Source organism: Williamsia sterculiae, from assembly GCF_900156495.1.
GTDB classification, from domain to species: Bacteria; Actinomycetota; Actinomycetes; order Mycobacteriales; family Mycobacteriaceae; genus Williamsia_B; species Williamsia_B sterculiae.
Window position 1 is genome coordinate 1 of sequence record NZ_FTNT01000005.1, and the last position, 57,671, is coordinate 57,671.

Annotated in this window: 54 protein-coding genes, 3 tRNA genes and 3 pseudogenes; 42 read left to right on the plus strand and 18 right to left on the minus strand. The window is 64.9% G+C overall.

All coding sequences use genetic code 11. From position 1 onward, the window contains the following. The 3 genes and pseudogenes from BW971_RS21470 to BW971_RS09485 form a co-directional block, all read left to right on the plus strand. A pseudogene (locus BW971_RS21470) lies at positions 1-342 on the plus strand (hypothetical protein); the annotation flags it as partial. Between the two features lie 5 nt (positions 343-347). Beyond that, entirely contained in the window at positions 348-593 is a 246-nt protein-coding gene (locus tag BW971_RS09480; protein WP_456119720.1) for a DUF7302 family protein, read from the plus strand. Between the two features lie 115 nt (positions 594-708). After that, on the plus strand, positions 709-978 hold the full coding sequence (locus tag BW971_RS09485) for a hypothetical protein (protein WP_076478949.1): 270 nt from the start codon (positions 709-711) through the stop codon (positions 976-978). Positions 979-1,043: 65 nt separating this feature from the next. Here the strand turns inward: BW971_RS09485 and BW971_RS09490 are convergent, their stop codons facing one another. Together BW971_RS09490 and BW971_RS09495 are read right to left on the minus strand one after the other, a co-directional pair. Continuing rightward, the gene (locus BW971_RS09490; RefSeq protein ID WP_076478951.1) at positions 1,044-2,408 is read right to left on the minus strand and encodes a Fic family protein; all 1,365 of its coding nucleotides are present in this window, start codon (positions 2,406-2,408) and stop codon (positions 1,044-1,046) included. Between the two features lie 424 nt (positions 2,409-2,832). Beyond that, positions 2,833-3,822 (minus strand): annotated as a pseudogene (locus BW971_RS09495) (IS481 family transposase). 295 nt (positions 3,823-4,117) lie between these two features. Between BW971_RS09495 and BW971_RS09500 the strand changes: the two are divergent. The 3 genes from BW971_RS09500 (at position 4,118) to BW971_RS09510 (ending at position 8,275) form a co-directional block, all read left to right on the plus strand. Then, positions 4,118-6,289 carry a NucA/NucB deoxyribonuclease domain-containing protein gene (locus tag BW971_RS09500; protein ID WP_234974325.1) on the plus strand — a complete coding sequence of 724 codons (2,172 nt, stop codon included), beginning with the start codon at positions 4,118-4,120 and terminating at the stop codon, positions 6,287-6,289. 73 nt (positions 6,290-6,362) lie between these two features. Further along, positions 6,363-7,484, plus strand: coding sequence for an SMI1/KNR4 family protein (locus tag BW971_RS21660; RefSeq protein WP_200799398.1), 1,122 nt, complete (start codon positions 6,363-6,365; stop codon positions 7,482-7,484). A 62-nt stretch (positions 7,485-7,546) separates the two neighbouring features. Next, positions 7,547-8,275 (plus strand): hypothetical protein, encoded by a 729-nt coding sequence (locus BW971_RS09510; protein ID WP_143690282.1) that lies wholly within the window; start codon positions 7,547-7,549, stop codon positions 8,273-8,275. Between the two features lie 28 nt (positions 8,276-8,303). Here the strand turns inward: BW971_RS09510 and BW971_RS09515 are convergent, their stop codons facing one another. From BW971_RS09515 to BW971_RS22220, 3 genes and pseudogenes are all read right to left on the minus strand, one after another. After that, positions 8,304-8,483, minus strand: coding sequence for a hypothetical protein (locus BW971_RS09515; RefSeq protein ID WP_143690283.1), 180 nt, complete (start codon positions 8,481-8,483; stop codon positions 8,304-8,306). Positions 8,484-9,590: 1,107 nt separating this feature from the next. Beyond that, entirely contained in the window at positions 9,591-10,181 is a 591-nt protein-coding gene (locus BW971_RS21875) for a hypothetical protein (protein ID WP_083709612.1), read from the minus strand. A 19-nt stretch (positions 10,182-10,200) separates the two neighbouring features. Beyond that, positions 10,201-10,245, minus strand: a pseudogene (locus BW971_RS22220) (hypothetical protein); the annotation flags it as partial. A 378-nt stretch (positions 10,246-10,623) separates the two neighbouring features. Here BW971_RS22220 and BW971_RS09530 point away from each other — a divergent pair. From BW971_RS09530 to BW971_RS22225, 10 genes are all read left to right on the plus strand, one after another. Continuing rightward, positions 10,624-10,839, plus strand: coding sequence for a helix-turn-helix domain-containing protein (locus tag BW971_RS09530; protein WP_234974326.1), 216 nt, complete (start codon positions 10,624-10,626; stop codon positions 10,837-10,839). Positions 10,840-11,405: 566 nt separating this feature from the next. Further along, positions 11,406-11,900 carry an MspA family porin gene (locus tag BW971_RS09535; protein WP_234974327.1) on the plus strand — a complete coding sequence of 165 codons (495 nt, stop codon included), beginning with the start codon at positions 11,406-11,408 and terminating at the stop codon, positions 11,898-11,900. Positions 11,901-11,946: 46 nt separating this feature from the next. Next, the gene (locus BW971_RS09540) at positions 11,947-12,360 is read left to right on the plus strand and encodes a hypothetical protein (RefSeq protein ID WP_076478965.1); all 414 of its coding nucleotides are present in this window, start codon (positions 11,947-11,949) and stop codon (positions 12,358-12,360) included. A gap of 161 nt (positions 12,361-12,521) precedes the next feature. Then, positions 12,522-12,746 carry a hypothetical protein gene (locus BW971_RS21880; RefSeq protein ID WP_234974328.1) on the plus strand — a complete coding sequence of 75 codons (225 nt, stop codon included), beginning with the start codon at positions 12,522-12,524 and terminating at the stop codon, positions 12,744-12,746. A gap of 896 nt (positions 12,747-13,642) precedes the next feature. Further along, positions 13,643-15,784: a hypothetical protein gene (locus tag BW971_RS09550; protein ID WP_143690285.1), complete on the plus strand. Its 2,142-nt coding sequence runs from the start codon at positions 13,643-13,645 to the stop codon at positions 15,782-15,784. After that, a complete protein-coding gene (locus BW971_RS09555; protein WP_143690286.1) occupies positions 15,781-16,077 on the plus strand; it encodes a hypothetical protein in 297 nt (98 codons plus the stop codon). The genes BW971_RS09550 and BW971_RS09555 overlap by 4 nt, the downstream gene beginning before the upstream one ends. A gap of 603 nt (positions 16,078-16,680) precedes the next feature. Then, positions 16,681-17,061, plus strand: coding sequence for a hypothetical protein (locus tag BW971_RS21105; RefSeq protein WP_143690287.1), 381 nt, complete (start codon positions 16,681-16,683; stop codon positions 17,059-17,061). Between the two features lie 192 nt (positions 17,062-17,253). Continuing rightward, a complete protein-coding gene (locus tag BW971_RS09565; RefSeq protein ID WP_076478975.1) occupies positions 17,254-17,646 on the plus strand; it encodes an RDD family protein in 393 nt (130 codons plus the stop codon). Between the two features lie 880 nt (positions 17,647-18,526). Next, positions 18,527-18,691 carry a hypothetical protein gene (locus BW971_RS21665; protein ID WP_200799399.1) on the plus strand — a complete coding sequence of 55 codons (165 nt, stop codon included), beginning with the start codon at positions 18,527-18,529 and terminating at the stop codon, positions 18,689-18,691. Between the two features lie 1,243 nt (positions 18,692-19,934). Further along, positions 19,935-20,162: a PLDc N-terminal domain-containing protein gene (locus BW971_RS22225; RefSeq protein ID WP_143690288.1), complete on the plus strand. Its 228-nt coding sequence runs from the start codon at positions 19,935-19,937 to the stop codon at positions 20,160-20,162. Between the two features lie 35 nt (positions 20,163-20,197). On the opposite strand, the gene BW971_RS09570 is transcribed toward BW971_RS22225, so the two are convergent. Then, complete coding sequence (locus BW971_RS09570; protein WP_076478977.1) at positions 20,198-21,838, minus strand: HNH endonuclease signature motif containing protein; 1,641 nt, start codon at positions 21,836-21,838, stop codon at positions 20,198-20,200. Between the two features lie 504 nt (positions 21,839-22,342). Between BW971_RS09570 and BW971_RS21885 the strand changes: the two genes are divergently transcribed. Beyond that, complete coding sequence (locus BW971_RS21885; RefSeq protein ID WP_234974329.1) at positions 22,343-22,966, plus strand: hypothetical protein; 624 nt, start codon at positions 22,343-22,345, stop codon at positions 22,964-22,966. 82 nt (positions 22,967-23,048) lie between these two features. On the opposite strand, the gene BW971_RS09585 is transcribed toward BW971_RS21885, so the two are convergent. Then, positions 23,049-23,636: a hypothetical protein gene (locus tag BW971_RS09585; protein WP_234974330.1), complete on the minus strand. Its 588-nt coding sequence runs from the start codon at positions 23,634-23,636 to the stop codon at positions 23,049-23,051. A gap of 199 nt (positions 23,637-23,835) precedes the next feature. On the opposite strand from BW971_RS09585, the gene BW971_RS09590 reads away from it, so the two are divergent. Next, entirely contained in the window at positions 23,836-25,242 is a 1,407-nt protein-coding gene (locus tag BW971_RS09590) for a GGDEF domain-containing protein (protein WP_159441848.1), read from the plus strand. 4 nt (positions 25,243-25,246) lie between these two features. Here the strand turns inward: BW971_RS09590 and BW971_RS09595 are convergent, their stop codons facing one another. From BW971_RS09595 to BW971_RS09610, 4 genes are all read right to left on the minus strand, one after another. Then, on the minus strand, positions 25,247-25,960 hold the full coding sequence (locus BW971_RS09595) for a CPBP family intramembrane glutamic endopeptidase (RefSeq protein WP_076478983.1): 714 nt from the start codon (positions 25,958-25,960) through the stop codon (positions 25,247-25,249). A 9-nt stretch (positions 25,961-25,969) separates the two neighbouring features. After that, positions 25,970-27,178, minus strand: coding sequence for an NAD(P)H-binding protein (locus BW971_RS09600; protein WP_083709706.1), 1,209 nt, complete (start codon positions 27,176-27,178; stop codon positions 25,970-25,972). 62 nt (positions 27,179-27,240) lie between these two features. Beyond that, positions 27,241-28,206: a magnesium transporter CorA family protein gene (locus BW971_RS09605; protein WP_076479362.1), complete on the minus strand. Its 966-nt coding sequence runs from the start codon at positions 28,204-28,206 to the stop codon at positions 27,241-27,243. Positions 28,207-28,305: 99 nt separating this feature from the next. Beyond that, positions 28,306-29,403 carry a D-alanine--D-alanine ligase family protein gene (locus BW971_RS09610; protein WP_076478987.1) on the minus strand — a complete coding sequence of 366 codons (1,098 nt, stop codon included), beginning with the start codon at positions 29,401-29,403 and terminating at the stop codon, positions 28,306-28,308. Between the two features lie 73 nt (positions 29,404-29,476). Between BW971_RS09610 and BW971_RS09615 the strand changes: the two genes are divergently transcribed. The 3 genes from BW971_RS09615 to BW971_RS09625 all read left to right on the plus strand — a co-directional run bounded on the left by BW971_RS09615 (position 29,477) and on the right by BW971_RS09625 (position 32,895). Further along, positions 29,477-30,811 carry a UDP-N-acetylmuramoyl-tripeptide--D-alanyl-D-alanine ligase gene (locus tag BW971_RS09615; protein ID WP_076478989.1) on the plus strand — a complete coding sequence of 445 codons (1,335 nt, stop codon included), beginning with the start codon at positions 29,477-29,479 and terminating at the stop codon, positions 30,809-30,811. 148 nt (positions 30,812-30,959) lie between these two features. Further along, complete coding sequence (locus tag BW971_RS09620) at positions 30,960-32,165, plus strand: hypothetical protein (protein ID WP_076479364.1); 1,206 nt, start codon at positions 30,960-30,962, stop codon at positions 32,163-32,165. Positions 32,166-32,382: 217 nt separating this feature from the next. Beyond that, a complete protein-coding gene (locus tag BW971_RS09625; protein WP_076478991.1) occupies positions 32,383-32,895 on the plus strand; it encodes a hypothetical protein in 513 nt (170 codons plus the stop codon). A gap of 16 nt (positions 32,896-32,911) precedes the next feature. Here BW971_RS09625 and BW971_RS09630 read toward each other — a convergent pair whose 3' ends face one another. Continuing rightward, positions 32,912-33,343, minus strand: a complete 432-nt coding sequence (locus BW971_RS09630; protein ID WP_076478993.1) for an acyl-CoA thioesterase — start codon at positions 33,341-33,343, stop codon at positions 32,912-32,914. Beyond that, positions 33,340-34,425: a pyridoxal phosphate-dependent aminotransferase gene (locus tag BW971_RS09635; RefSeq protein WP_076478995.1), complete on the minus strand. Its 1,086-nt coding sequence runs from the start codon at positions 34,423-34,425 to the stop codon at positions 33,340-33,342. The genes BW971_RS09630 and BW971_RS09635 overlap by 4 nt, the downstream gene beginning before the upstream one ends. Before the next feature lie 128 nt (positions 34,426-34,553). Between BW971_RS09635 and BW971_RS09640 the strand changes: the two genes are divergently transcribed. The 9 genes from BW971_RS09640 (at position 34,554) to BW971_RS09680 (ending at position 43,569) form a co-directional block, all read left to right on the plus strand. Continuing rightward, positions 34,554-34,642, plus strand: a tRNA-Ser gene (locus BW971_RS09640). 68 nt (positions 34,643-34,710) lie between these two features. Next, positions 34,711-34,786 (plus strand) — tRNA-Arg (locus BW971_RS09645). Positions 34,787-34,901: 115 nt separating this feature from the next. Next, positions 34,902-36,104 (plus strand): lipase family protein, encoded by a 1,203-nt coding sequence (locus tag BW971_RS09650; RefSeq protein WP_076478997.1) that lies wholly within the window; start codon positions 34,902-34,904, stop codon positions 36,102-36,104. 96 nt (positions 36,105-36,200) lie between these two features. Further along, on the plus strand, positions 36,201-37,181 hold the full coding sequence (locus tag BW971_RS09655; protein WP_076478999.1) for an isopenicillin N synthase family dioxygenase: 981 nt from the start codon (positions 36,201-36,203) through the stop codon (positions 37,179-37,181). A 71-nt stretch (positions 37,182-37,252) separates the two neighbouring features. Further along, the gene (locus BW971_RS09660) at positions 37,253-38,206 is read left to right on the plus strand and encodes a LysR family transcriptional regulator (protein WP_076479000.1); all 954 of its coding nucleotides are present in this window, start codon (positions 37,253-37,255) and stop codon (positions 38,204-38,206) included. Positions 38,207-38,273: 67 nt separating this feature from the next. Continuing rightward, on the plus strand, positions 38,274-39,521 hold the full coding sequence (locus BW971_RS09665; protein ID WP_076479002.1) for an acyl-CoA dehydrogenase family protein: 1,248 nt from the start codon (positions 38,274-38,276) through the stop codon (positions 39,519-39,521). Positions 39,522-39,546: 25 nt separating this feature from the next. After that, positions 39,547-40,623, plus strand: coding sequence for a hypothetical protein (locus tag BW971_RS09670; RefSeq protein ID WP_076479004.1), 1,077 nt, complete (start codon positions 39,547-39,549; stop codon positions 40,621-40,623). Between the two features lie 259 nt (positions 40,624-40,882). Continuing rightward, positions 40,883-42,700, plus strand: coding sequence for an amino acid permease (locus BW971_RS09675; RefSeq protein ID WP_076479006.1), 1,818 nt, complete (start codon positions 40,883-40,885; stop codon positions 42,698-42,700). Beyond that, positions 42,697-43,569, plus strand: a complete 873-nt coding sequence (locus BW971_RS09680; protein ID WP_076479008.1) for a universal stress protein — start codon at positions 42,697-42,699, stop codon at positions 43,567-43,569. Before BW971_RS09675 ends, BW971_RS09680 begins: the two co-directional genes overlap by 4 nt. A gap of 13 nt (positions 43,570-43,582) precedes the next feature. Here BW971_RS09680 and BW971_RS09685 read toward each other — a convergent pair whose 3' ends face one another. Next, the gene (locus tag BW971_RS09685; RefSeq protein ID WP_200799400.1) at positions 43,583-44,386 is read right to left on the minus strand and encodes an SDR family oxidoreductase; all 804 of its coding nucleotides are present in this window, start codon (positions 44,384-44,386) and stop codon (positions 43,583-43,585) included. A 42-nt stretch (positions 44,387-44,428) separates the two neighbouring features. Next, positions 44,429-46,132: an FAD-binding dehydrogenase gene (locus BW971_RS09690; RefSeq protein WP_234974331.1), complete on the minus strand. Its 1,704-nt coding sequence runs from the start codon at positions 46,130-46,132 to the stop codon at positions 44,429-44,431. A gap of 148 nt (positions 46,133-46,280) precedes the next feature. Here BW971_RS09690 and BW971_RS09695 point away from each other — a divergent pair, with 148 nt between their 5' ends. Both BW971_RS09695 and BW971_RS09700 read left to right on the plus strand, forming a co-directional pair. Then, positions 46,281-47,975, plus strand: a complete 1,695-nt coding sequence (locus BW971_RS09695) for a cation:proton antiporter (protein ID WP_076479013.1) — start codon at positions 46,281-46,283, stop codon at positions 47,973-47,975. Between the two features lie 64 nt (positions 47,976-48,039). Beyond that, complete coding sequence (locus BW971_RS09700; protein ID WP_234974332.1) at positions 48,040-48,669, plus strand: putative glycolipid-binding domain-containing protein; 630 nt, start codon at positions 48,040-48,042, stop codon at positions 48,667-48,669. Positions 48,670-48,699: 30 nt separating this feature from the next. On the opposite strand, the gene BW971_RS09705 is transcribed toward BW971_RS09700, so the two are convergent. Beyond that, positions 48,700-49,644, minus strand: a complete 945-nt coding sequence (locus BW971_RS09705) for a prephenate dehydrogenase (RefSeq protein ID WP_234974333.1) — start codon at positions 49,642-49,644, stop codon at positions 48,700-48,702. Between the two features lie 78 nt (positions 49,645-49,722). Here BW971_RS09705 and BW971_RS09710 point away from each other — a divergent pair, with 78 nt between their 5' ends. The 4 genes from BW971_RS09710 to BW971_RS09725 all read left to right on the plus strand — a co-directional run bounded on the left by BW971_RS09710 (position 49,723) and on the right by BW971_RS09725 (position 51,276). Beyond that, complete coding sequence (locus BW971_RS09710; protein ID WP_076479366.1) at positions 49,723-50,232, plus strand: tRNA adenosine deaminase-associated protein; 510 nt, start codon at positions 49,723-49,725, stop codon at positions 50,230-50,232. Positions 50,233-50,240: 8 nt separating this feature from the next. Next, positions 50,241-50,711 carry a nucleoside deaminase gene (locus BW971_RS09715; RefSeq protein ID WP_076479019.1) on the plus strand — a complete coding sequence of 157 codons (471 nt, stop codon included), beginning with the start codon at positions 50,241-50,243 and terminating at the stop codon, positions 50,709-50,711. 198 nt (positions 50,712-50,909) lie between these two features. Next, positions 50,910-51,119, plus strand: a complete 210-nt coding sequence (locus tag BW971_RS09720) for a CsbD family protein (RefSeq protein ID WP_076479021.1) — start codon at positions 50,910-50,912, stop codon at positions 51,117-51,119. Between the two features lie 66 nt (positions 51,120-51,185). Next, positions 51,186-51,276, plus strand: a tRNA-Ser gene (locus BW971_RS09725). Positions 51,277-51,320: 44 nt separating this feature from the next. Here the strand turns inward: BW971_RS09725 and BW971_RS09730 are convergent. Together BW971_RS09730 and BW971_RS09735 are read right to left on the minus strand one after the other, a co-directional pair. Beyond that, on the minus strand, positions 51,321-52,445 hold the full coding sequence (locus tag BW971_RS09730) for a site-specific integrase (protein WP_076479023.1): 1,125 nt from the start codon (positions 52,443-52,445) through the stop codon (positions 51,321-51,323). Then, on the minus strand, positions 52,432-53,076 hold the full coding sequence (locus BW971_RS09735) for a helix-turn-helix domain-containing protein (RefSeq protein WP_076479025.1): 645 nt from the start codon (positions 53,074-53,076) through the stop codon (positions 52,432-52,434). The genes BW971_RS09730 and BW971_RS09735 overlap by 14 nt, the downstream gene beginning before the upstream one ends. A gap of 187 nt (positions 53,077-53,263) precedes the next feature. On the opposite strand from BW971_RS09735, the gene BW971_RS09740 reads away from it, so the two are divergent. The 6 genes from BW971_RS09740 (at position 53,264) to BW971_RS21670 (ending at position 57,648) form a co-directional block, all read left to right on the plus strand. Further along, positions 53,264-53,422 (plus strand): DNA-binding protein, encoded by a 159-nt coding sequence (locus BW971_RS09740; RefSeq protein WP_327201030.1) that lies wholly within the window; start codon positions 53,264-53,266, stop codon positions 53,420-53,422. Next, on the plus strand, positions 53,422-54,255 hold the full coding sequence (locus BW971_RS09745) for a hypothetical protein (protein ID WP_076479027.1): 834 nt from the start codon (positions 53,422-53,424) through the stop codon (positions 54,253-54,255). Before BW971_RS09740 ends, BW971_RS09745 begins: the two co-directional genes overlap by 1 nt. 324 nt (positions 54,256-54,579) lie before the next feature. Continuing rightward, on the plus strand, positions 54,580-54,969 hold the full coding sequence (locus BW971_RS09755; RefSeq protein ID WP_076479031.1) for a hypothetical protein: 390 nt from the start codon (positions 54,580-54,582) through the stop codon (positions 54,967-54,969). A gap of 98 nt (positions 54,970-55,067) precedes the next feature. Next, the gene (locus BW971_RS09760) at positions 55,068-55,349 is read left to right on the plus strand and encodes a hypothetical protein (protein ID WP_143690290.1); all 282 of its coding nucleotides are present in this window, start codon (positions 55,068-55,070) and stop codon (positions 55,347-55,349) included. Then, complete coding sequence (locus tag BW971_RS09765) at positions 55,346-55,798, plus strand: DUF2742 domain-containing protein (protein WP_083709626.1); 453 nt, start codon at positions 55,346-55,348, stop codon at positions 55,796-55,798. The genes BW971_RS09760 and BW971_RS09765 overlap by 4 nt, the downstream gene beginning before the upstream one ends. Continuing rightward, positions 55,795-57,648, plus strand: a complete 1,854-nt coding sequence (locus BW971_RS21670; protein WP_076479035.1) for a hypothetical protein — start codon at positions 55,795-55,797, stop codon at positions 57,646-57,648. The genes BW971_RS09765 and BW971_RS21670 overlap by 4 nt, the downstream gene beginning before the upstream one ends. Positions 57,649-57,671 lie beyond the last annotated feature (23 nt).

Sequence of the window (57,671 nt, forward strand, 5' to 3'; positions counted from 1 at the left end):
TTCGGGATCAACGCCGGCACCAGCAGCGACGTCGTCTCGTACCGCGACGCACAAGACCGAGCCACCCGCATCCTCGACCCCGACGACGCACAGACCGCGTACACCAACGCACTCCGGTCAGACGACAAGGTCCTCGCCCAAGCCATCCTCGCCCAAGCCCTGACCCACAACTGGACCGCCATCACCAACGACTACCGGTCACGCAACCCATCCGCCGCATCCGCGCTCGACGACCTCACCCAGATCGGGCAATACGAGAACAACGGAATGATGGCACTCATGCACTACATGGTCCCCGGACTCAGCACCTCAGCGCCCATCACACTCGCCTACAAGGGGTGACCACCATGCGACTGCGCCACACCCACACCGCTGTCCAGATCACCGTCCCCGACGACAAAGCACAACGCCTCATCGCCGACGGCACCTACAAGGCAGTACCCGACGCCGAACAACCACCACCCACACCACCCGATGCCCAACCGTCAGCAACGACGGCAGGCCGGAAACGGAAACGCACCACCCAAGGACCGACGTCCATCGCCGCCGCCCTCAAACAAGAAGCCGGACCACTATGGGACACCCCGGTCTGATCACCACGACACCCCCTGCCCAGGGTCCCCTCGACCCCCGCCCACGCGGCCCCTCACGGCATACGCCGATGTGGGTGTGACCCCCCCTACCCCCCTCGGACCCGGAAGGTGACGGATGCGCAGCAACTACGCCACCCTGAACGCGGCGATGGCCGCGGGTGATGAGCTCGCCGAGGCTGAGATCCGTTACCGGTTGTTGGCGGAGACGTTCGAGTCGACGCCGCAGTTGCGGGGGAACATGAACGGTCAGCTTGAGCGTGTGAAGGCTGAGATCGTCCGGTTGCGGGCGCTGAGAGACGCGAAGTCGCCGGTGCCGGACCCGAAGGTGCTCCCGTTCGATCCCTCCCGGTTCCGCAAGTCAGGGGAGTCGACGGGCGGCAGTTGACCGGTCGGCGGAACTTTGCCGACCGGTGCCCGGTCCGCAAGTCAGGGACAGATAGAGGGCTGAAGTTAACCGGACAGCGTTGGATCTGTGTCGAATGAAGCGGCGACAGGACGTTCAAGTTTGTCGATTAGATCGGCAACTGGAAACCACAGAAACTCACGGCCCTGTTTTGTTCTCTCCAGCAGTCCGCGGTTCTCCAGATCGTAGAGATCGTTGCGCGCCGTTTGCTTCGAGACGGCGTGGTAATTCATGTGCGATTCCGCTGTATAGACATTCGACGAATCGCGAGTAGCGGACTCCAGAAGTTCAAGTTGCCTGTGGTTAAACGACCCAGGCCGCTTCGTCATGAATCTTCTCGCGCGTTCTAGCTCTTGTGCCTTCCTGGTTAGGTATTTGTCGAGGTCGTCCAGCGCTCTGCAGATCACTTTCAGTTGATACACAAGAAAATAGGTCATGTCACCGGCGTCCTGCTCGGTCAGCAGGTAGGCATTCGCATATTGAGACGGAGCCTCTTTCAGAATTCGGGAAATTGGTAAATGTTCAGTTAGCCAATACCCTCGCTTGAGCATGCACCAGTAGAAGAGGACCCTCGCCGTTCTTCCGTTTCCGTCTTCAAAATAGTGGTCATACCCCATCATAAAGTGCACGGCGACTGCGCGAACAACGTCTGGAACGTACGGGTCAGAATCCGACTCCTGGTTTGCAAAATCGCAAAGTTGCTGAATCCGATCCGGTAGTTCGCGAACGGGAGGTGGACGATGCAAAAGTTCGTCATTCTCGTCCCAAATACCGACCCGGTCGGCGGGGTCTGGATTCGCTTGCATCTTGCCGGCGCCCGCAGGGTTGTCCAGCGTGCCTTCGGTAACAATCCTGTGTAGTTCGAATATGAGTTCGGGTGTCAGGGGTTGATCGAGAACTTCACGAACTCGCAGCATAGCTCTGTAATTGTTGAGGATCATCTGCTCGCTGCGATTTTTGGGCTTGGTCCCGTAGTTAATCATTCGCTTGGCGTCACGTCGGCTTGTTGAAGCACCCTCGAGCTGACTGGAGCTGATTGCTTCCTCGATCAAGGACTGGATGACATACTTGTCTCGCGTATGTGGATTGACCACTGCTTCTGGTGCCGCGATCTGGCCAGATGCTCGCTGGTTGATCTCATCGAGCGCTCGTTGAACGTGATCAGGCCTGGCGTAGGTGAAGCGGGTTCCGTCGAGCATACGCAGCGGAAGCTCACGCTGGAGTGTGCTTCGCCTGACCTTCTCAACAGCCCAGAGCTCCTCGTACGTGACGTCGTCAGGCTTCGCCTTGTACCGCAGTTTGTCCCAAGGGAGGTAGTCGCTTCGAACTGGGATTTTTGACCAGGCGTTGAAGAAACCCTGTGGATTTTCCACGATCTGGCGGTAGTCCGGCGGAGGGGCGGGCTTGTGCATCGGGGCCTCTAAGTCCAATCTATGTCAAAAATGGTTGCGCTTTGACTTAACCCAGTCTGAGACGTCACCAGGCGTAAGTCAAAACCAAGGCTTCTTTGACTTAGGTTGGGCGTAGGTGCCACGCAATATCGAACACATGGTCGACCCAGGGTTGCGTATGACCGCGCGACCAAACCGCGCTGGAGCCATCTTCTATTACCTACTCCTGCCCACGATCTGCCCACACCTGCCCACGATCTTGGATGATCTGGCGTGATGCAGAGTCACCCTTAATGCCAGCTCAAGGCACGTTTTGGAGCCTGACCAGCAACGCCGATTAGGGTTCAAATCCCTCCGCTTCCGCGGGGAGTGTGACTGATCTTGACATCCGCCAAGGGTTTTGCCACATCTGCCCATCCGCCTGGGCGCCGAACAGTCGGCCGGTCTAGGTGTACTGACCTGGCAGGTTGGTCACGCGTGTGATGGGTGGCTTGTCCCTGCAGGCGGCGTGGGGTCGGTGGTGATTGTATTCGTGGATCCAGCCGGTCAGAGCGGCACGGCGTTCGGCTTGGAGAGGTATAGGCGCGGGGCGTATCCCCAGCCGTCAGCCAGGGTGCGGTGGAAGCGTTCGACCTTGCCGTTGGTCTGGGGTCGGCGGGGTCTGGTTCGTTGGTGGCGGATCGACAGCTCGGCGCAGGTGTCGCGCCACAGGTGTGAGATGTAGGGCGAGCCGTTGTCGGAGAGGACCCGCTCGGCGGTGATACCGCGTTCAGCGAGCCATGCCACCGCGCGGGTGAGTACTGCGGTTGCGGTGACGGCGGTTTCGTCGTCGTGGACTTCGGCGTAAGCAATCCGGGAGTGGTCGTCGATCACGCTGTGCGAACGCATGTCCCATCTTCGGGTTGCGGTGTTTGCTCTTCGTTTTGTTCGCAGTCGCGGCACGGTTACGCATTCCCTGGGCGCGTCCGACGAATCGCCACCCGCCGCCGTCGGTGATGTTGCCGAACTTCTTGACATCGACATGCAGCATCGCCCCAGGGCGATCGTGTTCGTAGCGGCGGACCGGTTCACCGGTCGCCCGATCAACATGGGAGAGTCGATTGAGTCGGCATCGCGTGAGCACTCGATGCGCCGTCGCCGGCGCGACCCCGGTCGCCGCGGCCAGCTGTACCGGTCCGATCCGTTTACCCAGGCGCAGCGACACAATCCGACGTGTGGTCGCCCCATCAGTCTTGGCGGGCATCGTGTGCGGGCGCGAGGTGCGGTCAGTTATCGGCTCTCCAGCGGCGTCGCGCCGCGCCCACCGGGTCACCGTCGGCCATGAATACTGAAACCGGGCCGCCGCGACCTCGCAGAAGGGTACGTGCTGGTCGACGACGAGCAGAGCAACCCGTAACCGGGCACGAGGGGTCAGAGCAGCGTTAGCGTGGGACACGAGGGCCTCCTGAGGGGCGAGTGGATACCTAGGCAGTTCCACCCCACCCCAGGAGGCCCTCCCACGTCATCACTCACACCGACGAGTCACACCCACTCGACCAACGACCCGGGTTAGTACACCTAGACCCGCAACGAGACGGTCAGGCCACCGATCCGAAACTTGCTGACATTCTTACATGTAATCATACTTTCATTCGCTAAATACATTGTGGGTTAAAGAGCGCTTTGCGATACTCGGATTCTGCCCAAGGGCAGTTCCACAGCTCCACCTCTCACTGAATGTCGTTGCTGCTGTGTCGCAGAACCGTGCCCGAAGAAAGAAGCGTGACAACGTGAACAAGCGAATTCACTCGTATGTGCGGCGCGGAGCAATAGTGGTCGTAGCCACGATCGCGACTGTCCTATCGATCGCTATCCCGGCCAACGCCTACGATGTGGTCGGCGCGATTCGCGTCGAGTACGACCAGGTCGGTGGGGCTGCGTTCTTTGGCAACCCGCTGTTCAACGAGCGAGATGCGCTAGACGGCGGCAAGTTTCAGGATTTCCAGAAGCAGTCCTCGATCTACTGGCATCCCACGCGCACTGGCGGGAACAAGGGTAGGCAGATCGGTGGTGACATCCGGACCAAGTGGGGCAGCTTCGGTTACGAACGGGGATTTCTGGGGTATCCCACTACTCGCGAGACTGCTACCCGCAAGCCGGGTCGTTTCAACGCTTTTGAGAACGGTTCAATTTATTGGTCTTCGGCCACGGGTGCGCATGCTGTGACCGGTGAGATTTACCAGACGTGGGCAGCAAACGATTGGGAAAACGGGTCTTACGGTTTTCCGACTGGTGACGAATACGACTACCAGGGTGGTAGACGCCAAGACTTTCAGGGTGGTCAGATTGTGTACCACCCGGGTGGTTTCCCCGAGGACTGGGCCGGTGACGAGGACGGCACCGATGCGGCTCCAGACTGTGGTGCTGCGGCGGCGTGTGGAACCGATGGTCGTGGCGGTGGTGTGGTCGCAGCCCAGCAGCTGCCCACACTGACTCCCGGATCGGGGCCGCGGTCGACCAGCAGGTCCGCTCAGTCCATCGCTGACTGTTCGGTGGCATCGACCCCCACCTCGACGACTACGCCTGCACCAGCATCTTCCACGCCTCCGGCACCGGTGACGTCTACCCAGCCCACATCCCAGACGCCCCGTACCCGAACCGCACCAGGCAGCTCATCGGCGGCGTCAGAAACCACCGTGCCGAGTGACCCGCAACGTGAGCAGTCGGACACCAACCCGCCTGCCGCCACGGTCCCGACCGAGACGCCCACCCCGCCGTCATCGGCAGCCCCGTCCTCAGCACAACCGTCGACCACGTCATCACCACAGGCAGTGGCGAGTGGAGCAACGTGGTGCCGCACCGTGGACAAGTCCGCGCCACCGGCCCAACCGAGGTTGCAGAGGCGCGTCGCGGGTGAGCTCGATGGAACCGATCCCTTGTGCACCAACGGTGATCGCCGGGATGTGTGGATGGGCAATCGTCAAGACGCGTGCTACCAGAGCTCGCGTGTCACGTTCACGCTCAGAGACCGCGACCTCAAAGAGATCGGCGAGATCAACGGTTACGAATACGCCCGCGTCGTACCGACGTGGAACCAAACAAAGTGGTCGACGCTGTACCTCTTCGAAGTCGGCTCCGTAACCGGCCAAGCGAACGGCGCCGTCATGACCGTGAACCAAACATGCAGGATCGTGGAGGGCAGCGGTAACTGCGACGGTTCAGGTCAGGACTCCACCGTGGCAGAGCCGAACCACTTGCTTCGTGTCCAACAGGAGTACACGAGCGCACCCGCTGCCGGGGCGGTGTTGTTCGCACAGGTGATCAACAACCTGACCATCACCTCCGTGAACTCGGTTCCGTACGCAGGCCCGGTGCAGGCGGCTCGGGTGCGCTGTGACGCCGCACAGAAGATGCGCAACACAACCGGTTGCGTGATCGGCGATGAGATCCCTGTGTGGGACATCAGCAGCACACCTAACATCGACGACTACCGACGACACGTCACCTTGGCCCAGCAGTCCGGGATACCTGGAGCCGCCAACAATGCTGGTGACGGCACCGTCCTCACACGGAAAATCGATCAGTCCGAGATCAATAAGCGCCGCAACATCACCTGCGGGGGAGTCACCGGGCCGCGCACGGGTGGGCGGTCCTGCGACGAATACCCGATGGCCTCGACATTCGAGGGTGGTGGTAACGGTGTCGGCGCCGGCGTGGGCCGCACGTTTACACCGTTCTGCGGGATCAGAGATACCGGTCTGACCAGCCTGGCGGACGTCTCACCACCCAACCGTGGCGCCGGTTACAGCGCATGTTTGATTCCGGCTAGCCAGAACTCGCGTGCCGGGTCGTTGCAATCCTGGTTCTACACCAAGGCCCGGGTCATCGACGGTGACGCGTTCCGGGTTCGTCCGCAACCGTGACCGACCTACCCTGACCACCATGCCGACAGCACATGCGTCCCTGCACAGGCCAGTATCACTCCAGATCACGTCGATGCCCGAACCCCCATGGGATCTTGGCGGTGACGACGGCTTGATCGCGTACGCGGGCGAAAACAGAGAGCGGTTCCGCCGCTTCCTTGCCAACCCGGGCGACATACTGGCGTTCGGGGTCGAGGAGTCCCAGTTCCCTCGGGTGACGGTCAACGTGGCACGTGCGGCGGACCACGTCGAGGTCGAGGTCGGTAGCTACACCACCCCTCCGCCGATTGAGAGCACCGACTGGGACATCGTTGAGCAAGCGTCCGCCGAGTTCGGTGACCTACCACCGGCGTTGAGCGCGGCGTCCGGATGGTCGGGCACTGACCCGGACGTCCGGGCGGTGTTCGCCGCTATCCCGTCGGGGTGGAACATGATCCGCGCCTGCTGTCGCTACCGGCGGACGGACGCACCGGTCACCGAGGTGCGTATTGATATTTGGCCCGCCGATGGGCCGTCCCCCCGTAAGGTTCTCCGGTATCAACCGGCCACCCTGCCCACACCACCGCAGTCTATACACCACGGCCCAGATCTAAGTTTCGCCGAGATCTGGCCGCGACTTCAGTCGACGCTGCGCGAGGTCGGTGTCACCACCAACCCGGCCTACAACCTGAACCTGATCGAAGAACGCACCTGGGACATAAGCACCGAGGTCGCCGAGACCGTCGAACCTGATGCTCCACGTTCGGTGGTCAGCATGTCGCCACAGCTGGTGAACTGGTTCGCCATCCTCAGCGGGCTCGACGAGCCCCGCTGGGACGGACTCATCCCCGGATTCGACGTGCTGCGCGTCGACGAAGCCCTGGCCACCCGTCGTCTACTCCTCGAGGCGTGGGATATCGGTGAGGTCACCACCTACCCCGAGACCGCCGGCACCCCGGCGTACACCTTCATCCCCGACTACGTGCCCATCGCCGAACGCGACGGCACCGCACTGGTCGTCGACTGCCGCCCCGGTGACCACGCCCAGCAACTACGGCTGTTCGACAAGGTCGACGCCGACGACGACACCCCCACCTGGGCGAGCCTGCCCGCATTCATCGACGAACTGATCGACGCAATCGGCCAACAACGCACCTTCACCGGGTGGTCACCCACCGTGGACACCGGGGCCCTGCGATGGCAGTTCCACCCCTGAGACTCCGTGTCATCACACGGATCGGCACAAGTTCCCACCGAACAAAGGAAATGATGATGAAGATGCGTGGTGTTTCGACCAGGATCGGGGTCGCCGTCGCAGCGGTGGCCGTCGCCGGCGCACTGGGCGCGGGGGACGCCTCGGCGCAAACCAAGGTGGGCTGGGTGGGGCCCACACCACCGGGGGCGAACAACCAGGTGTACCTGACGACATCGACGATCAACAACGCTCCGTTGGAGGCGTCCTCGCGTATCTACACCGGGTTCGGGAACTCCGTGGCCAGCGGGTACATGGGTGTGCAGGCGCGTCTGTTCAAGTCCGGTGTGTTGTGTCAGATCACCGACTACCAATACAACGTCGGACCCGCCAACCAAATCAGCACCAACACCTACGGCAACTGCGGCTCCGGGTCCTACAACAGCCACGGGTTCGTCAAGTACTGGACGGGGACCGAGTACGGCGACTTCCTGACGTTCCCCACCGACCCACTGAACTTCACCGCACCCGCAGCCGCCACCGCTCGAACCACCACCGGAGCTGTCGAGACCGGCCGCAACACCCGCGGGCAATCGTTCGGGACAGCAGAGACAGCACGGACCGATGACGCCCAACCCGATCTGATCGCGGCCTTCACCACCGACGGCAAGCAAGGGTTCGTGCGCAAAACCGACCTGGTGGGTGAGACACCATCGTCACCCGCCGCCGCGGCCGCACATCGAGCAGGACACCGATCGATCTCGGTGGTCGATCGAGACGGGACCACGGTGGTCGGTACGTTCACGGTGTCATAGGCGTTTGCGTGGCGGTGCCGCCGACAGATCAGCGACCTTGTTCTCGGGTCCACGTACCGATCTTCGCGCAGTACCGCCACGCACCACCCTCGTGTCGGAAGTACATCGGCGACTCCGGGTAGGTGACCGACGACGGGGCCTCAGTGCCGTCGGGTCGGATGAAGATCCGACGACCTTCGACATCAACGGTGGCGACATCACGATCCACCGTGATCCTGCCGATAGATGACACATCGGTGCGTACCCATCCCATGCTGCGGTTAACCCGATTGAAGAATGGCCGATTCTCTAGGCACGTCGCTTGCTCCATTCCGTCGTAATCGCCCACATTCTCCATCCGCACATACTCGGACAAAGCGGACGAAATGTCTCGCCGTTCGTCGTCGGTCACCGTCCGTGAGCCGCCACTATCACACCCGACAACCGCTGCACCAAGCACACCAAGACAAGCTAGGATAGTCGCGCATTTACGGTTGTTAGGGGCGATATACATTGCGGGCCAGTACCTCTCCGGTGAGCAGATGCTCACATAGCCAGTCGCCTGCGTTTGGCTGACAGGTCGCTGTGAGAATATGTACGGTTACGGTATCAAGGGAACCGGGGCCGTTAAGCGCAGGCATTGCACGAGCATCTGGTCCCACACATTTGGGTCGGGAGATGGGTGCCATATGAGTCAGACAGATCGCCTCCATACGTTCAGCACTCGACTAGAGAAACCCCTGATCAGAGAAATTCGGATGCATTCCGCACGAACCGGGACTCCGGTGCAGGTGTTGGTAGATCATGCAATGCGACGACTGCTGGCCGATCCCGAGTACGCCAGACGACTCCGTCGAGGCGGCGCGATCCTCGTAGACACTGGCCCGACCGCATAGAGAGTCTCCGTCGATTGACGTGCCGGATCTTATGAGATGGGCTGACCTTGCTGCCAGGCAGTGGATTTTCCTGACAAAGCGAGAGCTGAATCGGTTCTCGATTAGAATTGCCTCGACGCTGGTGCACGGATGCTGATGTTGACCGAGAAAAAGACCGACAACTCTGGCCGCTGAACTTACGAGCTAGGCCTGAGGTGGCTCGTTCAGGTCATGTCGATGCTGTAGGAGATGCTCCGTCTCGCGAGTGAGGTTTGAATACCATGACGTTCCTTCCGCCAAAAGCGTCTTATTCGAACCCCGCACAAGCGTCAGCGATCGCGGGGTCTTGTTGTGCGCCTCTGTAACGCTGACCAACATACTGCCAGGCCGGTGATGCTGGTCGCGGTAGTAGCGTTCACCACGACTGAGCTGCTGGTCTGTGTGAGGGGCGTCGGTGTGGATCATCTGGCGGAGCGAGGTGCCTCGGTCGCCGCCGCGATGATCTGTGTTGTCTCGTGCTGTGCCAGTAGGTGGACGAACGGCTCCTGGAGTTCAGCACTGGCGACGAGGCCGTCTTCCTCGAGGTAGATCCTCGTGAAGAAGCCTGGTTGAGCAGGCGACGTTCCGTGGGGGGTGCCAGAGTCGTAGAGCTGGGTGCAGTGGGCGGCAAGCTGGAGGGCATTGTCGTCGAGTTGCTGGATATCTGTCGTGGCTCTTGCGGTGGCGGCCAGTGACTTTTCGGCTGCCATGAGTTCATTGGTTATGCGCGCCATGTCCGTTTTGAGAAGTGGGAGGGGGATGGCACCGTAGTGAGCAGCGAGCAGCTCTTCTCGCTGGTGCTCTAGACGGGCGATTGCTTTGCTGGCGGTCGTCTTGTCCCATTCGGCTTGGGCTTGCCGGTCGGCCAGCTCGACGTGAATGGCTGCGCGGATCTGCTCCACTTCGTCTTCCGTGAGCGCCAGCCGCGCGTAGAACCGGCTGATGCCTGCCTCGATTGCGTCGAGCCGTACGTAGCCGCGAGGGCAAGGGGCAGCCTTGTCTTTCTTGCCCATGCAGAAGTAGGCAGAAGTAGTAGGTGTAGGTGCCGCCACGCCCCTTGTTCTGGGAGAACACCATGCGTGAGCCGCAGCGCCCGCACCAGATACTGCCGCGAAGATAATTGTTATGGATGCAATCGCGTTCACCCGCTGAATTGTGAGCGTGGAGCACGTCCTGCACTTTGAGCCATGTCTCTATAGGGACAAGCGCCCCGTAACGCCTTCGCGATAGGCCTTACGGTAGATGACGATGCCCGCAAAGTATGGATTAGTGACTAACAAAACAAACGTAATCGGAATAGTTCAACTCCGCGCCGATGGAGCCCTGTCGGAGGGCAGGTGTAAGAACACTTTCAGCGGACGAGATAGCGCCCGACGGTTGTTTTCGCCGGGTTTGGGTGAGCTGAGCTGTCCATGCCAGCCAACCATGACGACACCTACCTCGATGATCTCGCGCGTGAGTTCGGCAGGCGAGTATGCGCTCGCCGCGAGGAGCTGGATCTTGACGCAGGAAGCAGCGTCGGTGATGACGGGTATCAGCGTGACGACCTACCAGAAGATTGAGAATGGTCATCGCATGCCGAGGCTGGAGAACGTGGTCAAGCTCGTTGATCGGCTCAGCATTGATAGCCGCGCGTTGTTTTTGGAGCTAGGTGACTTCTTGCCCGACTGACAGGAATCCGCCGTCCCTGGGCGCATGAGGCGGCGGAGCCCGCGTTAGCGTTCAACACCGTCAACTGCCGGCCACTGGTGCAGGACTTGAACGTCAGCGACGTGCCTCGATCGGACTAGCAAGACGGGAGGGCGAGGACACCTCCGTTGGCCTTGCGAGGCACGTTCGAACTCAGCAGACCGTAACGATTCGGTCACAACACGCCAGGGTTGCGACCTTCGTTTCCTGCGAATTGCACGCTTGACCAGCGCAGTCTTATCCGGACCACGGTCCGTCGTCTTGACGCCTGTGACTATCGACTTGTCGTCAGCAAAGCACCGTGTCAATATTCGCCTCGTATAACGTCGCTTATACGCTCGAATTTCTCCGAATTCGGACAATTGAGCCCTATGTGGTGGAGGTATGTGTCGGTGCGCAGGTTGTCTCGGGTGTCGGTGGGGCTTGCAGGTGTATCCGTGGGTGTGGCAGGTCTGCTTGGGTTCGGCACGGCTGCCGGTAACGCGGCACCGACGCCAAACACGTTTGCTGATCACTCCGTGACTCGCACGACGGATGATGGGTGGCAGGTGACCGCGACCAAAGCCCGCGAAGTGGTGCATTCGGTGCGACCGTTGAACCAAAGTCCGTGGACCCGCGAAGGGTTTGTCTCGCTCCGTGCAGCCGGAACGATTGGTGGTGCGGGGCGGGCACCGGTGTCGGCGGGCACTGTGACTGGCGGATTCCAGGTCGGGTGCAATACCGACGTCACATCGGGTGCCACCATCGGCATCTCTGGCGGCCCGAATGCCACGCTGAACGTGTCCTACCCACCCGCTCTCGGCCTGGGGGCGAGTGTGCAGCCGTCGATTTCGTCGGTGCTGCGACCCGGAACGATCGCTGATGTGTCGTTCGGGACGAAGAAGCTGTCGGCCACGACCGGAGCCATCAACGCCCGGGATGTGCACCTGCGGATCGACGGGTGTCTGGGTCCTGTCGTGCTGCGGGCGTATGTGACCGTTGCGATCTCTACTCCCACGAACGACGACACCGTCAACGTTTATGGGCAGCCCCACTACCTCTAAGACCCACCAACCCCCATGACCCACTCGAAAAAGTAAGGAAACCAGGATGAGTCGGAACAACCGTGTCCGCGCCGGAGTCACCGCCGCACTGATCGCGGCCGGTATCGGCACCGCTGCCGTGACGGGGACTGGTACCGCTTCGGCTGCCGATATCGTGCGCACGTCTACCGGGTTCAGTGTGTGGTTGACCCACGGTGAAACGGTGGCTGCCGCCCGCAGTGGGCTCGCAAATTATCTCAACACCTCCGGCATTGCCGATCGTGTCGCCGGTCACGTGGAGTCGGACTCGCGGTATTACCCGACGCGCCACCATGTTCCCGGTCGACAGGGTGTCTACATCAATGCCCGCTACCAGCAGGTAGTCGACGAGGCCGCTGCGCACCCCAACGGCCGAATCGGCATCTTGGTCACACCTCCCGGAACGTCCAAGACAGTCGTGATTGCACAGTACTGGCGCTAAGTCCGCCCCCACTATCTGAGCGCTGACAGGACACCACGATGAGCACGCCAGCCACCCCCCGCTCAACGACACCGGCAGCAGTACCTGCCCATGCCCGGACCGACGCGCCGACGGCGGACTTTGCTGCCCCGAACCCAGCCGGTGACAGCGGTCGACGGTTGATGGTCTCGACCACATGGCGGTGGGTGTCGTTCGTTCTCGGCTGCGTCCTACTGGTGCTCTGTGCGTGGGCGCTCGGGCATTGGATACCCAGGTGGACACGCGATTACGGCAGTGTGCTCGTCTTCCTCGGACTGTTCCTCGTCATGTCCATTGCTGGTCGCTGGTTCTGGGCCGGAATCGACGCGGCACTCGGGAAGGTGATCAAGGGCAGCGACAGCCAATGACCGTCACCATCTCTGCCGCATCCGCTCACACCGCCGCAGCATCAGCACGCCCTTGCACCCGGCGGTGGCGATCGGCAGTTGCTGCGGTGATGGCCGTGCTGCTTACCGTGCTCGGCGTGGGAGTAGCGGTGATCGCTGCGTGGAGTATCACCGCCACGACTGCGCATGCTGATGCCTTGTGTGACGCGATGCGCGCCCGGTTCGGCCCCGGATACCCGTGTATTTCCGTGCCGACGAATACGTTCACCCCGACCGCACCCACCGCCCCCGATACGACCGGAGCCAACGGCAGCACCGGCAGTGGCGGCCCGCAGGTTGGGTCGAACATCGGCCCAGGGCCGGGGGAGAGCAATGGCACACCCATCGTCCCGGTTCCCGACCAAGGGGTGCCCACCGTCACCGCACCCGGAACCGGTGGTAGTGGTAACGCCAACGGTTCGGGTGGTGGCACAGGTGGCGGAGGTACGCCCAACGGTGGTGGCGGTGTCCCTGGTGTGCCACCCCAGACCGGGGTACCGACAACAGTCCAACAACCGGCCCTGCCCACGTTGCCACCGACCAGCAGCGGGGTGAGGCCCGCGCGACCGGCATCTCCACCAGACTCCACGCCGCCGTCTTCCCCATCCGAATTGGGTCAACGACCGCAGAGCCCTGGCGCAACGCAGAAGTCCGAGGTGGCGTCGCCGTCTGGTGGGTTCAGCGATCAGCAGTTGGGGATGTGGCTGACAGCGGCAGCAGCAGCGTTGGTCGCCGGGGCCACCAGCAGCCGGGCGGGTGGCCGGGGTCGGTACACGGCAATCGCTCGCGCCAGCGGCTACCCGTCAGTAGGCGCGGCGTTACGCAGTTGGTTGCCCGGTGGTGGGTCGGAGCGGGCCACGGTCGGTCCGTCGCAGTTGGTGTTGATCAATGATCCGACCAGTCCACGGGAATACGTGTTCCACGAGAACGTGCCCCCCGGTGGGCACATCAGCACCAACCCGGATGGGTCGGCCACGATCTATGACCGCAACGGCAACCCTGTCGAGCAGATCGGACGGCCGTGGGCCTACGACAGCCTCGGACGCGCGCAGCGCACCTGGTACACGGTCGACGACAACGGTGACCTCGTCCAACACGTCGACCCTGCCCCGAACGCGCTGTACCCGATCTTGGCCGATCCACCGGGTGACTCGCCGGGGGCGGGCAGCGCGCGCGCCGCCGATGAGGCATCAATGGACGCCTACGACCGGGAGTTTGGTGAGACCGCTCCGGCCAATCCGAGTCCGGCAAATTTTCGGCAAGCTGATGAGCAGTCAATGGATGACTACGACACGGAGTTTAGTGGGACGGCCCCATCAAACCCGAGTCCGGCGGACTTCCGGCAGGCCGATGAGCAGTCAATGGACGATTACGACACCGAGTACGGGGGTACGGCTCCGGCGGGTGCGGGCGATTTCCGGCAGGCCGATGAGCAGTCAATGGATGATGCGTTCCGCGCCGACTCGTCGGGCGGTGACTCGTCTACTGGTGATCCGTCGGCGGGTGATGCCAGCCGGGTGGGTGAGGTGTTACCGGCGGGGGTTGCGGTCCCGCAGCGTGGGGATACGACCACCTGGGAGGACGGTAATGGGTCGCAGCGATCGTTGACCATTGACCAGTACGGGCAGCGTGTGTGGACGACGCAGCAGTCCGACGGCACCGTTATCACCGTTACCGAGGGCGGTGGCAGCGACGGCGCGGACAAACCATGGACGCGCACCGAGATCACCCGTCCGGATGGTACGACAGATCAGGACTATGACAGTGACGGTGTCACTGGGTACACCTGGACCGACGACGACGGTGTTGATCACCGTCTCATGCAATACAGCGACGGTGATGTTGGGGAGCAAACGTTCTCCGGTGGCGATGAGGGTTCCCACCCACCGGAATCGACGATCACGCGCCAGAGCGGTGACGGGTCGCTGTTCGTCACCACGAACGGTTATGACGGGTACAGCAGTCAGTACAGCAATATTCCCGATCCGAACGATGGTGGGTACAGCGAACGGGTCACCAATTCTGATGGGTCGGAATCGTTCCAGCGTGTCACCGGTGGTAGCGACGGCGCCGACCGTCCGTCGGCGACCGGGTATTCGATTGGCACCGACGGTCTGCGGCGCGACTGGACCACCAGCCCGTCGGGGGTGACCGATGGCCGTGTGACCGGTCGTGACGGCAGTGATCAGGGCACATTCGGTATCGACGATCACGGAACATTCACGTTCCGGCCCAGCCAGCAATATTTGAGTGACAACGGCCTCGAGTCCCGCATCATCACGATCACCCCGAACGGGTGGGCGACCACGACCGACCGGGTACCGAATCTCGACACCCTGCAAACTCATATGACTCAGTTCGGGGAGCTGCCGTGGCAACACCCCGAGACTCCCGAACGTGGTGCGGCCCGTTTCGGAGCAGTCTGGCAGGCGATCAAGCAACCGTTCGATGTCCTCGGCGACGAAGTCGGTAACCACTTCTACGGACCGATTGCCCAAACCGTCACCAACCCCACCCAGCCCTACGTCGCACCGGAGGGCACCACTCACAGCCCCGGCGAAGTCGCGTGGTCTGCCGCCGAAATCGGTAGTCTGTTCATCCCCGGTGAGGGAGCGGCACGCGGTCTCGGTGCCGTCACCGATGGTCTCCGCAGCCTCCGCGGTGCCGAGACGGCAGTACCAAAATTGCCCGAGGCGACACTGGCACCCCGCGGGAGTGTGATTTATCCGTCCGCGCCCATCGGAAGTACCCGCAACGAGGTACCCACCGTACTGCCCGGAAACAACCCAGCCATCATCAATGGAATGCCCTACAGTGGACACGCGATAGACAGGCTGCAGGGACGCGGAATTATGCCTTCCGTGGTACAGAATACGATTGACCACGGTATTAGCTATCCAGGTAGAACGCCTGATACTACCGTATTCTTCGATCCTGTAAATAACATATCGGTTATTCAAGATAACATCGACGGAACAATTATCAGCCTGTATCCGGGCCGGGCGAGGGGTGGACAATGAATTCCAGGCGCGACACGTCAATGGAAACCACTGTGAACCACCTCGTAGTGCGTGCCGAACATGCGGTTGCCGCGTATCGGAACGGCGGGTCGCTCGACGAGCTTGCTTGGCGATTGGAAGACGTGATTCAAGCCTTGTCCAAGGTCGACTTTGCCAAAGCGCAGAAGCTAATCACCCAGTCGTGGGGGGACATAGAGATAATAAATGCAACCGCGCTACACAGAAATACGCCGTACGACCGCCAAGAAATTGAGGAGCTCATCGAAGAGTACTTCTCTATCCTCACAGCTTGAGGGGTGCTGTTGACCGCAACATGCCAAGAACTTGCCGTCACTGGCAGGTGTATCAGTCATCACTGGTCATCATTACCCACAACAACACACGCAAACTTTTCCCTAAGAGGAGACACGACTGATGAAAATATTCCAATTACTAGAAGGGTTGTCGCCTCCGCTGGTCTTGGACTTCACGCTCCCTGAGGTGCGTCATGCAGTATTTGATGCCGTCGACGCCGAAACTGTGTACAGAGCTATCTCCGCACAGTTCTGCGATTCGATTTGTACGTTTTGGTACCCCCACCCGTAGTCGTGAGTACTAGGTCTGCGGTTCGTCGTCTCTGAACAACGGAGTATCCTCCCTAAATATGAACTGACCCTGCGACGACCTATGATCAATCCCAGATCGTCGCTTCTGACACCTGAGTGTTGCGCCTAGATCTAATCGTAAAACCGCGCCTCATTAGCATTCTTCTCTACTGGCACGATGAGCATTGCGAGGAGCGAAGGGTAAAGTGAGGTATGGCCGTTCCGACACACCGGATCGAGGATATAACGTCTGGATCAGGACTGAAGTCTTACGTTGGTCCGGACGAGACTCTGTACTCATTCGAGGTACCGATGCGATCGCTCGACGGATTTGACTATTTTGCGCGTGTGATTTCCAACTTGCCACGACCAGGCTTTCCCGGAGAGTTTGCCCAAGAAGAGCTAGTCGCAGAACGGTTTCTTCAGGTCGGTGGAGTATCCGATGCCGTGACCCTGGACATTCGCAAGGACAGCGAGGATGGCAGCACTCAACATATATACAAGCTGGGACATAAGCCGCTGGCCAAGCATGCGGACGAGAATCCCGATGTCGAAATACGCCTCGGTGAGCACGTCGAGCACGTATATGCTCACGAATTATTCACATCTGACGAGGCGGCTCGGATTTTCCATTTCTACTACAAAAATAATGATGTTTCTGACAAATATGCGCTTCGGCAGCTACCAATGTAAAGCCAGGGCGATAAGCAGGCCCGACGGTGCAGCCCGAGGTGGACACACAAAATTGGCCGTTAGAATCGAGCCGAGCCATTTAGGTCAGTGAGGGATGCGTCAACATCGCAGTTCTACCTCAGTGGACTCGCTCGTCGATATCGAATGCTCATTCGTAGAGGTGAAGCACCCCGACATCGCACATTGGCTCAAGTGGTACAAGACAGCGCGGTGAACCACCCATTGATCAGCGAGTCGATCTGTCCGATCGGGCGTCGCGCCGGTGCGTTTGTCATCGACTACGTGGCCGCGTTCGCGGCGGTGCTCGTCGTTGGAGTAGTTGTTGCTATTGCTGACAGCTTGGTGCCATCGTCGGCGCGCTACACGTGGCCGATCTCGCTGGTGCTCATCGTGCTATTTGTCATTTGGAATCTTGGTCTCCGGCAAGGGCATACAGGGTCGTCATTTGGTAAGCAACTGATTAAAGCCTCAGTCGTCGACGCGCATACACTATTACCGGTTGGGCGGGCCAAAGGCCTCCTTCGCGTTTTCATACATCCAGTTGATTTGATTTTTTTTCGCTGGAGTGGTGTGCGCCGTCATTGATGTTGAGAACCAAACGTTTGCGGACAAGGTGCTCAACACAATTGTGGTTGAAACCTATCGATAAGCGTACTATCTCTGCAGGTCTGCGGGACCTCGTTGAGCGACATATTGGTGCTGGTTATTCCAATGACCGCCGTGCTGAGATCGACATGGATATATCGCATCGCGGAGGAATGCTGACTCTTTCCGGAGTGCTGTCGGTGCTGCTCAGATAGGTGTGAGGACACGCTTGCTGGTTCGTGGTTGACTGAAGATATGGCCGAGGTAATCGCGGATGATGGAGACCCGGTGAGGCGCGCCTCGACTGAGCAGTCACGGCGGACCATCGCGGGGTGGGCATGGTTCGTGGTCACAGAGTGCTTCAAACTCTGGCCATGAAGGCTCAGGTTTCGAGCCGGATTACGCCACGCACGACCGCGTCAGGGCACCCTTCGCGCTCATGGACGGGAACTTGTACGCCCCAGGTCAACTGCATTAGCCGCAAGTAAGGCACGAAACTGCGTGAAACGGCAACCGTACGGCGCCACCACCTCGGATAGCGGCATCGCCACGCACAAGCGTGGAGACTTCGCCGAGTTGGGCAGCGACCGGGCGAACCGACTACCAAACGCGCACCCTAGTGCGCCGTCGACATCGGAATGATAGGCGACCAGGAGATGCACCGGCAGCGACTGGCGATGCTAGAGCAGGTCACGCGAAGATCGCAGCAGGTGCGTCGTTCGCTAATCGGTTTGACTACCAAGACGTTACCTCAGATCTTTCTCTTCACGCCGCGAAGAGGTACTGCATCACTGCCGTCGCAAAGTGCCCGAGCGCGGTAGGGGTGGCAGCGTCCGCGCCCAATGCGTGAGAGGTTGCTTCTTCAAGAAAGTTCCACGATATGGCTGAAGTTGCAGCAACTGCGCGTACCGGGCAGACCTGTCCCGAGAGTGGTGTCTGGGAGGTCGTGGGAACGCCGTCGACCACTGCCCCGATCGCGAAGAACAACACCATGCCCCCTTATGCCGGCAAGGCCGTCACATGGAAATTGATCCAGAAGGCCTGACACGGCCTCGCGGATGTCTTGATAACTGGAGGGGGTGATAAGGATGCCTACAAGAGGTAGCGGTAAGCAATCCACGGTGAAGAAGAACCCGAAGACGACCGTGAACGAGAGCACTAAGAAGCCTCGGTAACACCCGAGCCCCGCTTGATCCGAAGTGGATCTAACACTTCGGCACAAGCGGGGTATCGTCTATAACTCGACCCTGGGCAAATTCAGGGCTGGCTGTGAGTGTGAACGCCGAGCGCGTGTATGCGCAACGTTTCGGAACGGGTGACGGGTGCCGCATCTTCTGTCCGCTGAGGGTCGTAGCCTGCGCACTGGCGCGGGGGAACGCCTCCGCGCAAACCAAGGTGGGCTGGGTGGGGCCCACCCGGCCGGGGACGAACAATTAGGTGTACCTGACGACATCGACGATCAACAACGCTCCGCTGGTCGACAACTCTGGCCGCTGAACTAGGAGCTAGGCCTGATGTGGCTCGTTCAGGTCATGCCGACGCTGCAGGAGATGCTCCGTCTCGCCGTGAGGTTTGAATACCATGACGTTACCTCCGCCACGGGCCGGTGCTGGCAGTCTGCGCACTTCAGAAGGTGATTCCGACGACCCGGGCCGCGAACGGGATCGGACTCCGCCCCACATGTGCCCACACCCTCCTGCGTTGCGGCGTGATGTAGCGCCGAGAGCGAGCACTTCGCGTATTTGTGTTGTCTAAGGGACACGAACCCAACCGTTGTCGATGCCCTTCCTGAATGTCGGCGATGCATTCCTACCGGGTCTTGCCCGTCTTTCCGATACAGGTCTCGATGAACGACTCGTCGGCTGTCGGGTAGACCGCAGTTGTCCTGGCGGTGGGAACGTGGCGGTGGTGCCGGGTTCGCAGTGAACACCGGCGATCACTGATGGTTGTTTGCTCGGGAGTTTCGCGACTTGCGTCTCCGCAGTCGATGTTGACCGCCATGTGTACGTGGTGGGTGAGGAAGACCTGGTCGGCGAACCGGACGACGCGGGAGTTGATTCGTAAGCCGACTGCCGGGGTTATTCATTCGCCTGAGTTGCGCATCCTGCGAGGACGAGAGCGGATATGAGGAGGATGACACGCCTGCGGCTCATAACACCGGATCTTCCCGCCTCGGGCACGGCCACCACCCATGCGACGGAGCCAACCACCGCCATCAGATCCGTAGCGTGTAGGGATGATTCGACTCCCGCCGATGGCACAGGCAGGTCTCCGACCACGAGGTCAACATGTTCCTGCTGGAACGCGTTGCAGCGCCGACGCTTGCGGCAGGTTGGCTGGTGGTGCTCACCTTTGTCAGTTATAGCGTGATTTTCGCAGACACGATGTCGCTGAAGCGACGGACAGCGTGGTTATGTGTCGTGTGGTTGCTTCCTGTTGTTGGGACGGCTGCGTGGTTATTCGAGTGCCGTCGACGACGATCGGATGTTGTTCCCCCTCATGGCACCACCGATTAGGGATGAGATCTCCGCTAATCCGCTCAGGTCGTGTTTCAGGACGTCGGCTTCTCGGCCGCACGCTGGTCGTGGGGTGGTTCGCCGAGGGGTATGAGGTGGAGGTCGTGTTCCCAGCGGCGGCCGTCGGCGCGTGTGAGCGTCAATTGGTCCCGCAGGGTGTCGCGGAATCGTTGGGCGGTGCGCGCCTGACCGGTCTCCAACGCGAGTTGGTGGCGGTTGGCGGTGGCGCGTGCGGTGATGGTCCGGTCCTGCCGCAGGACCGGGTTGGCTTGGAGGGGTTGGTCGGTGCCGCGTTGTTTCCACCCGACCCGGCCGACGAGGTCGGGTGGTCCGGTGTCGGGGGTGATGATCTCGGTGATCCACCCATGCTCGCTGTCATTGACCTGGGCGTGATCGGCATCGCACGCCAGGGCGAGCACGTCGATGTCGGTCAACCCACCGTTCTTCCATTCCTGCACGTGGTGCACCGCGGCGCGGGTGGCGGGTTGATCACAGCCGGGGCGGGTGCAGCCGCGTTGGGAGGCGATCAATGCCATGCGTTGGTCGGCGGAGGCGAGGCGTCGTTGCCGACCGAGAAACAGGGGCCGGTCTTTGTCATCCAACAGGGCCAGGAACGGGCGGGTGGTGCCGGCCAAGGTAAGGGCGTCGCGGACGGGGAGGGTGCCGCCGGAGGCGGTGGTCGCTATCCCGGTTTCGGCTTCGAGTTCTTCCAGTGTCATGGTGACGATGACCTGCGCGGGTAGCCCTCGGTGCTGACCGAGCACCCCGGACTCGGTGATGGTCCTGAGCATCAGGGTGAACGCATCATGGTTGCGTTGCGCGGTGCTACGGGTGTCCCGTTTCGCCGCGGCGGCCACCACCTTCGGGTCCACCTTGTCGGCGTCCCCGGTGGGTGAGTCGGGGTCGTCGGGGTTGTTTATGCCCGGGCGGGCCCATTTCTCGGCGAGCACATCCCACAACGCGCGGGTCACGGGGTCCAGTTCGCCGCGGATACCGGACATGTGGTCCACACCCTGACGGCCCACAGTGAGACTGCGCCGGCGTTTCCTATCGCGGTCGTCGTCATCCACCCCGTCGGGGTCCAGGTAGGCCAGCAAACGTTGCGCGGCCCGGGTCAACTGATCCGGATCCAACATCGCCGCCAACTCTCCGAGTTGCTGTTCGGCGGCTTCCCACACCGGCCGATCATCACGCACCGCGGTGGGAAACTTCGCGATCACCGACCGCATCACCCGCACATGCGCCGTCCCGATCAACCCCTCGCGTAACAGGGTGGCCATGGTCGGCGCGTACGGCGGCAACGTGTCCCCGGTCAACCCCACCAGCGGGGCACAATGCTCAGTGTTCGCAACGCGGGCTACCGCTTCGGAACCACTCAACCCCAGCACCTCACGCAGGAACCCGTTGCGCCGCAGACCGCGTTTCGCCGGTAACCCACGCTCCAACATCTGCGTCGTCAACGCCACCTGCACCGCCTCATCCCGGCGGGTCTGCCGCTGCAACCGCACCGCGGCATCCACCACCTGCTCGTCGTCTAACTCCACAAACGACGAATCGACCAGCCTGTCCGACAGAGCTTTCTGCACCACGAGCAACTCGTCAGTGTCAAAGTCTTTCAGTGCAGCCAACACCGACCGGAGATCCGGCGCTGGGTCCGCTTCGTCGTCAGATGTCACACAAGGGAACATATGTTCGACATTGCGCTCGAATGATCTGGCGTGCAATGAAATATCTGTACTGGGAGCAGCGAAGCGCGGTCTCATGAAGCCGCGCCACAGTTGCCCGCGCGGTCTTCTCATCACCCGCCACGGTCGATCGACGACGGACGTGATCCGAGTGGTCGGGGCGGCGACCAACAATCTGCACGACGTCACCATCGACGTACCGAAGAAGGCGCTGACCGTCTTCACCGGTCTGTCCGGATCGGGTAAGTCGTCTCTGGTGCTCGACACCATCGCCGCGGAGGCACAGCGCCGGGTCAACGACTCGTACCCGACGTTCGTCCGTAACCGTCTGCCGCACATGCCCGCTCCCGAGGTGCAATCGATGGCGGGGTTGACCTTCTCCCCGCTCATCGATCAGCGGCGTTTCACCGGTAACGCCCGTTCCACGGTAGCCACCGCCGCGGAGGTGGCGCCACTGCTGCGGTTTAGCTGTCGACCGGGCTGCACCCGGCCGACGTGCAACGCCTCAATCGGCTGCTGCAGCGTCTGTGGGATGTGGGTAACACCGCGTTGGTGGTGGAACAGAATCGGCAGGTCATCGAGATCGCCGATCACGTGGTGGACATGGGGCCGGGCGCAGGTGCCGACGGCGGGCGGATGCAGTTCGAGGGCACACCGCAGGCGATACGTGACAGCGGCACGATCGCCGGTCGGCTCCTCGCGCGTCCGCTGCACCTTCGGGCCGAGGTCCGCGAACCGCACGGTGCCGTCACCGTCCGAAGTGCCCGCGCCCACAACCTGACCGGATTCGATGCCGAGGTCCCGCTGGTTGTCCTCACCGCGGTGACCGACCTCGCGAACGAGCGGATCGTGCTGGACGAGCCCACATCGGGACTCCACCCCGCCGACGTCGATCGCATCAACACCCTGTTCGCCGACCTGGTCGACGCAGGCGCAAAGCTGGTGGTCGTCGGACACAATCTGTGGGTGATCGCGCAGGCGGATCACATCATCGACATCGGACCCGGTGCCGGTTCCGACGGCGGCGGACTGGTGTTCACCGGCACGCCGTCGCGAATTCTCAACTCCTCGGACTCCGTCACCGGACGGGCGCTGGCGATTGCGTGCGGACGGCGGTGAACCGCCTCCGCGAAGGGCTGCGAAAGACATCGCCCGGACCGGCCTGATGGCCGGTCCGGGCGGTGAGCCGATGCGCGAGGACTCAGCTCGGGTTCTTGGAGATGTCCGCGTTCTCGTCTTCCTTGATGTCGACGCCGTCCTTGTTCGACTGCGAAGACACCGAACCGATGGCGCTGTTGACGTCCTCCAGGCCGCTGTCGTCACCTGACTTGGCCTTGTCCACCGCACCCTGCACCGAGTCGCCGATCTTGGCGAGCGGGGCTGCGATCGCCTTGCACAGCGTCGGATTGGCCTTGACGTCCTCGCTGGCCAGGCGGATCTCACGCTTGATGAACAGCGCGGCGACACCACCCTTGACGAAGGCGGTCACCCGGCCGTCGGCACCCTTCTTGAACGTTCCCGCCTTATAGGGCTTGTAGAGGTAGCGGTGGAACGCGCCGAATCCGAGCCCGGCGTGCGCCACGAACTTCGTCTTCGCGAAGCTCTTGGTGTTCTCGGTGGGGCAGTCGGAGCTTGCCGCCTGGCTGCCGGACGCCGAGGCCGCGGCGGTGGTGTTGGACGCGGCGGAGGAGCTCGACTTACTCGACCCCTTGCAACCGGCCAACAGTGCCACCGGTGCGATGAGCACCATCAGCAGCACGGCCAACCGTCGACCTGTACTCAAAGCCATCAGAAGTTCCCTTCCGGTCTTCCTCGGCGCTTGTGCGCAGAGGTCCGAACAGCTAAACACAGATGGAATCCACGTCAGTAAACACATCAGGAAATCCGTATCGGTACACCGGTCGGTGAGGGGGAGTAGTGCCGATCGCGGTTTGGGGCGGGCGATCACGACGCTGGGCGAGTCGGGTGCGTTCGAGACGGGTCATCGCATGACGTCCGAGCCGGCGTCCACGGGATCCGGCGGCGAACCGCTTGCTCCCATGCGCGGCAGCGCCGGTGTGACCGCCGACCGCTCGCTGTTCGAGGCGTACCAGGTTCTGGTGGAGCGTGCGGTGGAGGCGTTGTGCATTCACCAGGACGGAGTGGTGGTCTACGTGAACCCGGCGGGGTTGCGTCTGCTGCGCATCGACTCACAGTCTCAGATCGTCGGACGCCCCGTCGCCGAGTTCTTCCACCCCGACTCGGTACCCGCGCTCTTCGAACGGATCGCGGCGCTGACGGTGTCGGGGGCGCACTCCGAGCCGACGAGCGTGCGGATGCGCCGAGCCGACGGAACCACACTCTGGGTCGAGGCGATCACCGTCGCCACCAGGTGGAACGACAGACCTGCCTACCAGGCGATGCTGCAGGACAGCACCGATCAGCGGGTGGCGGAGGAGGCCGCACGGGCCGCCGAGACGCAGTTCAGCGAAGTGGTGTCCTCGTTGGCCGAGGGCGTGGTGATCGTCGACCATCGTGGCTGGCTGCAGTTCGCGAACCCGGCGGCTGCGCGCATCCTGGGCACGCAGGCCGACACCAGTGTCCCGGTGAACGACGTGGCCTATGCGACGAGGTACCCGGTCTATGACGAGCAGGGAAAGCCGATACCACCGGGTGAACGTCCGCTGGAGGTCACGCTCCGCACCGGAGAACGCCGGCGAGACATCCTGGGTTTCGACCGAGACGACGGACGTCGGGTGTGGATCGCGGCCACCTGTCATCCGGTGAACCCCGGCGCGCCCGACTCCTCGGTGGTGATGTCGTTCACCGACATCACCGACCAGCGCGCGCACAGCGCACGTCTGGCCTATCAGGCCACCCACGACTCGTTGACCGACCTGCCCAATCGTGGCCAGACCGTCCAGATGGTCGAACACCACCTGCAGACACGCCCACCGACACCGGTGGCGGTGCTGTTCATCGACATCGACAACCTGAAGACGATCAACGACTCGCACGGACACGTGGTGGGGGATCGTGCGCTGCAGGCGGCCGCCCACCGCGTGCGTCGCGCGCTCGGCGGCAGCGACTTCTTCGGTCGCTACGGCGGAGACGAATTCGTCGCGCTGCGGCATGGCCCGACGGACGACGTCCGCGATCTCTCCGACACCCTGCACCGGGAGTTGTCGCAGCCGATCAACGTCGGTGCACATGAGGTACGACTGAACGCCAGTATCGGGGTGGTGATCCGCGGGGTCGGCGACACACGCACGGCGTCGCAGGTCATCGCGGATGCGGACTTGGCCATGTACGTGGCCAAGTCGCTCGGCGGAGACCAGACCCACTACTTCGACGAGAGACTGCACGACCTCGTCGCCGACGACACGATCGGTGGGGGCGACGACGACTCGCGGTGACGTCTCAGACGCCGAAGATCGGCGGCAACGCCAGCACCATGACCGCACCCCACACGAAGTGGGTCAACGCGGGTGCGAGCACCCCGCCCGTCACGCGCCGCTCCAGTGCGCACACCGTCCCGAGCAGGATGGCCGCGAAGCCGAGCATCACGTTTCCGCTGGCCAGCGTCACCAGGATGTACAGCACCGTGGACGCGACCACCGGATACCAGGCACCGAACGCGGAGTAGACCGCGCCGCGGAAGAACAACTCCTCGGCGACCCCGTTGATCACGGTGATCGCGGTGACGATGGCCAGGTTGCCCTGGTTGGCATGGGCCAGCACGTTCCCGATCAGGTCGGCGATCGGCGGGATCAGGCGCACCACGAACGCCCCGACGACGAACACACCACCGATCAGCACACCCACCGCGAGTCCGGACACCACCGGTCGCCGGGAGTGCCCGCGAAAGGGGAGGTGACCGAGGTGAATGGGTCCCGAGACGAAAGCACCGACCACCCACACCGCGGCCAACAGCAGCGTGTAGAGGTAGAACGTCGTGTCCCCGGGTTCGATGGACAGCGAGAAGCCGAGAACCCCGGCACCGATGATCACGAAGATCACGACGGCCACGCGCCGACGACGCACCACCCGGGTCGGCTCGTCGTACTGTCCCGCACGGCGGTCGTTCAGCGACGTGCTCAACCTGCTCAACAGGGTGCTGTCGGGATCCGGCATGGGCTGGTCCTACTCCGCTCGGCGCCTGCTGCTCCGACCGGCGTCGGCCACCCTGCCCGCCAACGAGCCGAGGGCGCCGAGACCGGCGTCGAGAACGTCGAGGCCTGCGTCCAGCCCGACCCGGACGGGTGCGGCGACCGGCCACCGAGAGAGCACGGCACGGCCACCGAGGTTCTCGATGCTCTTCCACAGCCCCGACCCCAGCGCGTGCGAGCCGACCAGACGGATGTGTGGCCAGTCCCCACCGGCCCAGACCGGGTCGCTGTCGGCGAGGTGGTGCGGGTCGATGAGCCGGTTGACCGGTCGCGGGGGCATCGAGGTGACCGACGCCTCCACCGCGTCGTCCATACCGGTCAGACCCCACGACGGGTCGGGGACGATACCGCGGATGCGGTGCTCACCGGCGACCATCGGGTGGTCGAGGGAGACCACGAGATCGGCGGCCAGTCCGGTGGGCACCGGTACCAACACACTGCCGATCTGCGCCGCGATCTTGGTGCTGACCAGTGGGATCGGCACCCCCACGCGGTATTTGCCGACGGCGTCGAGGTAACTGGTGATCAGTCCCCGATAGGTGGTCGGTTGCCCGCCGGAGATGTCGTAGGCCCCCGCGGGTAGCTCGGGTTCGGCCGCGGCGACCAGGTAATAGAGCACGTCGCGAATGGATATCGGTTCCATCGGGTTGTCCACCCAGCTCGGCATCGGGATCAGCAGCAACCGATCACCGATGTAGCGCACCATCTCGAACGACGTGGAGCCGGCTCCGATGACCACCGCTGCCTTGAGCCACACGAGCTCGGGACCGTCGGGTACCTGCAGTTCCCTCGCGACCTCGGCCCGGCTGGTCAGGTGTTCGGACAACCGGTCGCCGTCGGGGACGAATCCGCCCAGGTAGACGATGCGGGTGACCTCCGCCCGCCCGGCAGCGACGGCGAGGTTGTGCGCCGCCTGGTTGTCGGTGTCGCGGAAGTCGTCCTGGCCGATCGAGTGCACCAGGTAGTAGACGACGTCGACCGGGGCCAGGCTCTGCAACGCCGCAGCGGTGGACTCCTGGTCGAGCACGTCGAGGTGGACGGGCGTGACGTCGGCATACCACCCGAAGAGTTTCAGCCGGTCCGGTGTCCGGGACGCCACGACGACGTCGTGACCCGCGGCCAGCAGTTCCGTGACCAGCCGGGATCCCACATAACCGGTGGCGCCGGTCACCAGTGTGCGCATGGCTCCACCGTACGGGGCGCCGGTGCGTCGTCGCATCGCGGACCACACCTGCGCGGTGGGGGCTACAACCAGTCGCGCCTGCGGAACACCAGATACAGCCCGACCATCATGACGATGATGAGCACCGTGCTCGCCACGAATCCCGACACGTGCGAGTACCCGGGATACGGCACGTTCTGGCCGAAGAAGCCGGTGATCGCGGTGGGCACGGCGATGATGCCCGCCCAGCCGGTCAGCTTCTTCATCACCGTGTTCAATCGCGCGTCCTGCAGCGACAGGTTGGTCTCGAACACCGTGGTGACCATGTCGCGCAGCGATTCGGTCCACTCCGCGGCGCGCAGTGTGTGGTCGTACAGATCCGACCACATCGGATCCAGTTCCTTGGGTGACGTGCCGGCCAGTCGGCGCCGTTCGATGGTCCCGATCACTTCGCGCATGGGCAACACCACCCGTCGCAGCTGCACCAGATCTTTGCGAAGTGCATAGGTGCGCCGCTGCAGCGAGACCGTTCGCGAGCTCTGGTCGAACAACAGTGTCTCCAGATTCTCGATCTGTTCGTCCAGCGTCTGCACGGCGTCGAACTGGTCGTCGACGATGACGTCGAGCAATCCGTGCAGCAGGGCACCGATCCCGTACCGCTGCATGTCGATCTCGGCCCACCGGTCGACCACCGACTGCATGTCGAAGAACGAATCGCGATGGATGGTGATCAGGGCGTTGCCACGGACGAACACCGAGATCCGGTTCAGGTGCAGACCACTCTCACCGTCCGCGGCGTCGGTGTCGCACCGCACCGCGTACAGGGTGAGCATGAGGTGGTTGTGGTAGACGGAGGCCTTCACCCGTTCCGCGTCGGCGACCACGTCCTCGATGGCCCACGGGCTCAAGCCGAGTTCGTCGCCGAGTCGCTCGAGCAGCTCATGACTCGGGTCGGTGAGGTCGGCCCAGATCAATCGGGTGGGATCGTCGATGCAGTCGGAGACCTTGGACAGATCGAAACCGTCGACGGGTGTGCCGTTCTGCCACATCTGTCCGCGCACACCCCGGTCGTCTGTCCGCTCCTCCGGTGGCGCGGCGGCATCATCGGTCGTCACCGCTCCATGGTGGCACCACGGTGCGCGGGCGGCTCAGTGGTCGGTGGAGAACGACGATCGGACGCGGTGGCGGTCCACCGCCAGGTCGACCAGCGAGTCGATCAACTCGCCGTAGGAGACGCCCGAGGCCTCCCACAACTTGGGGTACATCGACCCGGGGGTGAACCCGGGGATGGTGTTGATCTCGTTGAGCAGCCAGCCACGACCGTGTTCCTCGTAGAAGAAGTCGACCCGTGCCATACCGGAGCAACGCAGCGCGGTGAACGCCCGCAACGCCAACTCGCGTGCCTCGTCGGCGGCACCGGCGGGCAGGTCGGCGGGGATCAGCAGACCCGCGGCACCGTTGACGTACTTGTCCTCGTAGTCGTAGAACTCCGAACCGGGCACGATCTCACCGGGCACCGACACCTGAGGGTCGTCGTTGCCGAGCACCGCGAGCTCGATCTCGCGGCCGGTCACACCCTCCTCGATGACCAGCACCTCGTCGTAGCGCAGGGCCAACGCGACGGCGGACTCGAGCTCGTCGGCGTCGTGCACCTTGGAGATCCCCACCGACGAACCCAGGTTGGCCGGCTTCACGAACACCGGGTAGCCGAGCGTCTCGTCGACGTCGCGACGCAACCGCAACCGGTTGCCACCCGCACGGAACTCCAACCACCTGCACTGCGGGATCCCGGCCTGTGCGGCGACCACCTTGGCCAGTGCCTTGTCCATACACACCGCCGAGCCGAGCACGCCGGAACCGACATACGGGACGCCTGACAGCTCCAACATCCCCTGCACGGTGCCGTCCTCACCGTGCGGCCCGTGCAGCAACGGCAGCACGACCACCGGCAGGTCATCGGTCTGCAACGCGGGTAGCGGTTCCACCTCGGTGCCCGCCGGTTCCAGGCTGTCCGGAAGGGCCACCTCGCCGCCGGTCAACGCCCGCTCCTGCAGTGCGCTGAGCGCCTTGTCGTTACGGATCCACCGCCCGGTGCGCGTCACACCGATGGGAATGATCTCGTACTTGGTGGGATCGGCCGCGGCGAGGACGTGGGCCGCGGAGACACACGACACGTCGTGCTCGGCGGACACGCCACCGAACAGCACGATCAGTCGGCGACGGTCGGACGACGCGGGTGTGGACATGGCAGACACACTACGGATGCGTCACGAGGGTTCCCGCGTCCGCCGGACGTGTCGCGGGCGGTAGCTTCGACGGGTGCATTTCTCCGCCAGTGCTGTGGCCGCCGCGACCGGTGGCACCGTGATCGGTGCCGAACGCGAGATCGATGGCGCAGGTATCGACTCCCGCACCATCCGACCGGGTCAGCTGTTCGTGCCCATCGTCGCCGACCGCGACGGCCACGACTTCATCCCCCAGGCCCTCGACGCCGGCGTCCGCGCCTATCTCACCGCTCAGCCCACCGGGGCGACGGGCGAAGCGACCGCGATCGCCGTCGACGACACCGCGGTCGCCCTCGCCGATCTCGGCCGGGCAGCGCGTGCCCGGCTGACCGGGGCGGTCATCGGGGTGACCGGATCGGTCGGCAAGACCTCCACCAAGGACCTGCTCGCGGCCGTCCTGTCCACCACCTACGTCACCGCGGCCAACGAGCGCTCCTTCAACAACGAACTGGGGTTGCCGTTGACCCTGCTCGGTGCACCCGACGACACCGAGGCCGTGGTCGTCGAGATGGGTGCCCGCGGCGTCGGCCACATCGCGGTGTTGTGCGAGATCGCCCACCCGACGGTGGGGATCGTCACCCGGGTCGAGGGCGTGCACCTGGAATTGTTCGGCGACATCGAGGCGGTCGCCCGCGCCAAGGGCGAGCTCGTCGAGTCGCTACCGGACCACGGGCTCGCGGTGCTCAACGCCGACGACGAGCGGGTTGCCGCGATGGCGCCCCGGACGACCGCCCAGGTGCTGCGGTACGCCGTCGACCCCGTCGAACCCCGCGACGTGGACGTGTACGCCACCGACATCACCCTCGACGACGACCTGCGTGCCGCGTTCACCCTGCACACGCCCTGGGGCAGCGCGCCGGTCCACCTCGCCGCCCGCGGTGAACACCAGGTGGGCAACGCGTTGGCCGCAGCCGCGGCGGCGGGTGGATCGGGGGTCGCCCTCGACGGCATCGTCACCGGGTTGTCCGCGGCGGCGATATCCGGGTTGCGGATGGAGTTGACCACCACACCCTCGGGGGTGGTGGTGCTCAACGACGCCTACAACGCCAACCCGACCTCGATGCGCGCCGCGTTGGCCGCGCTCGCTCGCATCGACACCCCGCGGCGGGTCGCGGTGTTGGGGGTGATGGGTGAACTCGGTGACAATGCGGCGGCCGAACACCGCGGTGTCGCCGAACACGCGCGTGACCTGGGTGTCGAGGTGATCGCGGTGAACGCCCCGGACTACGGGTCCGCGGCCAGCCACGTCGCCGATGTGGACGGCGCGGTGACGGCCCTCGCCGATCTCGCGGCGGGGGACGCCGTGCTGGTGAAGGGCAGCCGCGTGGCCGCGATGGAGCGGGTGGCCACCGCGCTGGCCGACCGCTGACGACGCCCGCGTGTCCGGCGTCGGGTAGTGACGATCACAGCCGACCGCATCGTTCGTCGGTATCCTTGGCTGCGTAAACGATCGGCAGACCAGCAACGATCAGGGTGTGAGGGCACCCGGTGAGGACACCGAAGTGGACTACCCGACGATGACCGCGGCGCAGATCAAATACTGGTGTCAGACGTCCTCGGTACCCGCCGACCGTGTGGTCGTGAATGGTGTCGCACAGCGGGAACTGACGGATGCCGCGGCGGTCGCCATCGCGTCCGGTCACCTGTCCGACGACGCTCGGGCCATCGTCGTCCGCCGCTTGACCCACTCCCTGCCCGTGCCGGCCCTCGACGGCGGTTTCGGACAGCTCCGCCGACTGCAGCGCACCATCGGACAGACCGAACAGCAGCTCGACAACCCGATGATGCCGGGTGTGGTGGCCACCGTGGTGCGCAGCCGACTGAACGGTCTGCTGCGACGGCGCGAGGAGCTGCGCAAGGTGGTGACCTCCGCGAAGGGGGTCCACGCGAGCAGCATCCGGAGCATCCGCCGAGAACGCCGCGACGGTGTGCACCTGGAGATGGCCGACCGCGACCGCCTGTTCGCCGGTCTGCTGCTGACTCCGACTCCCAACGTGGCCGGGACGGGATACGTGCGACGCGCGGGCGTGTTGGCGATGGATCGACTGGCAGGTGCCGTCGGACAACTGGCCAGCCGTGCCGGTTCCACTCGGGTCGATCAGTGGGTGGGCGAGCTCACCGGCGAGCCGGTCGGAGCGCAGCCCACCACGCCCAGCGGCGAGGCCCGGTTCATCGATGGATACGAGACGATCCTGTTCCTGGCCGGCAGCCTCTACGACCGCATCCAGGCATCCCCGGCGTGGCATTCCGAACACTTCGAGATGCAACGACTCCAACTGAACCTGCACCGCGAACTCGCCGACATCGCCACCGACGTGCTGGCGTTGCGGTCGGTGCGGGTGGACCTCGACAGCGCACGGCGCAGCGGCGGTTTCGACCGCGGATTCGCCGAACACATCGACTCCCGAGAGATGGCGTTGCGGCCGGTCTGGGCACAGTTGATCGAGCGGGTGCAGGCGTTGTCCGACGTCGCCGCGGTGGTCGACTCGGCGACCACCGAACTGCGTCTGCTCGACGAGTTCGCCCGTGCCGCGACCATCGACGACCGTATCGACCGCCTCGTCGGGCGATCCGGGGACAGGGAGATGTCGGCCGACAACGCCAAACGCCTGTCCGAGCAGGTGCGGTTCGGCGAGAGTCAGTTGCGGGTCTACCGCGACGTGTTGAACGGCAACATCTCCCGGCTGGAGTCACACACCCGGCCGCAACTGCCGAGGCAGTGAGTACTGACCCGGTGCGTGCGGAAGAAGCCGCGCGGCGCAGCTCCTGAGCGTTCTGGAGTCCCGACCCACGACGTGATCCACGCACGGCACCGAACGCCTGAGTAGACGCGTTCATCTCCACCCTGTCTCCACCCGTCGGGGGATCCGATGTGACGCCTCGACGGCGAGGCTGGATCCCATCGGCCCGTAGAGGGCACCGACCGGGAAAGGACCTCCGATGCTGTTCAACGTGATCCTGGGAGTCGTGATCGTCGGCCTCATCGTGGCCCGTCAGATGAAGCCGCGCGCGGTGGCGTCCTCGCTTCGCGGGCCGATCATTATCACCGTGATCGGATTGGTCTCGGCGGCACAGTTCGTCGACCACCATCATGTGTCGCCGGCGGGCCAGGCGATCCTGGTGGTCTCGACACTCATCGGCTTCGCGATCGCCGCCGTCCGTGGCTACACCATCCGTATCTGGCGCGACGACCGCGGCACGCTGATGTCGCGGGGGACATGGCTCACGCTGGTGTTGTGGGTCGTCGGGATCGGCGTCCACGTCGGCATCGACCTACTGGGCGATCAGGGACTCGGCCAGTCGACCCTGGTCCTGTATCTCGGGGTGGTCCTGTTCGCACAGATGTTGGTGGTGCAGATGCGAGGCCGCGCGCTCGTCGAGAAGCACAACGGTTCAGCGAAGGGCTGTGCGCCCAACTCGATGTCCAGCGCACGCGACCTTTTCCAGAGATAGCACCGCGTCGTCGGTCTCAGTAGTCGCGCGACCACCGGGTCAGCAGTTCCTTCTCCTCGTCGTCGAGACGCCGTAACCGGTGCTCGTCGACGTCCACGACGGCCATCTTGGTGGTCGCGCGGCACGCGGGCTTGGTGTCGAGCTCGGCGCCCGCCGCGCGGACCTCGTAGCCGAGGGTGAACTCGACGGTCCGGAACCCGGCGATCCACATCCCGATGTGCAGTGGCGAGTCCTCGTGCCGCAGCTGTGACTGATAACGGATGTGGACGTCGACGATCATCGCGCCCATGATCAGCTTGCGGTACTCCTGGCCCACGTCGAGCAACCACTGGATCCGCGCTTCCTCCAGCATGGTGACGATGCGGGCGTGGTTGACGTGCCCGAAGGCGTCCATATCCGACCACCGCACCCCCACCTCGGCCGCGAACGGGAAGTCGCGAGGCTTCATCGCGAGGCGCCGCCGGTGTCGGTGCCACTCGCCCAGTCGCGGGCGAAATCCAGGAAGGTGTCGTTCTCGGACTTGTCGGTCACGGTCACCCGCACACCGTCACCGGCGAACGGTCGAACGATGACGCCCGCGGCCACACACGCGGTGGCGAAGTCGGCGGTGGACTCGCCGAGCGGTACCCACACGAAGTTCGACTGCGACGGTGGCACCCGGTAGCCCAGGGCGACGAGTTCGTCACGCACCCGGGTGCGTTCGGCGACCACCGTGTCGGTCCGCTCGAGCAGTTCGGCCCCGGCATCCAGCGAGGCGATCGCCGCGCGCTGGGCGACCGTGCTGACGCTGAACGGGACGTGCACCCGACGCAGCGCATCGATCACCTGCGGGTCGGCGACGGCGTACCCCACCCGCAGCCCCGCCAGCCCGTATGCCTTGGAGAACGTGCGCAGCACCACCAGGTTGGGGAAACGCCGCCGCAGGTCCATCGCGTCGTACCGCTGAGCATCGGTCGGCCGCATGTACTCCACGTAGGCCTCGTCGAGGATCACCGGGATGTCTGCGGGCACCTGACGCAGGAACCACAGCAGTTCCTCGGCCTCCACCACCGTGCCGGTCGGGTTGTTGGCGTTGCACACGAAGATCAACCGGGTGCGGTCGGTGATCGCCGCGGCCATCGCGCGCAGGTCGTACACCAGCTCGTCGGTGAGCGGGATCTGTACCGGGGTGGCGCCGACGATCCGGGTGGCCAGGGGGTAGGTCTCGAACGACCGCCAACCGAACAACACCTCGTCGCCGACTCCACTGGTGACGGTGATCATGTTCTGACACAGACTGACCGACCCGCAGCCGGTCTGGATCTCCTCGGTGCTCACGCCCAGCGATTGCGCGAGGCGCTCGGTCAGCTCCACCATCCCGTTGTCGGGGTAGCGGTTCAGTCCGGACACCGCATCGACGATCGCCTGCTGAACCGACGGCAACGGCCCCTCGATGATCTCGTTGCTGGCCAGCTTCACCGCACCGGGGAAGGTCTTACCCGGCACGTAGGCGGGCACGGTTGCCAGGTCTGGTCGGATTCGCAGGCTCACGTGATCAATGTATTCGCACGCCCCGACTACGGAGGTAATGGCCGGTGAGAGGTCCGTGCCAGGCTGGTTTGCTCCTGCCTGTGGCCGATGTGTAACCTTCTCTTCGGCAGTTCGACAGGACTTCGCTGGGAGGCGTGCCAGAGCGGCCGAATGGGACTCACTGCTAATGAGTTGTCTCGCTAAAACGGGACCGGAGGTTCAAATCCTCTCGCCTCCGCGCCGGCGGTGTTCACACCGCGACCACAGCTCGGCTGCAGAGCCCGGCACACAACTGAACACGGACTCGCGCCCGTAGCTCAACGGATAGAGCACTTGACTACGGATCAAGAGGTTTGGGGTTCGAATCCCTACGGGCGCACCACAACCCCCGTGACCTGCATCAATGCGGTCACGGGGGTTTGTTCTCTCCGCGACACGGTCCGTCGAAAGCATGTTGCGATTCGGTCTCGGTGGCATCGTCGGGCACGATATGTCGCGTGACGCGCCCTCGTCTGACCCTGGTGATCGTTCCCGCGGTGATTGTCACGCTGATGGCGCTGTTGCTGGCCGGGTGCGAGCGCACGCGATCCGAATCGCTGGGTGCACACGGTGTCGCCCCGTCCCCGGCCGTCGCGGTCGCACCGGCCAACAATCCCGGCAGCGTGGTCGGGACCCAACCCTGGCAGGCGGCGGTGCCGCACGGCACCCTCGTCGGTCGGGCCGTCACCTACTGGTCGACGGACCGCGTGGGCAGGCCCATCCAGGTCACCGGCACGGTGTTCCTGCCCGCGGGTAGGCCGCCGGCGGGTGGCTGGCCGGTGATGGCCCTCGGTCATGGGACGGTGGGCATCAACGAGAACTGCGCACCGCGCTTCTCGCCGGACCTCACCGGTATGTCGCGCAGCGTGCTGGGATTCCTGCGGCGGGGGATGGCCGTCACCCTGGCCGACTTCAGCGGTCTCGGTGCCCCCGGAGTACATCCCTATCTCGACGCGCAGGCCGCGGGGCGCACCATCATCGACTCCGTGCGGGCGTTGCGTCGCCTCGAACCGGACGTCGGGACCACCTGGATGACCTACGGCATCTCGCAGGGCGGCGGCGCGGCGTGGGCCGCGGACGAGCTCGCCGGCTCGTACGCCCCGGAACTGCGACTGCGCGGCGCCGTCGCGCAGGTCCCGGCGGCCGACAACACCGGTATGGCCGATCAGGCGGCCAACGGGCTACTGACCCCGGAACAGCAGGGGATCATGTACTTCCTGATCGAATCGCTGGCCCGCAGCCACCCGGAACTCAACCGCGACGACTATCGGCACGGCGAGCTGGCACGGGTGTGGCCGGAGCTCGACGCCTGTAGCAAGTCGCCGATGCGGGCCCACGCGCTGTCTCAGGTCACCGCGGGTGATTTCATCCCGTCGAGCCCGGAGGCCACCGCGCGACTGCGTGGGTTGATCGCCGAGGGCAGGGTGCCCCAGCAGAAATCCGCGGCACCGCTGCTGGTGATCTACGGCGGACGGGACATGTTCATCGACCACCGGTGGATCGAGTCGTCGATCAGTCGGGCCTGTGCCCGCGGCGATGTGGTGGATGTGGACTACCAGCCGGAACGCGGTCACCTCGACGTCGACATCTCCGCGATGCACGACTGGGTCGGGCAGCGACTCTCCGGTGTGGCCGCCACCCGCGACGACTGTCCCCGTTGACGGCCGGCGGTCAGCGGTCTGCAGATTCGCTGTAGGCGTGCCCGCCATCCGTGAAACCCCCTGTCCGGTTCCGCCGCCGTCATCCACACTCGGAGGATGCTGCCGGTACTCGACCTGTCCACCGCGGTCACCGCACCCGACGAATTCGGGGTGACGCTGCGGGAAGCCGCGCACAGATACGGGTTCTTCTATCTGGTCGGTCACGGTGTCTCCCGGGAACGCATGCACGAGGTCATCGAGCTGGCGCGCGAGTTCTTCGCGCTGGAACCCGACCGGAAGAACGAGATCAGCCAGCTGCAGAGTCCGCAGTTCCGCGGCTACTCGCGACTCGGCGGTGAGTTGACCAACGGTCAGGTCGACTGGCGCGAACAGATCGACATAGGTCCCGAGCGCGAGGTGATCGCCGGTGCACAGGGATACTGGCGCCTGCAGGGGCCGAACCTGTGGCCCGATGCCGTTCCCCGTTTCCGTCCGGTCTACGAGGCCTGGAGCGAGACGTTGTCCGACGTCGGTCTCCGGTTGTTGCGGTACTGGGCAACATCCCTGGGTGCGGAACCGTCGACGTTCGACGACGCGTTCGCCGAACTGCCCGCGACGCTGATGAAGGTGGTTCGGTACCCGGGAAGCGCCGACAGCTCGCAGGGGGTGGGGGCGCACAAGGACTCCGGCGTGCTCACCTTGTTGCTGATCGAGTCGGATTCGACGGGCCTCCAGGTCGAGCTCGAGGAGGGGGAATGGGTCGACGTCCCTCCGCTCGACGGCGCCTTCGTCGTCAACATCGGTGAGCTGCTCGAGGTGGCGACCGGGGGCTATCTGCGTGCGACACGACATCGCGTGCAGGCGCCCGCGCCGGGAACCGACCGCGTATCGATCCCGTTCTTCCTCAACCCGGCCCTGGACGCGGTGGTGCCGATCATCGACCTGCCCCCCGACCTCGCGCGGCGGTCGCGTGGTGTGGAGGCCGACCCCGACAACCCGATCTTCGACACCTACGGTGCCAACGCGTGGAAATCGCGGACCCGCGCACATCCCGACGTGGCCGAACTGCATCACGGCATTCCGGACCCGCGGCGGTGACCGTCACCGGACTTCGCAGCGAGGTGATCGCAACCATCGGCGGGTGGTCGCGGCGACCGTAGGCTGACGGGGTGCTCGACGTACGCCGTTTACCCATCCTGCAGGCGGTGGTGCGGCATGGATCGTTGACCGCCGCGGCCGGTGCGCTGCGGTACACCACGTCCGCGGTTTCTCAACAGATCGCGGCACTGGAGCGCGAGGTGGGCACCCCGCTGCTGATCCGCGGCCCGGGTGGTGCCCGCCCGACGGTCGCCGGCGAGAAGCTGCTGGAACACGCGGCCCGGATCCTCGGTGCGGTCGACTTCGCCGAACAGGATCTGCAGCGTATCGCCACCGCGGGACCCGATGTGATCAGGTTGGCCTCCTTCTCGAGCGCGGCATCGGCCCTGCTGCCCAAGGCGATCGGGCGTTTCCGGGACGCCTACCCGACCACCGAGGTGCGCCTGGTCTCGGCCGACCCCGAGGACGGTGTGGCACTGCTCGGCACCAGCGGCGTCGACGCCGCCGTCGTCACCGAGGTTCCCGGTGACGGTCCGGAATTCCCAGGTCTGTACACCGCACCCGTCTACGACGACGAGTTTCTGGTGGTTCTCCCACTGCACCATCGACTCGCCACCCTCCGCGAGGTGCAACTGGAGAAGTTGGCGGACGAGAACTGGATCGTCAGTTCGGCCTCCGGCATCTGCCCGGACACCAAGGTCTTCCGAAATGCCTGCGCCGAAGCAGGATTCGATCCGATGGTGACCTATCGTTCGGACGACTATCAGACCGTCCAGGGTCTGGTGGCGGCGAATCTCGGGGTCTCGATGGTGCCATCCCTGGCGGCGGGCACCGCCCGGGGCGACGTCGCCGTACGCCGGGTCGCGCGACGTCGGTTGGTGCGACGGGTATCCCTGGCGCTCACCGAACCGCCGCCCGCCGGGTCGGCCCTCGGATCGCTGGTGTCACTGGTGCAGCATGTCGGCACCACTCTAGGAACGGACCGCGCCTACAGCGTTGCTGAAAGACCCTTGAACATCGCTTGATCACCCTGTCGGGAGACCACCTCGTGGCCCTACCGTGCCGGGAGACCGACGAGAGGGGTTCTCCACGATGACCGTCACCAGCAAGGTCGCCGCCACGCTGTCACCCACGACACCACGGACGGTCGACGAGGCGCTCGCAGCGGTCGATGCCGTTGCCGGACAGATCGGTCCGGGAACCGTCCAGCGGGAGATCGACGGTGTCCTGCCGGTCGAGGAGCTCCGTCTGGTGGCGGAGTCGGGACTGCTCGCGATTCTGGTTCCGACGGACTTCGGCGGACCCGACCTGCCGCAGTCGACGGCAGTGGAGGTGCTGCGACGGCTTGCTCGCGCCGATTCCGCGGTGGGGCAGCTGTTGCTGTCCCACTACGTGTTGACCGCAGCAATCCGAGAACTGGGACGTAATGCTCCGGCTCCGCAGATCTACGCCGACGTGTTGGCCGGGGCGCAACTCGGGAACGCCACCGCCGAGCGGGGAACCCGTACCGCCGCCGAACGGTTGACCACCGCCCGGCGTACCGGCGGCGACGGTTGGGTACTCGACGGCACCAAGTTCTACGCCACCGGCGTCCTGGGGGCCACGTGGATCGGCGTCGGCGCCCGCATCGACGGCAGCGACCCGGCGCATGCAGCAACCGTGTTCGTCCGTGCCGACGACCCGGGGGTCACCTTCGACCCGACCACCTGGACGTCGTTCGGGCAGCGGGGCACCGCGAGTGGGCAGGTCGGCTTCGACCACGTTGCGGTGAGTGCGGACCGGGTCATCGACGAGGGTCCAGAACCCGATCCGTACACCGCACCGCCCACCGTGCTCGGGGCGTTCGATCAGGCGTTGCACGCCGCCGTCGACATCGGGATCGCCCGGGCGGCGCTGGAGGACGGTGCCACCTTCGTCCGCACCAAGAGCCGTCCGTGGTTCGAGGCCGGTGTCGACTCGGCCGACAAGGAACCCCATGTGGTCCGCCGACTGGGCGAGCTCACGGCGCGCCTCCTCGCCCTCGAGGCGCTGCTCGAGAAGGGGGCGTCGCTCGTCGACATCGCCCTCGGCGAACCCGAACTCAGCAGGGAGTCCGCGGCGGCGGCATCGCTCACGGTCGCGTCGAGCAAGGCCCTGGCACAGGAGTTCGCCACCGAGATCGCCAGCGGGGTCCTCGAACTGGCGGGGGCATCGGCCACCGACCGCAAGTACGCACTCGACCGGCACTGGCGCAACGTCCGCGTGCACTCGCTACACGACCCCGCCCGATGGAAGTACGTGCACCTCGGGAACCACACCCTGCACGGGACGAACCCGCCCCGCCGCGGCGTCCTGCTCTGACCCGCCCACACGACAAGGAACCTCGATGACAACGGCTTTCGACCCGGCAGCGCACGGGTTCTATCTCACCGGCAGCATCAACGTACCGTCGGTCCCCGAGGCGTTCGAGCTCGTCGGCACCCGTCTGCAACCGGGTGGGGTGACACGGGTCCCGGACGGCGAGCCGGGGGACAGGGCCAACTGGGTGCTCACCCAGGCCGACCACTTCCTCGCCAACCCCACGCTCGACGTCGTCGACGGTAAGGCGCGGGTCCGTGCCGGGACCCCGGTCACCTTTCCTGCGGTCGACTACCACACCGCCGCCATCGACTCCTACCACCGGTTCCTCGATGCCCGGAGCAGCGGTGTGTTGGAAGCGGACTCGCGGTTCCTGGTGTCGATCCCCACACCGTTCAACGCCGTCAACTCGTTCGTGGAGTTCGACTCGCAGGTCGAGGTCGCCCACGCCTACGAGCAGGAGTTGCGTCTCACGGTGCTGGCCATCCAGGACGCGATCGCGGCGGACGACCTGGCGATCCAGTTCGATATCCCCACTGAACTCGCGACCGTGGAAGGCTGGTTCGCGAACCCCTACCCGGGCAACGAAGCGGTGTTCGCGGCCACCGCCCGGCTGGCCGCGTGGGTGGGCGAGGGTGCAGATCTGACCTTCCATCTCTGCTACGGCGACTCCAAGTTCGGCGCATCCCCCTTCATGGGTGATCCGCCGGACGCCGAGGCCGCGGCCCGCGGTGGACGTCACGTACTCCCACGCGACGCGAGTGCCATCGTCACCGTCGCCAACGGTCTGTCCCGCCACGTCGGTCGTCGGATCAATGCGTTCCAGGCGGCAACCGTCGCCGACTGGACCAGACGGGCGCACTGGCGTCCCCTGGCCGACCTGGCCGTGGAGGCCGACACCGAGTTCTTCCTGGGGCTGCTGCACGCGCAGGACGGTGCCGATGGGGCGCGCCACCGCGCCCAGCTGGCCGCGGAGTTCCTCCCCACTTTCGGACTGTCCACCGAATGCGGTCTCGGACGGCATTCCGCGAGCCAACTGGACGTGGTGCTCGACGCCTGGAGTGCACTGACCGCCGCACGGCAACCGGCACTCGTCGCGGATTGACGGGCACCCGCCGCATCGCATCGTCGATCGGACGGGCCCGGACGCGCACCCTTTGTCCGATCGGATAGAACGTGGGCGGGATCGCTAAACACCTGGACATGGCTCTGCCCACCGTCTGCTAGTGAAATCTTCATCACAGCGGAGCAACCTCTCCGTTGACGACCGATGTACGACCTGGGCGCATCGTGATCGACGCGCCCGGCCGCGGCACTCCGGTGTCGGGCGTACCCGGCCGGTCGCTCGCAGATGAAGGAATGCCATGGGCACCGCACCTCTGAACAAATCGTTGAGTCAACGCCAGCTGAGCATGATCGCCATCGGTGGTGTCATCGGGGCGGGTCTGTTCGTCGGCTCCGGGGTCGTCATCCACGACACCGGACCCGGCACCTTCATCACCTACGCACTGGCCGGACTGCTGATCATCATGGTCATGCGAGCGCTGGCCGAGATGGCTGTGGCCAGCCCGTCCACCGGCTCCTTCGCCGATTATTCGCGGCGTGCGCTCGGCAACTGGGCGGGATTCTCCGTCGGCTGGCTGTACTGGTACTTCTGGGTGATCGTGGTCGGATTCGAGGCCATCGCGGGCGCGAAGATCGTCCAGTACTGGATACCGAGTGCGCCGACCTGGCTCACCGCGATGCTCCTCCTCGCGGCGATGACCGCGACGAACCTGTTCTCGGTGTCCTCGTTCGGCGAGTTCGAGTACTGGTTCGCGAGCATCAAGGTTGCCGCCATCATCGTGTTCCTCGTACTGGGTGTCGTGTTCGTCTTCGGCCTCTGGCCAGGGAAGTCGATGGACTTCTCGAATCTGACCAGTCATGGCGGCTTCTTCCCCAAGGGCGGCACCGCGATCACGGTCGGGGTCGTCACGGTGATCTTCTCGATGGTCGGCGCCGAGATCGCCACCATCGCCGCGGCCGAGTCCCAGGATCCCGAACGCGCGGTGTCGCGAGCCGCCAACTCCGTGATCGCGCGCATCGCCCTGTTCTACGTGGGTTCGGCGTTCCTCCTCGTGACCATCCTGCCGTGGAACGACGACAGCGTCTCCGGTTCCCCCTTCGTCGCGGCGTTCACCGAGATGGGGATACCGGCTGCCGACCACATCATGAACGCCGTCGTGCTGACCGCGGTGCTCAGCTGTCTGAACTCGGGTATGTACACGGGGTCGCGCATGTTGTTCGTGTTGGCGGCCAAGCGGGAGGCACCCGCACAGCTGGTCGCGGTGACGCGCAGGGGCGTGCCCCGCAACGCGATTCTCGCGTCCTCTGTCATCGGCTTCCTCTGCGTGATCGCGGCCGCCTTCTGGGAGAACACGATCTTCACGTTCCTGCTGAACTCCAGCGGGGCGATCATCCTGTTCGTCTATCTGCTGATCGTGGTGTCGCAGACCGTCTTGCGGTTCCGCAGCGGCAGCGCGGACCTCAAGGTCAAGATGTGGTTCTTCCCGGTCTTGTCGCTGCTGACCGCGGCGGCGATCCTCGCCATCCTGGTGCAGATGGGACTCGACCCGGCGGTGCGGTCACAGCTGGTGTTGAGCCTGGTGTCCTGGGCGGTGGTGGTGCTGTTGTTCCTGGCGAACCGGTGGTACGTCAACCGGCGACCGGTGACCGACGAGCCGGTCCCGACCGAGCGTCCGCACCGGGTGCTGGTGCTCGCCAATCAGACGGTGCAATCCGAGGAGCTGCTGGCCGAACTACGACGTATCGGCGCCGACAACCAGTCGACATATCACGTCGTCGTACCCGCCAGCCCCATCGAGACCGGCGCGGCCGACACCCACGGACCGGTGAGTGTGTGGCAGCGGACCGCGGAGATCGCCCAGCAGCGTCTCGATCACACGCTGACCACCCTGCAGACCGAGAACCTGGAGGCCAGTGGCGAACTCGGTGACTATCGACCGTTGCGTGCACTGGCCGACGCGGTGGGGCAATTCCATCCCGATCAGATCGTCATCTCCACCCTCCCGCCGGAGGACTCGGTGTGGCTACGGTTCGACGTCGTCGACCGCGCGCGGGCCGAGTACGACGTCCCGGTCACCAACGTGATCGCCCGGTCGCGGGTGGAGGAGTCGGCATGACCATCCTGGCCGGATTCAGCGCGGCCCGGCATGGTGTCGCTCCGCTGGCCTTGGCCTGCCAGATTGCCGGCAACACCGGGGAACCGGTGATCGCCGCCGCCATCGTGGAGCGACGCAACCCACCGATGACGGATCCCGTGGAGAACGAATATCTGGACTACGTCACCACCAAGGCCGAGCAGTCGTTGCGTGCCGTCGTCGACACGCTCCCGCCGGGGCCGGAGATCTCGGTCGTCGTCCACCGGTCGACGTCGATCCCCTCCGGGATCTCCGAACTCGCGCAGACACACGACGCTCAGGTGGTGACGGTCGGATCGTCGTCGTCCGGACTGCTCGGACGCATCACCCTCGGCAGTGTCACGGACCGGTTGGTGCACACCGCGGCCGTGCCCGTGGCCATCGCACCACGCGGCTACGGCCCGGTGGGAGGTTCGGTACGCCGGGTGACCGCAGCCTTCGGCGGTCTCGCCGACGTGCACGGATTGGTCGACGGTGCGGCCCGGCTGGCCCGACAGTGGAGGGCCGAGTTGCGGGTCGCGTCGTTCTCCGCCCGTGACGTCGTCGCGTTCAGCGGGTCGATCGAGTCCGGAGCCGAGGACCTCGTCATCGATCAGTGGTGGCAGCGGACGCGTGACCGGATCGCCGAGCAACTCGATGAGGCCCGGGTGGACAACCCCGGTGCCGAGGTGGTGATCGGCGTCGGCAGGGACTGGCGGCGGGCGGTCGAGGACGTACCGTGGGCGCCGGGAGACCTGCTCCTGGTCGGTTCCGGTGCGGCCGGCCTACCGGCCCGGGTGTTCCTCGGTTCGGCGGGCTCGCGAATCGTGCGACACTCACCGGTGCCGGTCATGATCATGCCCTCCCGGTGATGGCGTCGAGGGGTCAGCGGCGCAGGCCGTGCATGGCGTTGACCACCCGGTTGACGCCGCCCTCGGTGAGGATCCGACGCAGCGCGAACACGATCGGTGCCCGGCTGCCGACCGCGTAGAACGCCCTGGGCCGCGACGACTCGATGGCCGCGACGATGGTCTCGGCGACCTGCTCGGCGGGGATGCCGCCGGCCTCGTTGCGGTCCAGAGCGTCGATGACCCGGTGGAATTCGTCGTGGTACACCGAATCGTCGGCGACGTACTTGGTGCGTCGCGTGCTGATCCCGGTGTTGATCGACCCCGGCTCCACGGTGATCATCGCGATGCCGAACGGTGCGACCTCGGCCCGTGACGCCGTCGCGAAACCCTTGATCGCGGCCTTGGTCGCCACATACGACGACCGGTATGCGAGTGGGAAACTCGCGAGCATCGACCCCACCATCACCACCCGACCGAATCGGCGTTCGCGCATCCCGGGCAGCAGCAGCTGGGTCATCCGGACCGGCCCGAGGACGTTGAGGGTGAACAGGCGATCGAGGGCATCCATGGGGAGCTCCTCGATCGGCCCGCTCTGGCTCTCGCCTGCGTTGTTGACCAGGATGTCGACCGGACCCGCCGCTGCGGCGCAGGACTCCATACTCGTCGGGTCACCCAGCTCCAGCGCTAGGTACTCCACCCCCTCGAGGCGGTCGCCGTCGGGGATGGCATCGGGGTCGCGGCTTGTCCCGATCACTCGATAGCCCTTGTCGCGCAGCAGCTGTGCGGTCGACCGTCCGATCCCGGACGAGGCGCCGGTCACCAACGCGGTCCGTGTCATGTGCACTCCTGTCGTCGTGGTCGGCCGTGTCCGAGAGGCATCTCAGCCGAGCGTGCGGGCCAGCGCGAGCCCGGCGGCCCGGCCGGAGAAGATGCACCCGCCGAGGAACGTGCCTTCGAGGGCGTTGTACCCGTGTACCCCGCCGCCACCGAATCCGGCGACCTCACCGACGGCGTACAGGCCGTCGAACACCTCACCGTCGGGTCGGATGACCTGTGACGACAGGTTGGTCTCCAACCCGCCGAGGGTCTTGCGGGTCAGGATGTTCAGGCGGACGGCGATCAGCGGGCCGTGATCGGGGTCGAGCAGCCGGTGCGGTTTCGCCACCCGGGTGATCTTGTCGCCCAGATATTGTCGCGCATTGGTGATGGCCATCATCTGGGCGTCCTTGCCGAACCGGTTGCCGAGTTGGCTGTCACGGACGGCGATCTCGTGGGCCACGTCGTCGACGTCGAGGTGGGGTCCGCGGCCGATCTTGTTCATCCCGGCAACGAGCTCGGACAGCTCGTCGGCGACCACGAAGTCGACACCGTGGTCGAGGAAGTCCTGCACCGGCGTCGGTGCACCCTTGGCCAACCGGCTGCGCATCGCGAACTTCAGGTCCTTGCCGGTGATGTCGGGGTTCTGCTCCGAACCCGACAGTGCGAACTCCTTCTCCACGATGCTGCGGGTGAGGATGAACCACGAGTAGTCGTACCCGGTCGCCAGGATCGCCCGCACGCTGGAGTTGGTGTCGAAACCCGGGAAATTGGGCGCGGGCAGGCGTTTCCCGTTCGCGTCCAACCACAAGGACGACGGCCCGGGGATGATGCGGATGGCGTGGTCGGGCCAGATCGGATCCCAGTTGACCAGCCCCTCGGGGTAATGCCACATCCGGTCCCGGTTGACGATGCTGCCGCCCGCGTCCTCGGTGATCTGCAGCATCCGACCGTCCACGTGAGCGGGAACCCCGGCGATCATCGTCTCCGGGCACGGACCCATCCGTTCGGTCGGCCAATTCTTGCGCACCAATTCGTGGTTGTGGCCGATCCCCCCGGAAGCCACCACCACTGCGGGGGCGCGGAACTCGAAGTCGCCGACCACATCGCGATTGGACGCCACGCCGCGCGCGGCGTCACTGGGGGCGAGGACGGCACCGCGCACCCCCACCGCCGTGCCGTCGTCGACGATGATCTCGTCCACTCGGTGCCGGTGGGCGAAGCGCACCAACCCGCGGTCGGCCGCGGCGAGCACCGGTTCGGCGAAGATCCGCACCACCTCGGGACCGGTACCCCAGGTGAGATGGAACCGCGGAACCGAGTTGCCGTGGCCGTCGGCGCGACCGTCGCCGCGTTCGGCCCAGCCGACCACCGGCGTGAACCGCAGACCCAGATCGTGCAGGTAGTCACGTTTGCCGCCTGCGGCGAAGTCGACGTAGGCCCGCGCCCATTGCCGTGGCCAGAAGTCGTCGCGGTCCCGGTCGAAGGCAGCCGACCCCAACCAGTCCTGCATGGCCAGCTCCGGCGAGTCGGTGATGCCGAGATGGCGTTGCTCCGGGCTGTCGACCAGGAAGATGCCCCCCAGCGACCAGTACGCCTGCGCCCCGAGGTTGTGTTCGTTCTCCTGATCGACGATCAGGACCCGACGCCCCGCCTTCGCGAGTTCGTGGGTGGCCACCAGGCCGGCCAGTCCGGCACCCACCACGATCACGTCGACATCGCTCTCGACCGGGCGCCCGGCATCCGGACCCACGTCAGCTGCACTCACCGCACGACTCCTCTCGTCGGCACCGGGTGATGTTGGTGATGGAGCCGACCTGCTGCCAGTCTCTGGCGCAATCGAGTCACGGTCAACAAGGCAGCGGGTTTGATCGGGGCTCGCTGCACACAATCCGCGCACCTGAAAAGATGCGTTCATGGAGACACTCGTGCTGGTTCTGGTGGGTGCCATCCTGGTGACGGCGATCGCCGACCGCCGTGGTCTGCAACCCGCGCTGGTGATCATGGTGTTCGGGTTGGCGGTCTCCTTCATCCCCGGCGTCCCGCACGTGGAACTCGACTCCGAGATCCTGCTCACCGTGGTGCTCCCGCCGCTGCTGTACTCGGCGGCGCTCGACTTCTCGGTGCCCAACTTCATCCGCAACATCCGGCCCATCCTGGGCTTGGGGGTGGCGATGGTCGTCATCACCGCCTTCGTGGTCGGGTGGGTGGCGTCGTTCTTCATCGCGGAGTTCACCTTCGCGTTGGCGCTGTTGGTGGGTGCGGTCGCCGCACCTCCCGACGCGGTCACCGCCGTCGCGATCGGTCGCAAACTCGGGCTGCCCAAACGGGTGATGGCCATCCTCACCGGCGAGAGTCTGGTCAACGACGCGGCCGCGCTGTCGTTGTTCGCCATCGCGGTCAGTGCCATCGCGGGTACCCACGCGTTCATCGGCAACCCGGTGCTCCTGTTCGGTTACAACGCGATCCTTGGGCCGGTGGTGGGTGCGGTGCTCGGTTACGCCACGCTGTGGATCCGCAGACACCTGCGCAGTCCCGGCCTGGAGACCGTCCAGGGGTTCGTGGTCCCCTTTGCCGCCTACCTGGCCGCGGAGAACATCCACGCGTCGGGGGTGCTCGCGGTGGTGATCGCCGGATTCGTGGTCGGGTCCGGGTCGGTGCACGCGTCGTATCAGACCCGGCTGCAGGAACGGTACGTGTGGAACTCGGTGGACGTGCTGCTCGAGGCCTTCGTCTTCGCCTACATCGGCTTGCAGATGCGTTGGGTCGTCGAGGATCTGCGCGAGGCGCGGGAATCGCTGCTCGGCATCGCCGTGACGTCGACGCTGGTGCTGCTGGTGGTGTTGCTGATCCGACCGGTGTGCGTGTTCCTCATGTACGGCCGCGGCGCCCTGTTCCGCTCGGTCGTCCGGCGGGTGCCCAGGAGTGTTGCTGAGCGCTCGTCGCGGGCTCGGGTGGCTGCCCGCGCCATTCCGCGCCGGACGCGGCGCGGACCCACGGGATGGCGGCGCCGGATCGACCGGCGACCGCTGAGTTGGCAGGAGAGCCTGGTGGTCTCGTGGACGGGGATGCGTGGGGTGGTCACCCTGGCCGCTGCCTCCGGTATCCCCGAGCTCACCGGATCGGGGGAGCCGTTCCCGGAGCGGTCGGCGGTGCAGGCGATCGCTTTCGTGGTCGCGGTGGGCACGGTGCTCATCCAGGGTTCGACGCTGCCGTGGCTGATCTCGCGTATGCACCTGGGGTCGGAGGACGACGAGGTCACCGCCGCGGCCGAGGCGGCCAAGGCGGAGAAGATCGTCGAGACCGCGGCGAATCTGGTCATCAGGGACTTCTTCGACGACCCACCGTTGGGGTTGAGTTCGACGACCGTCGAGTACGTGCGTGGTGCGGTTGCCCGGCAGACCAGCGAGGAACGACCCGACCCGGCGGCGAGGACTGCGCGCGCCGAGGCGTTCGCGCGGCTCTACCGCGATGTGCTGGCCACTCAGCGACGTTCGCTGATCGACAACCGCGACAACGGGGACCTCGGTGACGAGGCCACCCGCGCCATGCTCGAGCGTCTCGACATGCAGGAAGCAGGAGTGTCGGCCCGGCTGCAGAGCCGCCTGTGACGGTGCCGACGCAAGAAACGCATTGAGTGGAAGTCGCCGATGCCTGTCGCCTACCGTAGAGACCGTGAATTCTCCTGACGTTGCGAATGGCTTGGGTGCGGTCGACGACACGGCCGACCCGGCGGCTTCTGACGACTTCAAGAAGGTGATCACCTGGCGCGGAGTCGATGCCGACCGGCTGGAGCAGGTGCGCCTCGTGGTCACCGGCCAGCGCATCAAGGCGACCGGTCAGATCATCGCGGCGGCGACCGATGAGCGCCCCGCTTTCAGCGTCTCCTACAGTCTGGTCACCAACGACGCGGGGATCACCCGACGGTTGGCGGTCACCATGACCAAGGAGAGCGGCGACACTCAGATCTCGATCACCCGTGACGCGGAGAACGTGTGGCTGGTGCAGACCCCCGAAGGGGTGCAGCGCAGCGAGTTCGGCGGTGCCGAGGACGTCGATCTGGCTCTGAGTCCGATGTTCAACGCCCTGCCGATTCGACGGCACTCCTTGCACCGCGTACCCGCGCAGCTGACCGTCCCGGTGGTGTACCTCTATCTCCCGTCGGGTGAGGTCACCGAGGCCACTCTGCAGTACACCTCGGGCGCCGACGACATCGCGATCATCTCGCCGATCGCGAGCACCACCGTGACCGTCGACGAGGCCGGTTTCGTCGTCGACTACCCCGGCCTGGCCGCCCGCGTCTGACGCCGGGGGCGTCCTCGGCCCGAGTCGGGTTCAGCCCTGCCAGGCCCGACCCTCGTACGCCTGATGACGCAGGGCGCGCTCCCAGCCCGGATCGCCGACCCGCACCCCGGTCACCGGTGCCGCCGGGGTGGCGGACAGTTCGTCGTAGCGCAGCCGCGCCCGATGGCCGTCGTCGACGAGGACCTTCACGGTGCCGTGGTCGCGGAGTTCGTCGCGGGCGGCGGTCAGTCGGTCGATGGTCTCGCTCAGCGCGTTGAGCAGCGGAAGTCGATTGCCCTCCACGATCGCCCGCTGGAGCAGCGGTGCGGTGCCCGCTACGCGGGTGCCGTCGCGGAAGCTCCCGGCGGCCAGCCGCAGCGGGAGGTCGCCGTCGGCGCCGCCGATCGTGGCGGTGACCGCCGCGGTCAGATGCGGCAGGTGCGAGATCGCGGCGACGGCGCGGTCGTGTTCGTCGGTCGCCACAGGGATCACCACGCTGCCCACGGCAGTGGCCAGTGCCGCGACCCGGAGCCAGACGTCGGGGTCGGCGCCGTCGTCGGCGGCGACCACCCACACCGCGCCGCGAAAGAGGCCGGGATCGGTGGCCTCCCACCCCGACCGGCTGGTACCCGCCATCGGGTGCCCACCCACGTACCGCACTCCCGGCAACCGTGTGGCCACGGCGTCGGCCACGGGACGTTTCACACTGATGACATCGGTCAGGGCGCAGTCGGGGGCATGGACGGCGATGGCGTCGAGGACGGGATCCAATGCGGTCATCGGCGTCGCGATCACGATCAGCGACGATGCCCGCGCGGCACGGTCTAGGGTCGCACCGAGGTCGTCGGACACGTCGTGGCCCGCGGCGCGGGCCTGCTCGACGGTCACCGCCGAGCGGTTGTAGCCGAACGCCTCCACCCCAGCCGCCGTGGCGGCCCGCAGCAGCGACCCACCGATCAGTCCGAGACCCACCACGCAGACCGTCGCATTCGTCACGGCACCAGCGTGGCACACCGCGTCGGGCGGCGGATGGGCCGCTTGGGCGAATCCGCGTCCTGCGACTACGGTGTGCGCATGACAGGTGATCAGTCGGATGAGCTGGATGGATTCGCGGTCGCCGTCGTCCGGGAAGACGGGGTCTGGCAGGTCAGCGCCCTCGACAACGAGGTACTCAGCGACCTCGCCGACGCGGAGAAGCGGCTGCGGGACATGCGTAGTGCCGGCGCGGTCTTCGGTCTCCTCGACGTGGACGACGAGTTCTTCGTCGTGGTCCGTCCGGCCCCCGGCAACGCGCGACTGCTGCTGTCCGACGCGACGGCGGGTATCGATTACGACATCGCCGCGGAGGTACTCGACGTACTCAACGTCGACATCCCCGACATCGACCCCGACGAACTCGACGACATCGACCCGTGGGAGGAGGGTGACCTCGGTGTGCTCGCCGACCTCGGGCTGCCGGAGTCGGTGATGAGCGTCATCGTCGGCGACACCGACCTCTACGCGGACGAGCAGATAGGGATGATCGCTGCCCGACTCGGTTTCGCCGACGAACTGTCGAAGGTCCTCGACTCGCTCGGTCACTGACGGCGGTGATGGCCGTGCCGGGGGTCGACGAGCAGATGATGGGTGCGGCGTTGCTGGCCGCGGCCGACGTCGGTGTCGACGACATCCCGGTCGGTGCGGTGGTCTTCGCACCCGACGGCACCGAGCTGGCCCGCGCGGCCAACGCGCGGGAGAAGGTCGCCGACCCCACGGCACATGCCGAGATCCTGGCCCTGCGAGCTGCGGCGCGTGCGTTCGGTGACGGCTGGCGACTGGGCGGCTGCACCATCGCGGTGACGCTGGAACCCTGCACGATGTGTGCCGGGGCGATCGTCGCGGCCCGGGTCGAGCGGGTGGTGTTCGGGGCGTGGGAACCCAAGACCGGGGCGGTCGGATCGCTGTGGGATGTGGTTCGCGACCGGCGGCTGTCCCACCGGCCACAGGTGCGCGGCGGCGTACGCGAAAACGACTGCGCCGAGATACTGAGAGCATTCTTCGAAAGTCACCGTCAACGTGGGTGAAACGTACAGTGGGAACATGCGGCTGTGGCACGGTGAACACAGGGGTCACCCCCTCGGTCATGGTGTCGGGAACTGTTTCGGATACTGAAGAAGATGTGACCGTGTTCGACTGTGTGGTGACCGTGCACCTCGCCCGGTGACCGCCGCATTGATCGATCAGGGGCGTCGGATGACGTCGTGCGATGAGGAGTGTGTGCCATGGGAATCAGCGATGACGCCAAGAACAAGGCCGAGGACCTCAAGGGCCGTGGCAAAGAGGCTGCCGGCAGCCTGAGTGGCGACGACAACCTGAAGAACGAGGGCAAGGGCGATCAGGCCTCGGCCGAGGGCAAGCAGAAGCTGACCGATGCCGCCGACGCCGTCAAGGGCAAGGTCGACGACGTGAAGGACAAGCTCACCGGCCACTGAGCGCTTGTTCACCGGCTTGACCAGGTGATTTAAGCGCCTGGCAAGCTCTGCGGTACTCTCTTCGGCGGTGGCGTGTCCGAGCGGCCGAAGGTGCAGCACTCGAAATGCTGTGTGCGGTAACCCCGTACCGGGGGTTCGAATCCCCCCGCCACCGCCAACAACCCCCCACTTGTTATTGCAGGTGGGGGGTTGTTTTATCGCCTATTGAGGTGGTGGTGTGGAGCCGGCTGCCCACACTTTGCCCACACTCCGCGGTGAGTACCGCTCATCTAGGGCGATCCCCAGAGCGTCGAGATCGCTGTCGAACAGGTCCGAGTAGACCCGCAACGTGACGCTGGCGTCCTTGTGTCCGAGCATGCGTGCGAGGGCGAGGACGTTGCCGCCGGCACTGACGGTGAGGCTCGCGCATGTGTGCCGCAGCGAGTGCGGTGTGGTGGTGGCGTCGACGCCGGATCTCTTCACCGCCTGGGCGAACCACCCGCGGCCGGACTTCGGTCGGGCACGGTACCCACCCGCGTCGGACGGGAACACCAGATCGTCGGCACCCTTGCCCCGGCACTCGACCGACAGCATGTCGAGGACGAACTGGGGGACCGGGACCGATCGGGATTCCTTGCCCTTGGTCTCGCCGACCACGCATTCCTGGCCCACCCAGACGGCGTTCCGGTGGATCGACAGTCGACGGCGCAGGAACTCCACGTCGCTGACCCGGAGAGCGACCAGCTCACCCCACCGGATGCCGCAGTAGGCCAGGACGTACACGATCGTGCCCCGGGGGCCGGCCGCAGCCGCGAGATCGTCCACGTCGGTGGCCTGGAGATACACATGCTTCTTCTTGTTCTTCTTCGGCAGGTTCCCGACGAGCCGCGAGGGGTTCGCCGCCAACCGCCTGGACTTCACCGCGTCGTCGAGGATGCCCGCCAGGATGCCGTGGGCACGTAGCACGACGGTGGCCGACTTCGCCGCGGCCAGGTCCGCGATCCACGACTCAACCGACAGGGTGTTGATGTCGGAGATCCGGGTCGATCCCCACCGGGGGAGTACGTGGGTGCGCCAGGCGACTTCGATGCTGTGACCCCACGATGCAGCGGTCGTTGCTTGCTTCCGGGTCACCCACTCCGGGCCGAGCTCAGCCACGGTGACCAACCCCAGCTTAGGTGCGATGTACGCACCAGTGAGCTTCTCGACTTCGACTGTGGCGGCGAACGCTTCGGCCTCACGCTTCGTCCGGAACCCGCGCTTGTCGGTCTGCCGGTGATCGGGGGTGCGGTAACGGACCCGGTACCGCTTCCCGGACTGGGTGTCGTACGAGCTAATCGTCGCCATCGCCAGTGCTCTCCGTCATTTCTTGCTTCAGCACCCGGGCAACGCGACCACGTTTCTGCGGTGAAGCATCAGCGCCAGCCCGGGCATCCCGCTCATCCCCGAATGGTTGTCCCCATAGGTCCAGCGCCTTTGCGACAAACTGCACCCGTGACAGCCCCATGGATCGGGCCAGTTTCACCTCAGACTCGCTCAGTGCAGCGGCTATGTCGCTGACCCTCATGGCATCGGGGCCGCCACCGGCTTCTTGTCGGAACGCATCGGCTATCTCTCGCGGCCCGAGCCACCGATCGTGGTTTGCCAGTGGAGAGCCGTTCGACAGCGCGTCTACCAACACCTCAGCTCTAACCGTGAGTTGGTCGTTGATTTCCACCCACTTGGTCGTGGGGCGGACGAGGTCAGCGACAGAGACGGGTGCGCCCGTCAGATCCGTGAGCGCCTTCGAGAGCGCAAAAAGCGTTGTGACGGTAGGGCTTATCTTGCCGCTCTCAAGGTCCGAGACGCGCCCAGTGTTCCACTTCAGCCCAAATCGCCGGGCGCACACCGAGAGCTCCTCGCTCGAGTGATTGCCACGCAGCTCGGCGGCGTTCCCGCCAATCACCTGAGCGAGCGACGGTGCACCGGATTTGCTCATGATTTGCAGACTACTCGATTTTCCGAGGGCTTGACGAATCGCCACTCACATGCTCTGATCTAGACAGACCTCGAAATACCGAGGGTCTGACAACTGAGAGCGGGAGGTATCCGAATTGCCCACTGTTGATCAAGCCCGGATCGAGTCCGAAACTCCGCCGCTACCGGAGCTCGCTACGCCACCGCAGGTGGCCGAGTACCTCCACACGTCGGTTGCGGCTCTGTCTCAGGATCGCTACCACCACACGGGCATCCCGTACGTGAAGTACGGGCGCCGGGTGCTGTACCGGTGGGCCGACGTCCAGGCCTACGTGGACAGCAACACCGTCGATCCGGGTGCGGCCTGATGACCACGCCGAGCAACACAGAGGTTGAGCGGGTCATCGACGGTGAGGTAGTCGATGACGCGGCAGTCACCGTAGTGCCCGTCGACGAGCGGCAAGCGGATCGGATCATCACGCGTATCGAATTGTCGGTGAATACTGCGGCCACCAATCTGCAGAAGACGTTCGGGTACCTGGATGAGGCATATCGGGGTGATGTCTGGCGGACGAAGGGTTACCAGTCCTGGCCCGCATTTGTTGTCGAGAAGTTGGCGCCGATCACAGAGGTGATGAGCAAGGCGCAGCGCCGGGAACTTGTGCCGCACTTGTCGGTGGACGCTCACCTGTCGGTACGAACGATCGCGTCGGTGACGAACACTCCGCGCGAGACAGTCCGCCGTCTGGTCAAAGCAGGTGACTCAAAAGTGGGTCACCTCGAATCTGGGTCGGCACCGCAGACCGTTGGCGGTGCGGACGGGAAAACCTACACCCGTCCGACTCCAGTCCCCGAGCCGCAGCCAGAGCCTGAACCCGAGCCGCGCAAGGCCCGGCAGGCTCCCTGGCCCCGATCGGCGGGCCGTGCGATCTACGGACTGGAGCGCAGCGCGATCACTGTCAGCAATCTGTTCAAGGACTCCGCTCGACTTGCCCGCAACCGCGACGCAGTCAGTTGCGAGTGGAACCGGCTCGTTGCGGTGCGCAATCAGATTGATGAGGCGATCTTCAGCGGTGCTGCCGCTGTTCTCGACCTTGACGACGACACTCGAGAAAGTTTCCGCGCGAGCATCGCCGAGATGACGGACCGCGAGGACTTCTCCCTCGCAACGCTCCGGACTCTCTTGGAGGGACCTCAATGACGGATCGCTACTTGCACATACGTGCCGCCGAAGATTTGGGCGGCCTCGAAATGTACCCAGATCACACAGAGGATCTGCGGGCAAAAAATGGCCTCGGTACCGGTCGCCACAACCGATCCGAGGCTCAAGTTCCCACCAACACCCATGAAGGAGAAGAACTGCAATGAACCTACATCATCACTCCGACACTCCACCACCCCCCGAGTCCGTCGCCACTGTCCGCCGTCGGGTGTTGCTGGCCCGTGTAGTCGACACCCGACCGGACGGGATCACGCACTTGCTTGAGCTCGCGGATCTGGCCTTATCGAGCGCGGAGGTGGCGTTGTGACCGGCGACATCGAATTGCACGGGTGGTGCGCCACGTTCTGCCAGGAGGCGGTCAGCGGAGAGATGCCGGACAACGGCGCAGACCCTGATGATCACGGCCACTGGTGTCGATCAATGAGTGTGTCCGGCGACGGTATCACCCCGAGCGGGACCCACTTCATCCTCTTCGCTGAGGCGATGAGGGAGTACGTGCACGGTGTTCTTCCCGCCTCACAGATAGATCTGCACAACCGTCTGCGGAGGGTGGTCGGTATAACGCTGGACAGCAATTCGGAACCTAGCGTCCTGCTCACCCCCGGAGAGGCACGCGAGTTCGCCGCCGGCTTGGTGTATCTCGCCAACGTGGTGTCGAACATCGACGCACCAGCACAGCGGGTGATCCGATGACCACCGACCGCGCAGCACACCATAAACAGTGGTGGTGTGACCATTGCGAAGAGGGTTCGTGCAACGGGGACCACTTCGTGCACACACGGGTCAGTTCGATGGGCGGCGGTGACGCCGACACCAATCATGATGCCGGGGCGGTCATCCCGTACATCGCGGTCGGCGCGGGATGGGTCGAGTGGGAGCGGTCGCACTGCCTGCCTGGCGTGTACATCGAGGTCTCCGGTCCAGGCCATGCGTATGTCGACCTCGCGGAGGCGTTGAAGATGCGGATGGCGCTCGACGAGGCCATCGAGGCGGTCCGCGGCTTGCTGGTCGGCGACCATCATCTTCTCTGCGATTGCACCGTCGACCAGACGGTTGGGGTTGACGGCGATTGACCGACAACACCGCCCCGGACCCGGCCCGCGATACTGCGGGCCGGGTTTCCGGGGTACTCACCGTCGAGTACCTCCGGGAGTTGTACGTCCAGCAGCACGGCCCGCTGCCCAAACTTGCTAACGCCGTTAGCACTTCCCGCGAGGTCAGTTGGTCCGCTGCACATGAGCAGTTGTGGCCGACTATCGCGCGCGCCCAGCACCACGGTGATCTGCCCGAGGTCGGCACTCCCGAGTGGCTTGATCTTCCCGCCGGTGACCCTCGGAGGGTCGGAGCCATCTACCGGTCCGCGCTGCTCTGGGCACTCCACACCGAGAACCAGCAGACCGCGACCCGCGATGCGTCACATGACATCTCCACCGCACGCGACTGGACCGCAGTTGCCCGCCGCAACCGTGACCTCAGCGACTTCTACCGCGAACACCCCGAACTGAAACGGAGATCCGCATGACCACCGCCGACGAGTTCTTCGGCGCCACCCCGCAACTCCACACCATCCAACAATGGGCCAACGCCCGATACGCAGCCCGTTGGGCGGTCCTCGGCGCGGTCCTCCTCCGCGTCGCAGCCACCACCGACCCCAACGTCCAGTTGCCCGGTGTGATTGGCGGCCGGGCCAGCCTCAACCTGCTAGCCGCGTTCGTCTCCCCGTCCGGCGGCGGTAAAGGTATCTCCGACAAGGTTGCCCGCCTGGCGTGGCCATCATCGCTGATCGAGCGGCCCATCGGGTCCGGTGAGGGTATCGCCGCCACCTTCGTGCCGCCGAAGAAGGAAGGCGTGGAGCCGATCACCCGGGCCATCATCAGCGTCCCCGAGATCGACACACTTGCCGGTCTCGCATCCCGGCAGGGTTCGATCCTGCTGGCCCAGTTGAAGTCCATGGCCATGGGTGAGCAACTCGGTCAGTCCAACGCCTCTGAGGCCACCACCCGGATCATCGCCCCGCACACCTACCGGGCGTGCATGTCCGTCGGTGCCCAGCCCGCGCACACCGGGGTCCTGTTCGACGACACCACCGGTGGCACCCCGCAACGGTTCCTGTGGTTCCTCACCGTCGACCCCGACATGCCCGCCGAGCGTGCCGACGACCCCGCCCCGCTGGACACCAACCTGCCGCTGTGGGCGCCCGGCTATGACGGTGTCGTTGATATCGGCTACGGGCCCGACGAGATCCAGGAGACCATCATCGACACCCACCTGGCCCGTCAGCGCGGTGAAGCTGACGCCCTCGACGGTCACGCCATGCTGACGCGCTGCAAGGTCGCCGCGGTCCTGGCGATCCTGCACCACCGGTCGGTGATCTCCGATCTGGACTGGGAGCTGTCTGGGGTGGTGATGGACGAGTCCAACCGGACCCGCGAATGGATCGTCACCGAGGCCAGGCGGGTGGCGCGGCAGAAGGTCCGCGACCGGGCCCTGAACCGAGCCGTCGGTGACGAGGTCTACGACGAACGCCTCCTCGACAGGGTCAAGCGCAGCATCGTCAGGATGCTCGACCGTGACGGCGAGCAGGCCGGTAACGCCCTCCGATCACGGCTCGGGAAACGGGAAAAGCGGGACCTGTTCGATCAAGCAATCGCGGAGCTGATCGGCGAGGGGACTGTAACGGATCTGTCCGTCGACAGGGGGTCTCGTTACCGCTTAACAAGTGGTCAGGGTGACCAAGCCGGTCAGGGTCCAAAACCGCAGGTCAGAGAGGGTGACCCACTTGGTCAGGGTGACCAAGTGGCCGACTCTCACCACACCACCCCCCAGTTCAACGTTGAACCCGAGTTCAACCACGAAAACACCAGGTCAGAAGGGTTGAACCGTCAGTTCAACGTTGAACCCGAGCGACAGCTTCACGCGGTGTCCGACCCACCCGGCAAACCGCAGACCTGTGGTCAGTGGCTCCGGGCGTACGTCCTTGATCTGATGACGCAGGGGGTCGACACCCGCGACTCGGCAAGCATCATCACCGACGGCCAGGCCGCCGGTTACAAGGTCGACAACATCCGCCGCGCGATCATGGATTGCGATCTGATCGGCACGGTAGCCCGCACCAAGCTGAGCGCCACATATCGGTTCGGCAATGGTGGGGAGAGCACAGTCGTGCCGTGCGAACGGTGGCTCATCGGGTGGCTACACGACCGCGACGCTTGGGTCCGAGCAGGCGAGGTTAAGGCCGCCGGAGAGACCGCCGGGTACCACCGCGCGACCGTGAAGTCGGCGGCTCAGCGGAACCCCGCTATCGAAAAGCGCGGGAGCGGTGTCGCCACCGAATGGCGCATCAGCCCCGGGCACGAGAGGGCGTCAGCATGACAACCCAAAGACCCACAACGCGG

Coding starts and splice junctions, on each gene's coding strand:
- BW971_RS09670 (WP_076479004.1), top strand. CDS start 39,547: ATGACAACGGCTTTCGACCCGGCAGCGCACGGGTTCTATCTCACCGGC.
- BW971_RS09485 (WP_076478949.1), top strand. CDS start 709: ATGCGCAGCAACTACGCCACCCTGAACGCGGCGATGGCCGCGGGTGAT.
- BW971_RS09715 (WP_076479019.1), top strand. CDS start 50,241: ATGGCCGTGCCGGGGGTCGACGAGCAGATGATGGGTGCGGCGTTGCTG.
- BW971_RS09585 (WP_234974330.1), bottom strand. CDS start 23,636: ATGGCTTTGAGTACAGGTCGACGGTTGGCCGTGCTGCTGATGGTGCTC.
- BW971_RS21665 (WP_200799399.1), top strand. CDS start 18,527: ATGGCTGAAGTTGCAGCAACTGCGCGTACCGGGCAGACCTGTCCCGAG.
- BW971_RS09555 (WP_143690286.1), top strand. CDS start 15,781: ATGAATTCCAGGCGCGACACGTCAATGGAAACCACTGTGAACCACCTC.
- BW971_RS09510 (WP_143690282.1), top strand. CDS start 7,547: ATGCGTGGTGTTTCGACCAGGATCGGGGTCGCCGTCGCAGCGGTGGCC.
- BW971_RS09730 (WP_076479023.1), bottom strand. CDS start 52,445: ATGGCGACGATTAGCTCGTACGACACCCAGTCCGGGAAGCGGTACCGG.
- BW971_RS09590 (WP_159441848.1), top strand. CDS start 23,836: ATGACGTCCGAGCCGGCGTCCACGGGATCCGGCGGCGAACCGCTTGCT.
- BW971_RS09655 (WP_076478999.1), top strand. CDS start 36,201: ATGCTGCCGGTACTCGACCTGTCCACCGCGGTCACCGCACCCGACGAA.
- BW971_RS09745 (WP_076479027.1), top strand. CDS start 53,422: ATGACCACGCCGAGCAACACAGAGGTTGAGCGGGTCATCGACGGTGAG.
- BW971_RS09665 (WP_076479002.1), top strand. CDS start 38,274: ATGACCGTCACCAGCAAGGTCGCCGCCACGCTGTCACCCACGACACCA.
- BW971_RS09710 (WP_076479366.1), top strand. CDS start 49,723: ATGACAGGTGATCAGTCGGATGAGCTGGATGGATTCGCGGTCGCCGTC.
- BW971_RS21660 (WP_200799398.1), top strand. CDS start 6,363: ATGCCCGAACCCCCATGGGATCTTGGCGGTGACGACGGCTTGATCGCG.
- BW971_RS21105 (WP_143690287.1), top strand. CDS start 16,681: ATGCGATCGCTCGACGGATTTGACTATTTTGCGCGTGTGATTTCCAAC.
- BW971_RS09490 (WP_076478951.1), bottom strand. CDS start 2,408: ATGCACAAGCCCGCCCCTCCGCCGGACTACCGCCAGATCGTGGAAAAT.
- BW971_RS09625 (WP_076478991.1), top strand. CDS start 32,383: ATGCTGTTCAACGTGATCCTGGGAGTCGTGATCGTCGGCCTCATCGTG.
- BW971_RS09760 (WP_143690290.1), top strand. CDS start 55,068: ATGGGCGGCGGTGACGCCGACACCAATCATGATGCCGGGGCGGTCATC.
- BW971_RS09675 (WP_076479006.1), top strand. CDS start 40,883: ATGGGCACCGCACCTCTGAACAAATCGTTGAGTCAACGCCAGCTGAGC.
- BW971_RS09630 (WP_076478993.1), bottom strand. CDS start 33,343: ATGAAGCCTCGCGACTTCCCGTTCGCGGCCGAGGTGGGGGTGCGGTGG.
- BW971_RS09540 (WP_076478965.1), top strand. CDS start 11,947: ATGAGTCGGAACAACCGTGTCCGCGCCGGAGTCACCGCCGCACTGATC.
- BW971_RS22225 (WP_143690288.1), top strand. CDS start 19,935: ATGTTCCTGCTGGAACGCGTTGCAGCGCCGACGCTTGCGGCAGGTTGG.
- BW971_RS09595 (WP_076478983.1), bottom strand. CDS start 25,960: ATGCCGGATCCCGACAGCACCCTGTTGAGCAGGTTGAGCACGTCGCTG.
- BW971_RS09480 (WP_456119720.1), top strand. CDS start 348: ATGCGACTGCGCCACACCCACACCGCTGTCCAGATCACCGTCCCCGAC.
- BW971_RS09605 (WP_076479362.1), bottom strand. CDS start 28,206: ATGTGGCAGAACGGCACACCCGTCGACGGTTTCGATCTGTCCAAGGTC.
- BW971_RS21670 (WP_076479035.1), top strand. CDS start 55,795: ATGACCACCGCCGACGAGTTCTTCGGCGCCACCCCGCAACTCCACACC.
- BW971_RS09610 (WP_076478987.1), bottom strand. CDS start 29,403: ATGTCCACACCCGCGTCGTCCGACCGTCGCCGACTGATCGTGCTGTTC.
- BW971_RS09685 (WP_200799400.1), bottom strand. CDS start 44,386: ATGACACGGACCGCGTTGGTGACCGGCGCCTCGTCCGGGATCGGACGG.
- BW971_RS21880 (WP_234974328.1), top strand. CDS start 12,522: ATGGTCTCGACCACATGGCGGTGGGTGTCGTTCGTTCTCGGCTGCGTC.
- BW971_RS09695 (WP_076479013.1), top strand. CDS start 46,281: ATGGAGACACTCGTGCTGGTTCTGGTGGGTGCCATCCTGGTGACGGCG.
- BW971_RS09620 (WP_076479364.1), top strand. CDS start 30,960: ATGACCGCGGCGCAGATCAAATACTGGTGTCAGACGTCCTCGGTACCC.
- BW971_RS09600 (WP_083709706.1), bottom strand. CDS start 27,178: ATGCGCACACTGGTGACCGGCGCCACCGGTTATGTGGGATCCCGGCTG.
- BW971_RS09680 (WP_076479008.1), top strand. CDS start 42,697: ATGACCATCCTGGCCGGATTCAGCGCGGCCCGGCATGGTGTCGCTCCG.
- BW971_RS09720 (WP_076479021.1), top strand. CDS start 50,910: ATGGGAATCAGCGATGACGCCAAGAACAAGGCCGAGGACCTCAAGGGC.
- BW971_RS21875 (WP_083709612.1), bottom strand. CDS start 10,181: ATGGGCAAGAAAGACAAGGCTGCCCCTTGCCCTCGCGGCTACGTACGG.
- BW971_RS09735 (WP_076479025.1), bottom strand. CDS start 53,076: ATGAGCAAATCCGGTGCACCGTCGCTCGCTCAGGTGATTGGCGGGAAC.